This is a genomic window from Arthrobacter gengyunqii (assembly GCF_023022985.1).
Classification (GTDB): Bacteria; Actinomycetota; Actinomycetes; order Actinomycetales; family Micrococcaceae; genus Arthrobacter_B; species Arthrobacter_B gengyunqii.
In genome coordinates, this window is the sequence record NZ_CP095461.1 from 2168418 (window position 1) to 2225700 (window position 57283).

Genomic DNA, 57283 nt, shown 5'->3' on the forward strand with positions numbered 1-57283 from the left:
CTGGCCTCACGCGGCGTGAGCCTCCTGGTGAGCAGCCATGTGATGGACGAGGCCAATCGGTGCGGCCGGATCCTGCTGCTGCATGAGGGGCGTCTGCTGGCCGATCTGACGCCGGCGGAGCTGCTGGAACGCACCGGCGCCCCCGATGCCGACAGCGCTTTCCTTACCTTGCTGGGCGCGGCATGAATCCGCCCCTGGCGCTGGCCACGGCGGCACGGGTACTGACGCAGATCCGGCATGATCCCCGGACCGTGGTCCTGCTGCTGCTGGTGCCGAGCCTGCTGATCGGCCTGTTGGCCTGGATTTTCCAGGACACCGGCGTGTTTGGCGACCTGGGACCGGCACTGCTGGGGCTGTTCCCCTTCATGGTCATGTTTCTGGTTACCAGCATCACGACCCTGCGGGAACGCCGTTCCGGCACGTTGGAGCGCCTGATGACGCTGCCGCTGGGGAAGTTCGATTTCATTGCCGGCTACACGCTCGCTTTCGGGCTGCTGGGCATGGTCCAATCCCTGATTGCCTCGGCCTTCGCCGTCTGGGTCTGCGGGCTCGACGTCGAAGGAAGCCTCTGGCTGCTGGTCACGGTGGCTGTGGCCGATGCGGTGCTCGGTGCCACCCTGGGCCTGTTCGTCAGCGCGTTCGCCGGCACCGAGTTTCAGGTCATCCAATTCATGCCCGCCCTGGTGTTTCCCCAGATCCTGCTGGGCGGCATCTTCATCCCCCGGGACCGGATGCCGGCGGTCCTGGAAGCGGTGTCCGACTGGCTTCCGCTGTCCCACGCCGTGGAGGCGCTGAACCTTGTCGCCGACGGCAGCGGTTCCACGGCCGAGATCCTCCGTGAGATCGGCATCCTGGCTGCCTTCGCGGTTGTCTTTGTTGTCCTGGGCGCCGTCACGCTGCGCCGCCGCACAGCCTGAGGCGTCAGCACGGGGAAGGCACGGGGAAGACACAGCGCCGATTTTTTTACGCGCCTTCCCCCGTCCTAAACTACTGATATTCCGGCAGCAGCTGGTGGCCGGTGTGGGCAAAAAGGCACCGTGAGGGAGTTGATGGGCATGGTGGGGCGGGGCGATCCGCTGGGGGAAACGGAAGCGGGAATGGCGGTGGATCTGTACCGCGAAGATGACCACTACATCCTGCACGCCGACCTTCCGGGGCTGGACCCCGGCTCGCTGACCCTCGATGTGGAAGGACAGCTCCTCACCCTTCGGGGTCACCGTACCCTCGGGGATTTTCCCGGAGCGAAGTGGCTGGTCCGGGACCGCCGCCGCGGCCTGATTGAACGGCACATCCTGCTGGGCGATGACATCAGGGCCTCAGCCATCAGCGCGCATTACACCTGCGGCGTCCTTAATGTCCTGCTGCCGGTCGATCCAGACCGCCGGCGGCGGAAGATCCCCGTCCGGTACGACTCCGGTTAGAGGACGTCGGTGCCGTCCACCCGCACGTACACCGGATCCCCGGTGCGCTTGGCTGACACTGCGGCCTTGGTGGCCCGCAGGGCCGCGGTCACGGAGGGCGCCGCGGCGTAGGAGAAGAACAGCAGCGTGCGGTACCGTCCGCCGGAGCCGCCCAGCTGGCCATCTCGGTGGACCGGGGCCGGTCCCGGCGGGTCCTCCAGCGGCGCCGGCCCCACCAGCCGGGTTTCCGCCGGCAGGTCCAGGCGGGGAACAAAAGCCGTGAGAGCCTCACGGGATCCGGTGAGCTCGGCGTACCGCACGGCGGGAGGCAGGCCCAGCTCCCGGCGCAGCTCCAGCTCGCGTTCAGCGGCTCCGGCCGGATCCCAGCGCAGCAGGTGGCCCACGGTGGTGGTGTCATCGGCGGTGACCACCACCAGGCCCTTGTCTCCCGCAGGACGGACCAGGGCTGCGGCGCTGAACCAGCGGCGCAGCGTCTCCTCCCCCGCCCGCAGCGATTCCCGCGACATCATGGCGTTGCCGTCCAGCAGGATGGCCGCGGCATAGCCGGCGGCCGCCACCGGCTCGGCTCCCGGCGTCGCCACCACCAGTGCGGGAGCGTCGGGCACCTCGGCCCGCACATGGTCTCCGGCCGAAGAAATGACAGTGACGGAGGGAAAGGCCCGGCCCAGTTCTTCGGCGGTGCGACCCGCGCCCGCGGCAGATCCGCGCAGCTGGGTTCCTCCGCAGTTGCCGCAGCTCCAGACCGGTTCGGGCCGCCCGCACCAGCGGCACGACGGAATGCCGTTGCGGCTGGCCAGCCCCAACGGGCCGGAGCAGGCACGGCAGCGTGCCGGCTCCCGGCATTCCTGGCAGGAGAGCGCGGGAGAGAATCCGCTGCGGGCCACCTGCACCAGCACCGGACCGCGGGCCAGGCCCTCCTGCGCGGCCTTCCAGGCCGCGTGGGGAATCCGGGCGCGGGCCGCCAGCGGATCGCGTTCCATGTTGAAGGAGTCCACGGTGCTGACCACGCGCGGGGCCAGGGCTCGAACGGTGCTGCGTTCGGCGGTGATGCTCGCGGCCCAGCCGCTGGCCACGAGCCGCTGTGCTTCGGTGCTGCGCGAATGGGAGGCCAGCAGGAGCGCTGAGTTCTCCTCGGCGGAACGCAGCAGCAGGACATCCCTCACATGCTGGTAGGGGGCCCGCTGTTCGGCGTGGAGATCATCGGCATCATCCCAGAGCACCGCCAGCCCCAGATTGCGCACCGGTGCATAGGCAGCGGAGCGGGTGCCGATGACGACCTGCGCGTCCCCGTGCAGGATTTTCAGGAACGAGCGGTACCGGGGCGTGGCCCCGTCATCCGCAGTCAGCCGCACAAAGGCATCAGTCCCGATGCGGGCGGCCAGCGCTTCGCCAACGCGTGTCAGGTCCTTGGCATCGGGAACAACGACGACGGCGCCGCGTCCGGACAGGACGGTGGAGTGAACGGCGGCGGCGATTTCCTCCGGCCAGGCTCCGGGCCCAAACCCGCCCAGCGAGGAGAGCACAGCGCGCGGACTGTGCCCGGCGGCCAGATGTGTCAGGAACCGCGGGCCGTGCGGATACCGCACCCAGGGGTTGGGACCCAACCCTTCAGGGCCCTCGAGGGTTTCCTCCTCCGGCACGTCCGCTTCCCGGGCCTGCACAGTGAATTCCTTGTCCACCCGTGCCGCCCTCGGCGGGATGGCCACCCGGAGCACGTCATGGACGGTGCCGGAGTAACGGGCCGCCACCGCCTCGGCCAGACGCAGGATCTGCGGCGCCAGGACCGGCTGCGGCGAAACGACTTTGCCCAGCGGAACCAGCCGGGCCGAAGTATCTGCCTCCGCCGTGCGCTCCGTGATGAAGCCGGCCAGTTCCTGGCCGCCGAACCGCACCTTGACCCGGGCACCGGGAACGGCGTCAGCGTCGAGGTCCGCAGGCACCAGATAGTCGAACGGACGGTCCAGATGCGGCAGCGGCGAATCCAGCAGCACCCGCGCTACCGGCAGGGCAGGAGCCGCCGGCTGCGTCCCCAGGCTTCGGGCCGGCGACACGAAGCCGTGCAGCAGGGACAGCTGCCCGTTGTCACTGTCCGGTTCGCGGGACATCGGTCCGCTTAGGCGTTGAAGTAGCTGCGGAGGTCCCCGACCTTGTCCTTGCGCTCCCAGGTGAATTCGTCGTCTTCACGGCCGAAGTGGCCGTTGGCGGCGGTCTTCTGGTAGATCGGGCGCTTCAGGTCCAGGGCGTTGATGATGCCCAGCGGCCGCAGGTCGAAGACTTCCTGGATGGCGTCGGCAATGCGGGCCGGATCCACGGTCTCGGTTCCGAAGGTTTCCACGTAGATTCCCACGGGATGGGCCATGCCGATGGCGTAGGCAACCTGGATCTCCGCACGGCGGGCCAGACCGGCGGCAACAACGTTCTTAGCCACCCAGCGCATGGCGTAGGCCGCTGAGCGGTCCACCTTGGACGGGTCCTTGCCGCTGAAGGCGCCGCCGCCGTGGCGGGCGAATCCGCCGTAGGTGTCCACGATGATTTTCCGGCCGGTCAGGCCGGCGTCGCCCACCGGACCGCCGATGACAAACGTGCCGCCGGGGTTGACGATGTGCTTGACCCGGGAGGTGTCCAGATCAGTGCCGGCCAGCACCGGCTTGATGACGTGGGTGGACAGGTCAGCGCGCAGCTGTTCGAGTTCGACGTCGACGGCGTGCTGGGAGGAGATGACCACCGAGTCCACGGAAACCGGGCGGTCACCGTCGTATCCGATGGTGACCTGGGTCTTGCCGTCCGGGCGGAGGTAGCCCAGGGTTCCGTCCTTGCGGACGGCCGTGAGGCGTTCGGAGAGCCGGTGTGCCAGCCAGATGGGCGTGGGCATGAAGACGGCTGTCTCATCCGAGGCGTACCCGAACATGATGCCCTGGTCGCCGGCACCCTGCGCGTCGAGGGGATCAGCCGTGTTGCCGGAGCGGTTCTCCACTGAGTTGAACACCCGCGAGGCGATTTCGGGTGACTGCTGGCCGATGGAAACGGAGACGCCGCAGCGTGCGCCGTCGAAGCCGTTGGCGGAGGAGTCGTAGCCGATGCCGAGGATGGTGTCGCGGACGAGCTGCGGGATCTCGACGTAGCCCTCGGTGGTGACTTCGCCGGCCACATGGACCAGTCCGGTGGTGACCAATGTCTCCACTGCCACACGGGACTCGGGGTCCACCTTGAGCATGCCGTCGAGGATGGCGTCACTGATCTGGTCACAGATTTTGTCCGGATGACCTTCAGTGACGGATTCCGAGGTGAAAAGTCGCAGCCCGTCGCGGGCAGCCGAAAGTGCTGAAGTATCTGGGAAAGTCACGTCTTTTACTCTACTGGGTCCGGGCCGGGTCCCCGAATGGGCAACTTCCGGCTGTGGGTGGCGGGGCGCAGGCAAAGCCCGCCGGGCAGCGGTCAGCGGACGGGAAGGACGGTCTCAAGTTCCTGCGCCACGCGGGCGATAATCCGCCGGGCAACATCCGTCTTGCTGCCGGTGAAGGTGGGCGGGACGGTATCGGCGGAATCCTGCGGTGAAAGCAAGGTCACTTCCGTGCTGTCCTGGCCGAACACCAGGGACGTGCCCACCCGGTTGAGAATGAGAAGGTCGCAGCCCTTGCGTGCCAGTTTCTGCCGCCCGTAATCCAGCACGTCGGCATTGCCGTCACCGGTTTCCGCAGCGAAACCAACGATCAGCGACGGCTGGGCTGCATCACCGGCATCACCGACGGCACCACTGCCCGTTGCCGCATCGCGCCGCTGCACGGCTTCGGCCAGGATGTCCGGGTTGCGGACCAAGGTGATGACCGGGTCTGTGCCGTCGTCGCGCTTTTTGATTTTGGTGTCGGAGTGGGTGTCCGGACGGAAGTCCGCCACCGCTGCCGCCATGATCAGCACATCGGATCCGGGGGCTGCGGCGTGCACGGCCTCACGGAGTTCCAGCGCTGTCTCCACGCGGGTGAGTTCGACGCCCTCGGGGGCGGGAATGTCCATGTGGGCGGCAATGAAGCGGACGTGCGCTCCGGCATCGAGGGCCGCGCGCGCGAGGGCGGCGCCCTGCTTGCCGGAAGAGCGGTTACCCAGGAACCGAACGGGGTCCAGGGGCTCGCGGGTGCCTCCGGCGGTGACCGTGACGGTTTTGCCGTGCAGGGGGCCCGGCCGGTCAGCCTCGGCGTCGGTCCGGAGGATGGAGGACGCCGGCGGTGTAGCCGCAGCCATGGCCGCGGCAAAGATGTCTTCGGGGTCGGGAAGCCGGCCGGCGCCGGAATCCGTGCCGGTCAGGCGGCCCACACCGGGCTCCATCACCAGCACTCCCCTGCTGCGCAGGGTGTCGACGTTGGCACGGGTGGCCGGATGGGACCACATTTCCGTGTGCATGGCGGGAGCAAAGAGAACCGGCCCCCGGGCCATGAGCAAAGTGTTGGTCAGCAGGTCGTTGGCCTGTCCTGTTGCGGCACGGGCCAGCAGGTCCGCAGTGGCGGGAGCCACCACGATGAGGTCCGCCTCGTGGCCGAGCCGGACGTGATTGACCTTCTCCACCTCGTCGAACACCGAACCGGAGACAGTGTTGCCGGACAGTGCTTCCCAAGTGGCAACTCCCACGAACTTCGTGGAGGCTTCCGTGGGAATCACCGAGACGTTATGTCCGGCCTCAGTGAAAAGACGCAGCAGCGACGCGGACTTGTAGGCGGCGATTCCGCCTCCCACACCCAAAACTATGCGCACCGCTGCTGCTCCTGACCCTGACCGCGCGGGTCAGCTTTTACGATGTTTTCCGGCGAATTATTCGGCGGATTCCACGGGGCGGCTGACGAGCATGCCCTCGTTGATTTCGCGCAGGGCGATGGACAGCGGCTTCTCGTTCAGCTTGGTTTCCACGAGCGGGCCAACGTACTCGAACAGGCCTTCGTGCAGCTGCGAGTAGTAGGCATTGATCTGGCGTGCGCGCTTGGCGCCGTAAATGACCAGGGCGTACTTCGAGTCGGCTACGTTCAGCAGGTCGTCGATCGGCGGGTTGATGATGCCTTCAGACACAGTAGACACAGATTCTCCAAAATTCTTGATACGGGATATAGCGGTACGTCAGCGCGGGCGCGGACTGATTCCCATGAGTGATACAAGCTCAGCTGCTGCCCGCTGGACGTCATCATTTACCACGGTGTGATCGAACTCGGGCTCGGCAGCAAGCTCCAGTTTAGCGGTTTCCAGCCGTTGCTGCTGCTCTTCGGGTGTTTCGGTGCCGCGCCCCACCAGTCGGCGGACCATTTCATCCCACGACGGCGGCGCAAGGAACACGAAATTTGCCTCCGGCATGGACTTCTTGACCTGCCGTGCACCCTGCAAATCAATTTCCAGGAGCACGGACCGGCCCTCGGCCATGGCCGACTCTACCGTGCTGCGCAGCGTGCCGTAACGGTTGCGGCCGTGAACCACGGCCCACTCCAGCATTTCGCCCTTTTCCACCAGGGAATCGAACTCTTCGGCGGAGACGAAGAAATAGTGGACGCCGTTTTCCTCTCCCGGGCGCGGAGCACGCGTGGTGGCTGAAACGGACAGCCAGACTTCCGGGTAGTTGTCCCGGATGAACGTGGAGACCGTGCCTTTGCCAACTGCGGTTGGACCTGCAAGAACTGTCAGCCGCGGTTGCGACACTGAGGACCTTCTTTACTCTCGTGATGGTTCGGCCCCGACGGTGCGGCCGCAGCGAAAGCGGCCTAGTCGGATGCCAAAAGTTCTATCAGCGCCTTGCGCTGGTGGACGCCCAGACCGCGAACCCTCCGGGTCGGGGCGATGCCCACGGTAGCCATTATTCCAGCTGCGCGGCGCTCTCCGACGCCAGGCAGGGCACGGAGCAGGTCCATGACCTTCAAACGTCCCACTGCTTCCTCGGAAGAGCGGGACAAAATGACCTCTTCGACGGACATTTCACCGGTCTTGATCTTGGCTTTGATGTCGGCTCGAACGGACCTGGCGGCTGTCGCCTTCTCCCTGGCCTTGGTTCGTTCATCGTCTGTCAGTGGTTTGAGGTTCAAAAGACCCTCCCGGGCAAGGACTGGCCCGGCACGGCTACACGTTACGCAGCTGCGGTGCTGGGGCGGTGCTGGTGTATGGGGGTACGGAACGAACCTATCCGTAACCGAACCGTAATTGCAATGCGCCGCACTACCCGATCCTTAGCCGGCCAGCCCCGCCAGTGTCTGCCCGGCGGCGTCCCGCAAAGCATCCCTGGACGGACCCGCTTTCAGGATGTCCCGGCTGGAGGTTGCCAGCACGGTGGGATAAGCAGCACCGAAGGTGGTCCGCAGGTCAGCCCCGGTGGCACCCTGCGCTCCCAGGCCCGGGGCCAGGATCGGTGTGTGGGCGGCAGCCAAATGGATCCCCAGCTCGGTCAGCGCCGTTCCCACCGTCGCGCCGATGACCAGCCCGGTGGAGCCCAGCGGCAGGCTGCCGCTGCCGGCAGCAGCCGCCCGCCCCAGCTCGCGGCTGTTTTCAGCCGCCGCCGCGTCCACGATCCGTGCCGCCACGGAATGGTCCCCGCCCACATGCTGCACCGAGGCACCTTCGGGGTTGGAGGTCAGTCCCAGGACAAACACGCCGCGTCCGGAGGCCTGCGCCAGGTCAAGCGCGGGGCGCAGCGACTCGAACCCTAGGTACGGGCTGACGGTGAGCGCATCCGCCGCCAGGGCCGACCCGTCCCGCAGCCAGGCGTCCGCGTACGCAGCCATGGTGGAGCCGATGTCCCCGCGCTTGGCATCGGCAATGCTGAGCACTCCCGCCTCGGAGCAGGCGGCCAGCACCCGTTCCAGTGCGGCCAGGCCGGCGGATCCGTGCCGTTCAAAGAGTGCCACCTGCGGCTTCACAGCCGCGGCCTGCTCCCCCACCGCCTCCAGGACGGTGAGGGAGAAGCGCTCCAGCGCGGCGGCGTCGTCGTTCAGTCCCCAGGCCGCCAGCAGGGCCGGATGGGGGTCAATGCCGACGCAGAGCTGGCCGCGGGTGTCCATGGCCAGCTGCAGGCGCGCCCCGAAAGACCGGCGCACCGTATCGGGCATCGCCACAGGCGGCTGCTCAGACACCCGACGAAGCTTTGAGCTTGGCGGCGTGTTCCTGCAGCGAGGTGACATCCCATTCGTAGGAGCGCATCGCCTCAATGGCCTGCACGGCGGCACCGAATTCAGACACCGTGGTGACCACCGGGCAGCCGATGGAGGTGGCGGCGGCGCGGATCTCGTAGCCGTCGCCGCGGGCCTGGCCGCCGGAGGGCGTGTTGACCACCAGGTTGATCTCGCCGGCGGTGATCAGATCCGCTACCGTTCCCTCACCGTTGGGTCCGGCGCCTTCGCTGACCTTACGCACAGTGGTGGCAGTGATGCCATTGCGGCGCAGGACCTCGGCGGTGCCGCCGGTGGACAGGATCTCGAACCCGAGGTCCACCATCAGCTTCACCGGCATGATGATGGACCGCTTGTCCCGGTTCGCCACGGAGACAAAGATCTTGCCCTCCGTGGGCAGTGCCGAGTTGGCGGCCGCCTGGGACTTGGCGAAGGCCGTGTCGAAATACTTGTCGATGCCCATGACCTCACCCGTGGAGCGCATCTCCGGGCCGAGCAGGGAATCCACCACGGTGCCCTCGGGGGTCCGGAAGCGGCTGAAGGGCAGGACTGCTTCCTTTACGGCCACCGGAGCGTCCAGCGGCAGCACTGATCCGTCGCCGACGGCGAACAGCTTGCCGGCCGCCCGCAGGTCGGCGATGGTGTGGCCGGTGCCGATCAGGGCAGCGGCCTTGGCCAGCTGCACGCCGGTGGCCTTGGAGACAAACGGCACGGTCCGGGAGGCCCGCGGGTTCGCTTCGATGACGTAGAGGACGTCCGATGCGAGAGCGAACTGGATGTTGATCAGGCCCCGCACGCCCACGCCGGCGGCAATGATCCGGGTGGCTTCACGGACGCGGTCGACGACGTCGGTGCCCAGGGTGATGGGCGGCAGGACACAGGCGGAGTCGCCGGAATGGATGCCGGCCTCTTCGATGTGTTCCATGATGCCGCCCACGTAGAGGTCGGTGCCGTCGAAGAGGGCGTCGACGTCGATCTCGATGGCGTCTTCCAGGAACCGGTCCACCAGCACGGGGTGGTCCGGGGTGATTTCCGTGGCATTGGCGATGTAGCGCGAGAGGTTCGCCTCGTCATAGACGATCTCCATGCCGCGTCCGCCCAGGACGTAGGACGGGCGGACCAGCACGGGGTAGCCAATCTCGTCGGCGATCTTCTGCGCGTCGTCGAAGGACACGGCGGTGCCGTTCTTCGGGGCGATGAGGCCGCCCTCGTCCAGCACATGCTGGAAGGCGCCGCGGTGTTCGGCCAGGTCAATCGCTTCCGGAGAGGTGCCCAGGATCGGCACGCCCGCATCGGCCAGGGACTGCGCCAGCTTCAGCGGCGTCTGCCCGCCGAGCTGGACAAACACGCCCAGCACTCCCCCGGTGCGCTGCTCGGCGGCAATGACCTCCAGGACGTCCTCGAGCGTCAGCGGCTCGAAGTACAGGCGGTCGGAGATGTCATAGTCCGTGGACACCGTCTCCGGGTTGCAGTTGATCATGACCGTTTCATGGCCGGCTTCGCGCAGGGCCATGGTGGCGTGCACGCAGGAGTAGTCAAACTCGATGCCCTGCCCAATCCGGTTGGGCCCGGAACCCAGGATGATGATGGACGGCTTTTCGTGCTGCGCCACCTCATCCTCTTCGTCATAGGAGGAGTAGTGGTACGGGGTGTAGGCGGCGAACTCGGCCGCGCAGGTGTCCACAGTCTTGTAGACCGGACGGATGTTCAGCGCGTGCCGGACACCGCGGATGACCGCCTCGGGAGTGTTGGTCAGGGCGCCGATCTGCTCGTCGGAGAACCCGTGCCGCTTGGCCAGGCGCAGGATCTCCTCGTTGACGGTGCCGGCGCCGGAAATTTCCGCTGCCACCTCGTTGATCAGCTGAAGCTGGTCCAGGTACCAGGGATCGATGCCCGTGGCTTCGTAAAGGTCCTCCACCGCGGCACCGCCGAGCAGCGCCTGCTGGACCTGCTTGAGCCGGTCCGTGGTGGGCCGCTTGGCGGCTTCGATGAGCCCGGGCACGGCGTCGGCGGACACCGGGGCGAAGGACAGCGAGGCGCCCTTCTGCTCCAGGGAGCGCAGCGCCTTCTGCAGGGCCTCGGTGAAGTTGCGGCCAATGGCCATGGCCTCGCCCACTGACTTCATGGTGGTGGTCAGGGTGGGATCCGCGGCCGGGAACTTCTCGAACGCGAAACGCGGAACCTTCACCACCACGTAGTCCAGGGTGGGTTCGAACGACGCCGGGGTCTTCTTCGTGATGTCGTTCGGGATCTCGTCCAGGGTGTAGCCGAGGGAGAGCTTGGTGGCGATCTTGGCGATGGCGAAGCCGGTGGCCTTGGAAGCCAAAGCGGAGGAACGGGAGACGCGCGGGTTCATTTCAATGACGACGACGCGGCCGGTGTCCGGTTCGATGGCGAACTGGATGTTGCAGCCGCCGGTGTCCACGCCCACCTCGCGGATCACCGCGATCGCGATGTCACGCAGCTTCTGGTACTCACGGTCGGTCAGCGTCATGGCCGGGGCCACCGTAATGGAGTCGCCGGTGTGCACGCCCACCGGATCAAAGTTCTCGATCGAGCAGACAACCACCACGTTGTCGTTCTTGTCCCGCATCATCTCCAGCTCATATTCCTTCCAGCCGAGGATGCTCTCTTCGAGCAACACCTCGGAGGTCGGGCTGTACTGGATGCCGGCACCGGCGATGCGGCGCAGGTCTTCCGCGTTGTAGGCCAGGCCGGACCCCAGGCCGCCCATGGTGAAGGAAGGCCGGACCACCATGGGATAGCCGAGCTTGTCCGCTGCGGCGAAGGCTTCATCCAGGCTGTGGACGATGATCGAGTCGGCCGACTCGGCGCCGCAGCGTTCCACGACGCCCTTGAACTTCTCCCGGTCTTCACCGAGTTCGATGGCGGCGATGTTGGCACCGATCAGCTCCACGTTGTACTTCTCCAGGACACCGTTCTTGTCCAGGGCAATGGCGGTGTTCAGCGCGGTCTGCCCGCCCAGAGTGGGCAGGATGGCGTCGGGGCGTTCCTTGGCGATGATCTTTTCCACCACCTCCGGGGTGATGGGTTCCACGTAGGTGGCGTCGGCAAACTCCGGGTCGGTCATGATGGTGGCCGGATTGGAGTTCACCAGGATGACCCGCAGGCCCTCCTCCTTCAGCACGCGCAGGGCCTGGGTGCCGGAGTAGTCGAATTCCGCGGCCTGGCCGATGACGATCGGCCCGGAGCCGATGACCAGGACGGACTTGAGGTCGGTTCTGCGGGGCATTAGATGCTTTCCTTGCTCTTGCTGGTGCCGGCCTTGTCGGCGGCCATGAGGTCCACGAAACGGTCAAACAGGTACGCCGAGTCATGCGGACCGGCGGCGGCTTCGGGGTGGTACTGGACCGAGAAGGCCGGGATGTCCAGGCAGGCGAGGCCTTCGACGACGTCGTCGTTCAGGGAGACGTGGCTGACTTCAACCTTGCCGAACCGGGCTTCAGGGGCCGTGACGGGACCGTCCAGCGGTGCATCGACGGCGAACCCGTGGTTCTGGCTGGTGATTTCCACCTTGCCGGTGCGGCGGTCCAGGACCGGCTGGTTGATCCCGCGGTGGCCGTAGCGCAGCTTGTAGGTGCCGAAGCCCAGGGCTCGGCCCAGGATCTGGTTGCCGAAGCAGATGCCGAAGAACGGAAGGCCGGCGTCCAGCACGTTCCGCAGCAGCTCCACCTGCACGTCGGCGGTGGCCGGGTCGCCCGGCCCGTTGGACATGAACACGCCGTCGGGATTCAGGGCGGTGACATCCGCCAGCGTGGCGGAGGCGGGGAGCACATGCACGCGCACGCCGCGCTCGGCGAAGCGGACCGGGGTCATGGACTTGATGCCCAGGTCCAGGGCGGCCACGGTGAAGCGGGGCTCCCCCTGCCAGCCGTGGTCCTCGGGCTCGATGACGTAGGAGGCTTCCACGCTGACTTCTTCGGCGAGGCGGGCGCCGGCCATGGATTCCTGCGCCAGGACGTCGGCGAGCAGTTCGGAGTCCGGGCGGTCGGCGTCGGCGCCGGAGAAGATGCCGGCCTTCATGGCGCCGCGCTCGCGCAGGTGGCGGGTCACGGCGCGGGTGTCCACGCCGGAGATGCCGACGACGCCCTGCACGCTCAGTTCCTCGTCCAGTGTCCGTTCGGAGCGCCAGTTGGACGGGCGGCGGGCGGCGTCGCGCACAATGTAGCCGGCCACCCAGATGCGCCGGGATTCGGCGTCGTCGGTGTTCACTCCGGTGTTGCCGATGTGCGGCGCGGTCTGCACCACGAGCTGGCGGGCGTAGGACGGATCGGTGATGGTTTCCTGGTAACCGGTCATGCCGGTGGCGAAGACGGCCTCGCCCAGGGCGGTTCCCGAGGCGCCGTAGCTGCGGCCGCGGAAGGTGCGGCCGTCTTCAAGCATCAGGACAGCTGCGGTGGAGGCGGAGGTGTTGGAGACGGTCACAGTTGTTCCTCGCTTGTTTCTGACGGCTCGGCCGGCAGGATTTCGGTAATGGCTGATACCAGCGGTGTCTTCTCTTCGGGGGTGCGGTTGCGGAAGCCGGTGTCCACAGAGGCGGATCCCAGCTTCCAGGTGATGATGACCAGGCCTTCCTTTTCCACGAATTTCCCGGCCATGCCCCGTTCCAGGCGGACCCCTTCGAGGTCCCCGCGGGGAATCCACACGTCGGGAGCGCCGCTGCGCACCAGCAGCACGCCTTCATCGAAGACGGCGGCGGTGGCGTTGGACTTCACGCCCAGGCCGTAGACGGCGATCCGGTCCAGCCAGTCCCCTGCCGTGGTGGTGCAGACATACTGGCCCAGGGCCTGGTACCGCGGCACTTCAAGGCCGTCGGGCATCGGCACCGGCCGCTGCACGTTCTGCTGGCGCTGCTGGCGTCCGCGCCAGCTCCAGGCGAAAAGACCCAGAAGCACCAGGATCAGGGCAAGGGTGCCCAGGCCAAATATCACGCGATCCATGCGGACTCCTCTGCGGAAACGGGGTGAGGTGTGTTCAGGACGGCATCAAGGACCGTGGGGTGGCCGGCAAAGAAGGTTGCCTGCACAACGCCCGGCAGTTCCAGCCCGGCAAACGGTGAGTTGCGTCCCTTTGAAGCCATCTTAGAAGGGTCCACGGTGCGTCGCGCAGACGGGTCCACCAATATGACGTTGGCCGGTTCCCCCGCTGCCAGCGGACGTCCCTGGGTTTGCACGCCGCCGATGGCAGCCGGAGTGATGGAAGTCACGCGGGCAAAGCCCTCCCAGTCCATCAGTCCGGTCTCGATCATGGCGTGCTGGACCACGGAGAGCGCGGTTTCCAGTCCGGTCATGCCCATGGCGGCCTGCGCCCACTCGCATTCCTTGTGCTCGGAGGGGTGCGGGGCGTGGTCGGTGCCGACAATGTCGATGGTCCCGTCAGCCAGTCCCCGGCGCAGCGCCTCGACGTCGGCCGCAGTGCGCAGCGGCGGATTGACCTTGTACACCGGGTCATAGCTGCGGACCAGGTCGTCGGTGAGCAGCAGGTGGTGCGGGGTGGCTTCGGCGGTGACGTTGATGCCGCGTTCCTTGGCCCAGCGGATGATCTCCACGGAACCTGCGGTGGACACATGGCAGACGTGCAGCCGGGAACCGGTGTGCCGGGCCAGCAGGACGTCGCGGGCAATGATGGACTCCTCCGCTACGGCGGGCCAGCCGGCCAGCCCCAGGACGGCGCTGACGTCGCCCTCGTTCATCTGGGCGCCCTCGGTGAGGCGGGGCTCCTGCGCATGCTGGGCGATGACGCCGTCGAACGCCTTCACGTATTCCAGGGCGCGGCGCATTAGCACCGGATCCGAGACGCATTTGCCGTCGTCGGAAAAGACGCGGACGCGGGCGCGGGAATCAGCCATGGCGCCCAGTTCGGCCAGGCGCTCCCCCTCCAGGCCCACGGTCACGGCGCCCACCGGGCGGACGTCCACCCAACCGGACCGGCGGCCCAGGCTCCAGACCTGCTCCACCACCCCGGCGGTGTCCGCCACCGGATTGGAGTTGGCCATGGCGTGGACTGAGGTGAAACCGCCCAGTGCTGCGGCGCGGGTGCCGGTTTCCACGGTTTCGGCATCTTCACGGCCAGGCTCGCGCAGATGGGTGTGCAGATCCACCATGCCCGGCAGAGCAATCAGGCCCGCAGCGTCGATGACGACGGCGTCCTCCGGCGCTTCGAGGGCGGACCCGACGGCGGTGATCAGGCCGCCGGACATCAGGATGTCTGCGGTTTCGCGCCCCAGGAGCGAGGCGTTGCGGATCAGATAGGTTCCAGGGGCCGAAGGTTCGGCGGGGGTGGGGACAGATGTCACTGTGCGTTCTCCAGGGTGGCGGTGGCGGCAGGGGTGTTCCCGCCTGCCAGCAGAAGGTAGAGGGAAGCCATGCGGACGGACACGCCGTTGCTGACCTGCTCAAGGATGGTGGCCCGGGGCGAGTCGGCCGCACGGGAGGAAATTTCCAGGCCGCGGTTCATCGGGCCCGGATGCAGCAGGATGGTGTCCTCGAGGCCGAGGGTGTCCAGCCTGCGGAGGCGGACGTCGTCGAAACCCCAGCGCCGTGAATACTCCCGGACGGAGGGGAAGAACGCCGAGTTCATCCGTTCGCCCTGCACGCGCAGCATCATGACGGCGTCGGGCCGGGTTTCCAGGGCCGCGTCCAGGTCGTAGCTGACCTCGCACGGCCAGGATTCGACGCCGAACGGCAGCAGGGTGGGCGGGGCCACGAGTGTGACTGTTGCGCCCAGGGTCCGCAGCAGCCAAAGATCGGAGCGGGCCACCCGGGAATGGAGGACGTCACCCACGATCACCACATGCATGCCGGTGAGGTCGGTTCCGGTGGAGGCCGTGCCGTGCAGCCGCGCCCAGTGCCGGCGCATGGTGAACGCGTCCAGCAGGGCCTGAGTGGGATGTTCATGCGTGCCGTCGCCGGCATTCAGGACGGCTGCGTTGATCCATCCGGAGCTTGCCAGCCGGGCGGGTGCCCCCGAAGAGCCGTGGCGGATGACCACGGCGTCGGCACCGATGGCGGCGAGGGTTTGCGCCGTGTCCTTGAGGGATTCGCCCTTGGAGACCGAGGACCCCTTGGCGGAAAAGTTAATGACGTCGGCGGACAGACGCTTGGCAGCGGCTTCAAAGGAGATGCGGGTGCGGGTGGAATCTTCGAAGAAGAGGTTCACCACCGTGCGTCCGCGCAGCACGGGCAATTTCTTGACCTCGCGCTGGGAGACAGCCGCCATTTGTTCGGCGGTGTCCAGGATGGCCAGTGCATCTGTGCGACTGAGGTCCCGGGTGGAGAGCAGGTGCTTCACAGGGTGCCCTCGATGACCACTTCGTCCACGGCCGGGGAATCGGTTTCCTGCAAATGCACCCGGACTTTTTCGGTGGAGGCAGTGGGCAGGTTCTTGCCGACATGGTCCGCCCGGATGGGCAGTTCACGGTGGCCCCGGTCCACCAGGACGGCGAGCCGGACAATGCGGGGCCTTCCGAGATCCGTGAGGGCGTCCAGCGCGGCGCGGATGGTGCGCCCGGAGTAGAGCACATCGTCCACCAGGACCACCACTTTGTCATCGATTCCGGAGAGCGGAACTTCGGTGGCGTGCGGGGTGCGGGTGGGTTGGCGGGCCAGATCGTCACGGAACATGGTGACGTCGAGCTGGCCCACGATGGCGGCGGGATCCACTGACGGATCCGCGGCGGCGATTCTCGCGGCGAGCCGGCGGGCGAGCGGGTAGCCCCGGCGCGGTATCCCCATCAAGACGAGATCTGCGGCGCCTTTGTTAGCTTCCAGGATTTCATGTGCAATCCGGGTAAGCGCGCGGTCAATGTCAGCTGAAGCCAGAACGGTGCGTGCGGGCGCGGATGCGCCCGGCGGGCTGGACAAGTCCATATTCTGCCTCCTCCTTCCCCGCCTCACAGGACGGAATTTAAAGGGTGAGTGAATGCGTGTTCAAGTTATCACAGCAGCCGGCCCGCCCACCGACTGTGACGGGGACTGTTACGGCCGCCCAAGCGGACCCGGAACGCCTGCCAAAAAGGACCCGCCCGGCCCTCCGACAATGTCATTCCCGCCACAGCAGCACCTGTTCCTCATATGGTGGGCATATGACAGGCGCAACTTTATGACCAGCCGCGGCCCAGAGGACTTTCCGGACCGTGTCCCGGCGGCGCGGCCTCCGGGAGCCCCGCAGCCGGCCCGGGAGAAACCTCCGGGCGCCGGACCCGTGCCGGTGCAGCCGCTCTGGTCGGCACAGCCGAAGGAAGGCACGGGAACCGCCCTCACCGTCCTGCTGATTGCCGGTGCGTCGGTGGCGCTGCTGCTGGTGGCGTGGTTCCTGTGGTCGCAGCTGGGCACCGTAGCCTTTGCGCTCTGCGGGATCCTGGCCCTGGTTCCGCTGGGGATCTGCCTGCTCGGGTTGCGCTGGGTGGACCGGTGGGAACCGGAACCGCGCTCAGCGCTGCTGTTTGCCTTTCTCTGGGGTGCCGGCATCTCCGTGGGTATTACGCTGCTTGCCGGCCCCTACGTGGCACGCGCCCTCTACCTGCTCCTGCCCGGATTCGCGCCGGAGTTCATTGGCCCGGTCCTCGAAGCGCCCATCGTGGAGGAAATCGCCAAGGGCCTGGGCGTGCTGATCCTCGTGTTTGCGCGGCGCAGCCATTTTGACGGGCCGGTGGACGGCGTGGTGTACGCCGGAACGGTGGCCGCCGGGTTCGCCTTCACGGAGAACATCCTGTACTTCGGTTCGGCGTTGATTTCCAGCGGCGGACTCGGCGTTGAGCTCGGGTTCGTCTTTGTGCTCCGGGGCCTGTTCTCCCCTTTTGCGCATGTGCTCTTCACGTCCGCGATTGGCCTGGCCCTGGGGTTGGCCGTCCGGCGCGGCGGCAAAGCGCGCATCATGGGAGCCTTCTTCCTGGGCTTGCTGGCGGCCATCGTGGGCCACATGTTCTGGAACGGCGGAACGGCACTGGTCTCGGGCAGCTTTTTCGTCTTCTATTTCCTGCTTCAGGTGCCGTTGTTCGCGCTGGCGGTCACCGGCGTCGTCCTGCTGCGCCGTGCCGAGCAGCGGCTCACCCGGCAGCGGCTGGGAGAGTATGCCGCTGCCGGCTGGTTCACGCCCCAGGAGGTGCTGATGCTCTCCACCCGCGCCGGCCGGCACCAGGCACTGGCGTGGGCGGGAAGGTTCGGTGCGCGCAGCACCATGAAGACCTTCATTGCCGACGCCACCCGGCTCGCGCTCACCCGGCAGCAGATTGCGGCCGGTCGCGATTTGCGGGCCAACCAGGCCATTGAACGCGCCCTCCTGCAGGACGTCACCCGAACGCGCTCAATGATGCTGGCTCGCTCCGCAGCGTAAGGCGGGCAGCAAAAAGCCCGCTCCGACTCACCCAAGAGGAGAGCCGGAGCGGGCTTTATTGCTGCCGCAACGCAAAAACGGGAGCAGTTTCCTGCCGCCCGGTTTAGGCCAGCAGCGAAGGCTTGAGCTGGTGAAGCCGGCTCAGCAGTCCGTTGACGAAGGACGGTGACTCGTCGGTGGACAGGGTCTTGGCAAGCTCAACGGCTTCGCTGATTGCCACCTTGTCCGGAACGTCGTCGTTATACAGCAGTTCCCAGGTGCCGATGCGCAGGATGATGCGGTCCACTGACGGCATCCGTTCCAGCGGCCAGCCCTGAGAATAGGTGCTCAGGAACTCATCGATGGTCTCCTGCATGGAAACCACACCCTCCACCAAATCCATGGTGTAGGGGTTGATCGTCTGATCGGTCTGTTCCCTGCGGGCCTTGATCATGTCAAAGGCTGATGCTGAACGCTGTTCAGCTTCAAACAGAACTTCCAGTGCCCGGGTGCGGGCTTTAGTGCGTGCGCTCACTCGTTAACGCGTCCCAAATAATCGCCGTTGCGGGTGTCTACCTTTACCTTGGTGCCCTGTTCCAGGAACAGCGGCACCTGAATCTCGTAGCCGGTTTCCACGGTGGCGGGCTTGGTGCCGCCGGTGGAACGGTCGCCCTGCAGGCCCGGCTCGGTGTACGTGATTTCCAGGACCACGGACGGGGGCAGCTCAATGTACAGCGGCGAACCCTCGTGGATGGCGATGGTCACCATCATGGATTCGAGCATGAAGTTGGCGTTGTCACCCACGATGGTGCCCGGCACGGTCAGCTGATCGTAGTCGGAGGTGTCCATGAAGACGTAGTCTTCGCCGTCCTGGTACAGGTACTGGTAATCCCGGCGGTCAACGGTAGCCGTTTCGATCTTGATGCCGGCGTTGAAGGTCTTGTCCACTACCTTGCCTGAACGCACGTTGCGCATCTTCGTACGGACAAACGCACCACCCTTGCCCGGCTTCACGTGCTGGAACTCGATGATGCTCCAAAGGTTGCCTTCAAGCTTCAGCACGGTGCCGTTCTTGATGTCGTTGGTCGTCGCCACAGTTTCTCTTTCGTTGATTCGCCAGGTTTCGTTTTAAGTCCGTCGACCATTCTACCCGCTCCGGGGACCTACAGGCTGAGGCGTATCCCGCCCTGCGGCTCGGAGGCGATCTCCTGGTACGCCGCAAACAGCAGCGAGGTGTCCGGGACCTCCAGCATGGAGGGCTTGGCCAGCCCGTCCAGGACCACGAAGCGCAGCAGGTCGCCGCGGGACTTCTTGTCCCGCCGCATGCCGTCCAGCAAAGCTGACCAGCGGTCCTTCCGGTACGTGACGGGCAGTCCCAGCGACTCCAGAATGCTCTTGTGCCGGTCGGCGGTGGCGTCGTCGAGCCGGCCGACAGTGCGGCCCAGCTCGGCGGCGAAGACCAGCCCCACGGAGACGGCGGCGCCGTGCCGCCACTGGTAGCGTTCGGCCAGCTCAATGGAGTGGCCCAGGGTGTGGCCGTAGTTCAGGAACTCACGGCGTCCGGCTTCGCGCAGGTCTGCGGAGACAATCTCAGCCTTGACCGCGACGGAGCGCTCCACGAGTTCACGCACCACGTCGGAGGCGCCGTCGCCAACGGCCTCCGGGTTCCCCTCCACGAGGTCCAGGATGGCGGGGTCGGCGATGAAGCCGCATTTGATGACCTCGGCCATGCCGCTGAGCAGCTCATTCTTGGGCAGGGTTGCCAGTGCATCAAGATCCGCGAGCACGCCGGCGGGCGGGTGGAAGGAGCCCACCAGGTTCTTGCCCTCGGCGGTGTTGATGGCGGTTTTGCCGCCCACTGCCGCGTCCACCATGCCCAGCAGCGAGGTGGGAATGTGCACCACCTTGATGCCGCGCAGCCAGGTGGCGGCCACGAAACCGGCGAGGTCGGTGACGGCGCCACCGCCCACCGCAACAATGGCGTCGGAGCGGGTGAAGTCGTTCTGGCCCAGCACCTGCCAGCAGAACGAAGCAACCTGGATGTGCTTGCCCTCTTCGGCGTCGGGGATCTCGGCGGTCACGGCGGTCAGTCCGGCGGCGGCCAGCTCGTCGCGCACCGTGTCTCCGGTGGCGCGCAGCGCGCGCGGGTGGATGACCAGTACCCGGCGCACCCGCTCCCCCAGCATGGCCGGGAGGCGGTCGAGCAGCCCGTTGCCGATAACGACGTCGTAATTGCTTGCGGGGCTTTCGCCGGTCACCGGGATAACGGTGGGATCGGAGGCCATGTGGTTAAGCTCCTTCATTGAGGATGGTTGTCAGCCGGTCGATGACCACCGGGACGGGAAGTCCCCGGGTGTCGATGGTGATGTCGGCCAGGGATTCGTAGACCGGACGCCGGGCTTTCGCCAGTTCCTCCCAGCGTCGCACGGGGTCTCCGGCGAGCATTGGGCGGTGTCCGGAACGGATGATGCGGGGCAGGACTGTTTCCAGATCGGTGTCCAGGAACACAACGGTGGCACGGCGCAGCAGCTGCTGGGTGCCGGTGTCCAGCACCGCACCTCCGCCGAGCGAGATGACGGCGGGAGTTTTCTCCGCCAGTGCGGCGGCGACGCACCGGGCTTCAAGTTCGCGGAATCCGCATTCGCCGCGGGCGGCAAAGATCTCCGGAATCGGACCGTGTGCGTCAGCCACCAGCTGGTCCGTATCCAGGAACTTCAGCCGGTTTCGGGCAGCCAGCTCGCGCCCCACCACCGACTTTCCCGCCGCCATAAACCCGACCAGGACAATGTGGGCTGCCGGTTTCAGCCGGCCCGGGTGTTTGAGGCCGGCAGAGGTGGAAGGGGCGGAGGGCTCAGGACTGCCGGACACTGGTGCCAGCCGATTCCAGCGCGCTCGGAATGTTCTCAAGGTAGGTCCGGAGGTTGCGTGCCGTTTCGGCAACCGAGTCGCCGCCGAACTTCTCCGTCACCGCTTCTGCGAGCACGAGCGCCACCATGGCCTCGGCCACCACGCCCGCTGCCGGAACGGCGCATACGTCGGAGCGCTGGTGGTGGGCGCGTGCGGGTTCGCCGGTGCTGACGTCAACGGTCTGCAGGGCGTGCGGCACGGTGGCAATCGGCTTCATGGCAGCCCGGACGCGCAGGACCTCTCCGATGCTCATGCCGCCCTCAATGCCGCCGGCACGGTTCCCGGAACGGATGACCCGGCCGTCGGCGTCCTGCAGGATTTCGTCATGGGCCGCCGAACCCCGGCGCGCGGCCGTGAGGAAGCCGTCACCGACTTCAACACCCTTGATGGCCTGGATGCCCATCAGGGCTCCGGCGATCCGTGCATCCAGGCGGCGGTCCCAGTGGACGTAGCTGCCCAGTCCCGGCGGCAGGCCGTAGGCCACCACTTCCACCACGCCGCCCAGGGTTTCGCCGTCCTTGTGGGCGGCGTCCACCTCGGCAACCATGGCGGCGGAGGTTTCCGTGTCGAAGCAGCGCAGCGGGTCGGCGTCCAGTGCCGCAACGTCGGCGGGACGCGGCAGGGCAGAACCCTCGGGACTTGCAACACCGGCAATGCTCACGGTGTGGGAGACCAGTTCAATGCCCAGGGATTTCAGGAAAGAGGACGCGACGGCGCCCAGGGCCACGCGGGCGGCCGTTTCCCGGGCGCTGGCGCGCTCCAGTACCGGGCGGGCTTCATCGAAGCCGTACTTCTGCATGCCGGTGAAGTCGGCGTGGCCCGGACGCGGGCGGGTCAGCGGGGCGTTGCGGGCAGATTCGGCCAGCAGTGCGGGGTCCACCGGGTCCGGAGACATGACCTGCTGCCATTTGGGCCATTCGGTGTTGCCCACTTCGATGGCCACAGGTCCGCCCTGGGTGAGACCGTGGCGGACTCCGCCGAGGATGCGGACCGCATCCTGTTCAAACTTCATCCGGGCGCCGCGGCCGTAGCCCAGCCGGCGGCGTGCCAGTGCCTCCTGGATCAGGGAGGTATCCACTTCGACGCCCGCGGGGACGCCCTCAACTATTCCTACCAGCGCGGGCCCATGGGACTCACCGGCGGTCAACCATCGCAACATGCCTTCAATACTGCCATGTCCGGTGCGTGCGTTCAGCGCCGCGGTGCTCCCACTGCGTCACACATCACGTTTATGACGGCGGCTTCGTCGCGGAACTTGTTCCCGGCAAAAAGCCGAACCTGTTCCACCGCCTGGTACAGCAGCATTTCCAGTCCGGGCACAATCCGGCCACCGGCCTCCGACCACTCCTGCGCAATGCGGCTGGGCCAGGGGTCGTAGGCAACGTCCAGCAGCACGGCGCCCGTGCGGTCCACGGCAGCTGCGGCAAGCGATTCCGCCAGCGGATCCGCGGCCCGCGGCGGAAGGGTGGAGATGACGACGTCGGCGGTTGCGCAGGCGGCTGCCGCTTCTTCCCACGGGTGCAGGGCTACGGATGTTCCGGTGCGGCTGCCTGCAGCCTGCACGGCGACGGTTCCATCAGCTGCTGCCCGGAAACCCCGGGCGTAGACGTCCACCGCGGCGGCGTCGAGCATGCCCGCGGCGGCCACGGCGGCGCAGGCGGTCCCGCCGGCGCCCAGGACAGCGATTCGGGGGTCCGTCCGGGACCCCGCATGCCGCAGGGCACGGACGATCCCCGCGACGTCGGTGTTGTGCCCGGTCAGCACCACACCGGCATCCGTGTACTCGAAGGTGACGGTGTTCAGCACCCGCAGGGCCGCCGCCATCTCTGTCAGACGATCCATGGCAGGCAGCAGGGCTGCCTTCAGGGGCATCGTCACGGACAACCCGGCCCACTGCCGGTCCGTCGGATCCGGGTGCCGGAGCGCCGCCGCAAAGGCGGCGGCGTTCTCCTCGGGAACATCCAGGGCGTCATAGGCGCAGTGAAAGCCGAGGTATTCGTAGGCAGCCCGGTGCAGGAGCGGAGATTTCGAGTGGCCGATGGGATGCCCGAGGACGGCTGCCCGCCGGGCGGTTTCAGTCAACTACGCGCACCTGCCCGGTTCCTGCGTGGCGCACCACTCCTGGTACTGGGCCACGAACTTGCTGTGCTCAGCCAGGGTGGAGGAGAACTCGGTCTGCCCCGTGTCCAGGTTGACGGTCACCCAGTAGTAGTACGGCACGTCGGCGGGCTTGGCGGCGGCCTCAACGGCCTCCGTGCTCGGGGAACCGATCGGTCCCACGGGCAGTCCCGGATTGGCGTATGTGTTGTACGGGTTGGACTTGTCAGCCTTTTCTTCGGGCGTCAGGTCGTAGCTCTTGCGGTTCAGCCCGTAAGTCACCGTCGCGTCGGACTGGATCAGTCCGGAGGTTTCGACGTTGTCCTCCCGCAGGCGGTTCTGGATTGCTCCGGCCACCGTGGCGTAGTCGGCCTCCCCCGCCTCTGCCTGGATGATGCTGGCCTTGGTCAGGATCCGGTACTGTTCGGCGGGATCCGTAATGCCGGCGTCCTCCAGAACGGCGAACGTGCCGTCCACCATTTCGGTGACGATTGACGTTGCATCCTGGTCCAGGGGGAAGCGGTATTCGCCCGGGTGCAGGTACCCCTCAAGGCTCACGGCCTGGGCGGGCAGGCCAAAGGCCTGCGGGTTTTTCGCCAGGGCCTCAAATTCGGCGAGAGGAATGCCGGTGGACGTGCTGAGGATCTCGAAGACTTCACTTTGTCGCAGGTCGCGGGCGACGGCGGCGTAATGCACCGCTCCGCCCTGGTCGCCCAGCAGGGCGTCAAGTGCTGCGGAGGAAGACATCTGCTGCTTCATCTCGTAGGAGCCGGGCTGGATTTCCCGGCCTTCCGACTCCGTCTGGAATGCGTTGAGGAACTCCTTGGAGGTGGCAACGATGTCAGCCGCCTCCAACTTTCCTCCGATGACCATCGGTCCGTCACCCTCGGCAACGGTGAAACTCACGCTGCCGGTTCCGGACCCTTCATAGTCCTTGATCTCATTCATGCCCAGCAGGTCCCGCAGGAAAATGGTCAGTCCGAAGACCACACCGGCAAAGAACACCAGGACAACCAGCATCACAATGGTGCGGCGGCGGCGGCGCCGCTGCTTTTCACGTGACGGACGCCGGCTCCGGCGCGTGTCTGACTCTTCCTCGAAGAAGTTGGCCACAGGGGCCTCCGATTCCGGCACATAGCCCGTTTCGAGGTGTGCTGTAGGTTCATACTCCGGTTCCGTGCCCATGACGGGATAGTCCGGGTACCTGTGGCTCACAGCGCAGACCCGTTTCCGCGCAAGTTGTCCTGGGAAATAGTTGGCTCCTGTGTCGGGGCCGGCAGCGCGCCGGGTTGGCGCTCCTGCCGGCGAGTTGTGACCGGCTCCCCCACGTCGCGTTCAAGGGAACGCTGCATGTCAATAGCATGCTGCAGAATCGCCACAGCTGCTGCTTGATCAACCACTCTACGATGTTCTTTGCTGTTCAAGCCAGCTTCGTGCAAAGACCGGTGAGCAGACACGGTGGTGAGTCTCTCATCCACCAGTGACACGGGGATGCCTGTTCCGCTGCGTTCCAGCGCCGCCAGCAGGGCGTCCGCGTAGTCCCGTGCCATCTGAGTGGACGCCGTTTCCGTGCCCCGCATGCTGCGCGGGAGTCCGACAAATACCTGCACGGCATTGCGGTCGGCTGCCTCGCGGACGAGGACCCGGATGTCGCTGTTCTTTTTCGCGTCACGTTTCAGGGTCTTGACGGGCATTGCCAGCGTGCCGTCAGGGTCGCAGACGGCCAGGCCCACGCGGGCCTGACCGACATCCACCCCCAGCTTGACCCCGCGGGGGTACTCCTGCGGCACCGTTTCAGCCCCGGTTGGCTACAGCTGCCTTGACGGCGGTAAGCGCAGCACCCAGCTTGGCTGCGTCCGAGCCGCCGCCCTGGGCGACGTCGTCCTTGCCGCCTCCGCCGCCGCCGAGAATGCCGGCTGCGGTTTTGACCAGAGCGCCCGCCTTCACACCGGCGGCACGGGCCTCCTCGTTGGTGGCAACAATCACCACGGGACGGGAGTTGGAAACGCCCGCGACGGCAACAACGGCAGCACCGCTGCCGAGCCGGGAGCGCAGGTCCAGCGCCAGGGTGCGAAGGTCGTCGGCACCTGCCCCGGTGCCGGCGTCGTGAATCAGGACACGGACGCCGTCGACGTCAACCGCAGTGGAGACCAGCGCGGCCGCCGAGGCAGCCAGCTGCTCGCGGCGCAGCCGTTCCAGTTCCTTCTCGGTGGACTTCAGCTTGGCCAGGGTGGCGGCCAGCCGGTCCGGCAGCTGCACGGAGGGAACCTTGAGCATTTCGGAGAGCTCGTTCACCAGTGCCCGTTCGGCGGCGAGGTGGCGGAAGGCGTCCATGCCGACGAACGCTTCCACCCGGCGGTTGCCGGATCCCACGGACTGCTCGCCCAGGAGGGTGAGGCTGCCGATGCGCGACGTCGAGGCCACGTGGGTGCCGCCGCAGAGTTCACGGGACCAGTCGCCGTTCATTTCCACCACGCGCACGGTGTCGCCGTAGGCTTCACCAAACAGCGCGGTGGCGCCCAGGGCCTTGGCCTCGGCGAGGGACATGATCTTGGTCTCGACCTGGTAGTTGCTCCGGATGGCGAGGTTGGACACTTCCTCGATCTCGGACTTCGCGGCGTCGGAGAGTCCTTCGCCCCAGGAGAAGTCGAAACGGAGGTAGCCGGCCTTGTTGTAGGAACCGCGCTGCAGTGCCTCCGGGCCGAGGATCTGGTGCAGGGCGGCGTGCACAATGTGCGTACCGGAGTGCGCCTGCTCGGCCTCATGGCGGCGCTGGGCGTCGACGGCGGCAAGTACGTTGGCGCCTTCGGCAATTTCGCCCTCGCGGACAATCGCCTTGTGGACGCTCAGGCCCTTGACCGGGCGCTGCACGTCCTGAACCTCCAGGACAAAGCCGTCGCCGGTGATGAGGCCGGTGTCAGCGGCCTGGCCGCCGGCTTCCGCATAGAACGGCGTTTCGTTGAGCACCAGGGAGATCTCGGTGCCCTGGCCGGCGTACGGAACCCGTGAGCCGCCGGAAATGATGCCGCGGACCAAGGATTCGCTGGTCAGCTCGTCATAGCCCGTGAACACGGTTTGGCCGGCGGCGAGGAGTTCGTTGAACACCGAGACGTCGTCGTGGCCGTGCTTCTTGCCTCGGGCGTCGGCCTGGGCGCGCTGGCGCTGCTCCTGCATGAGGGAGCGGAATCCGGCCTCGTCGACCTTCAGTCCGGCTTCCTCAGCCATTTCCAGCGTGAGGTCGATCGGGAAACCGTAGGTGTCGTGCAGGGTGAAGGCGTCTTCACCGGACAGCGGCTTGTTGGCGGCCTGCGAAATCTTGACTGCTTCCTCCAGGCGCTCGGTGCCGGAGGCGATGGTGCGCAGGAAGGCTTTTTCCTCGGCGTACGCGATGCGGCTGATGCGCGCAAAGTCGGTTTCCACCTCGGGGTAGGTGCCCTTCATGGCGTCCCGGGAGACAGGCAGCAGCTCCGGCAGGACAGCGGTTTCCACGCCCAGCAGGCGCATGCTGCGCACGGCACGGCGAATCAGGCGGCGCAGGACGTAGCCGCGGCCTTCGTTGGAGGGGCTCACGCCGTCGGAGATGAGCATCAGCGCGGAACGGATGTGGTCCGCGACGACGCGCAGCTTAACGTCATCGGCGTGGTGCGGATCCGAGGGATCTTCGGCGGAGGTGTACGTCTTGCCGGAAAGTTCGGCTGCCTTGTCCAGGACGGGACGGACCTGATCGGTCTCGTACATGTTTTCCACGCCCTGCAGGATCATCGCCAGGCGCTCGAGTCCGAGGCCGGTGTCGATGTTCTTCTGCGGCAGTTCACCGGCAACGTCGAAGTCGGTCTTGGAACGGACGGCGGAGAGCTGGTACTGCATGAAGACCAGGTTCCAGATTTCGATGTAGCGGGTCTCGTCAACGGCGGGGCCGCCTTCGAGGCCGTAGGCCGGTCCGCGGTCGTAGTAGATCTCGGAGCAGGGGCCGCCGGGGCCGGCCTGTCCGGTGTTCCAGTAGTTGTCGGCCTTGCCGGTGCCGATGATGCGCTCGTTCGGGATGCCGATCTTGTCGCGCCAGATCGCGCGTGCTTCGTCGTCGCGCTCGTCGCCGTCTTCATAGACGGTGACCCAGAGGCGCTCGGGGTCCAGGCCGAAGCCGCCCTTCTCGACGTCGGAAGTCAGCAGCTCCCAGGCGAAGGTGATGGCCTCTTCCTTGAAGTAGTCGCCGAAAGAGAAGTTGCCGGCCATCTGGAAAAACGTGCCGTGGCGTGCGGTCTTGCCCACTTCTTCGATGTCCGCGGTGCGGATGCACTTCTGCACGCTGGTGGCCCGGCTGTATGGGGGCGTTTCGCGGGCCGTCAGGTACGGGATGAAGGGCACCATTCCGGCCACGGTGAACAGCAGCGACGGATCATTGGTGACGAGCGACGCGGAGGGAACCACCGTGTGGCCCTTTTTGCTGAAAAAATCCAGCCAGCGGCGTGCGATCTCGTGGGACTTCATGGTGCTTTTACCCTTTCGGTAATTCAATCTTGCGCAGCAACGAGCTGCAGGCACAGGGTGACGGGTGGTGCGGGCCAGTGGTGGGTCAGCGGCGCACGGCGGTCATGGTGCCGGCCACCGTGTCAGCGGTTTCCAGGCCCAGTGCGGTGCGCAGGTCGCCTTCGCGTTCCGTCATGCCTTCCCGGAACGCGTCGGTGAAATTCTGCAGGGCCTCGGCGGCGGTGCCGACGGCCTTGTTGAGTCCGGCCGGACCCAGGGTGTTCTTGGCGTCCGAGAGGCGGCGGACGGCGATGACCCCGATGGTGACACCGATGGACATCCAAAAGACTCTTTTGATCATTCTGTTCGCTCCTGTGCTGGTGGCGGGTTTAGCGGCTGCGGCGGCCGCGGCTCTTGCCGCGGGTGGTAAGTGCGGAACGGACGCCGTAGCTGAAGGCCGAAACCTTGATCAGCGGCGAACCGACTGTTGCAGCCACCAGGGAGGACAGCGCGGAAATGTTTGCCGTCGCATCCGAGACATTGGAGGAAATGCCGTCCACCTTCTGCAGCTGCAGGTTGGTGGTGGACACCGTGGTGGTGACTTCCTCAATCAGCGGGGTGGTTTCGTCGCTGATGGTACGGATTGCGCCGCGCAGCTCATCAAACACCTTGCCCAGCTTCCAGATCGGGACGGCCAGCAGCACCACCAGCACCGCAAACACACCGGCCGCAATCAGACCGGCAATATCTCCACCCGACATGGTTCTCCTCTTGGATTGAAAACTAAAACTTCCGCTATGTACCTTACCCACTTCAAGGCCACAGCACTTACTTGTCCCGGGCGGCGCCCTACGTGTCCCCGAGGGGAAACAGCCGCCAAAGGGGCCGGTTAACCGAACAGCCCGCGGCACGGGGCCGCGGGCTGTCCAGAAAAATCGAGAAGACTCGAAATTAGCGTGCGTAGTATTCCACGACGAGCTGCTCTTCGCAGGTCACGGGAACTTCCGAGCGCTTCGGGCGACGCACGAGGCGTGCCTGCAGCTTGTCCAGGGAAACATCCAGGTAACCCGGAACGGCGGGCAGGACGTCGCGGTGGGCGCCGGCAGCGGCAACCTGGAACGGCGTCATGGTCTCGCTGCGCTGGTGCACATGGATGAGCTGGCCTTCGGAAACGCGGAACGACGGGCGGTCCACGCGGGCGCCGTCAACCATGATGTGACGGTGCACAACAAGCTGGCGGGCCTGGGCGATCGTGCGGGCAAAGCCGGCGCGCAGCACGAGGGCGTCAAGACGCATCTCGAGCAGCTCGATCAGGTTTTCACCGGTCAGACCGGCGGTGCGGCGGGCTTCCTCGAAGACACGGGTCATCTGTGCTTCGCGGATGCCGTACTGTGCGCGCAGACGCTGCTTTTCGCGCAGGCGTACAGCGTAGTCGCTGTCCTGCTTGCGACGTGCGCGGCCGTGCTCACCCGGGGGGTAAGGACGACGTTCGAAGTACTTGGCTGCCTTGGGGGTCAAAGCAATGCCGAGGGCGCGCGAAGCGCGGGCCTGACGGCGTGCACGTGTGTTGTTAGCCACGTTCACCTTTCACTGTTTTGGCGGTTTGGCCACCGCAGCCCTGGCTTTCACCGGGATACCGAGATGACTGATACGTAAGTACTGGCCTCCATTAGGGAGAGCTCCGGCCAACCGCTGCCTTCTGCTACAGACACGGCGTCGGGCACAACTTTTCGCCGGTAAAAGCGGAAAGGGGGGTCCGGCGTCGCACTTGCCAGTCAACCATCAATGCTAGCACGCACGGCGCGGGCAGATCTCCGGCCGCTGCCTCCCGGGCTACTTTCCGCGGACGATGCCGCGCAGCCGCTCCAACCGCGCCGCAATGTCGCGTTCGATGCCGTTAGCCGTGGGCTCGTAGTAGTTGCGGCCCACCAGATCATCCGGCGGATACTGCTGCCGGGCCACGCCGTGCGGCTCGTCGTGGGAGTAGATGTAGCCCTTGCCGTGGCCGAGCTGCTTCGCCCCCGGATAGTGCGCATCCCGCAGGTGCGCGGGAATCCCCTGCCCGCGGCCGGCGCGCACATCCGCGATGGCGGCGTTGATCCCGTTGTACGCCGCATTGGATTTCGGTGCGGTGGCAATGTGGACCACGGCTTCGGCCAGGATGATCCGGCCTTCGGGCATGCCGATCATCTGCACCGCCTGGGCCGCGGCGACGGCGGTCTGCAGGGCGGTGGGATCAGCCATGCCCACATCCTCGGCGGCGGAAATCATCAGCCGCCGGGAGATGAAGCGCGGGTCCTCCCCCGCCTCCAGCATCTTGGCCAGGTAATGCAGTGCGGCGTCCACGTCGGAACCCCGCAGGGATTTGATGAAGGCGCTGGTGACGTCATAGTGCTGGTCTCCGGCACGGTCATAGCGCAGCGCTGCCACATCCAGCGCCTTTTCCGCGTCGCTCAGGGTGACCTCGGGGATGGCCTCGCCCTCGGTGCGTTCGGAGTAGGCGACGCCGGCGGCGGCCTCCAGCGCGGTGAGGCCGCGGCGGGCGTCCCCGGCGGCCAGGCGCACCAGATGCTCGAGCGCCTCGTCACTGAGCCGAACCCGTCCGGCCAGTCCGCGTTCATTTTCGACAGCGCGTTGCAGCAGTGCGGCAATATCCTCTTCGGTGAGCGGTTTCAGCGTCAGCAGCAGGGAGCGGGACAGCAGCGGCGAGACTACGGAGAAGGACGGGTTTTCGGTGGTGGCGGCCACCAGCACCACCCAGCGGTTCTCCACGCCCGGCAGCAGGGCGTCCTGCTGTGCCTTGTTGAACCGGTGGATCTCGTCCAGGAACAATACGGTGGTGATGCGGTGCAGGTCGCGGTTGGTGAGGGCCTCTTCCATGACGCGGCGGACGTCTTTCACGCCGGCGGTTATGGCGGAGAGCTCCACGAATTTCCGGCCGGAGCCGCGGGCCACCACGTGCGCGAGGGTGGTTTTTCCCGTGCCGGGTGGACCCCACAGCATGACTGACGACGGCCCGGCCGGCCCGCGGTCATCGGCGGACTCCGCCAGGGTGCGCAGCGGGGATCCCGGCCCGAGCAGGTGCTGCTGGCCCACCACTTCGTCGAGGGTGCGGGGGCGCATCCGCACGGCCAGCGGGCTGCGCGGGCGCTTCCGGGCGTCGTCGGCGTCGGCGCCGAAACCGGCTCCGTCGTCGTCCGCGTTGGAGGTGTCGCTGTCGCTGCTGAACAAATCACTCACCAATCAAGGCTACTCGTGCCGTAGCGTGGGATTGGCCCGGCGGACGCCGGGTGCTGTTCGCATTTGGTGAGCAGACTCTCCAGGAGAACCAAATGCCCGCCACACGCTCCACCTTTGTTTCTGCGCAGCGGCTGCCCGGCTGGCTGGACCGTCTGGCCGCCGGCGCCGGGCAGCTAAGCATCACGCCCGAGCACGGCGGCCTGCATGTGTCCGCGGCCAACGGCACCGAAGCGGACCTGCTGGCGCCGTGGCCGGACGACGGACGCCCCGGGCGGGGAGCCGACGACGTCGAGCGCCTGGTCTCGCTGGCCGGCCAGTCCCGCACGCTCGGGATTGTGTTGCTGCGCCGCGGCGGTTACGCCGTGGGTGTTGCCCGGGAGGGCCGGTTGCTCGCGTCAAAGGCCGGCAACCGCTACGTGCAGTCCCGGACGGCTGCCGGCGGCGGATCGCAGCAGCGTTTTGCCCGGCGGCGGGCCAACCAGGCCGACGCACTGGTGGAGACGGCCGCCGAGCAGGCGGCGCGGATCTTCACCGAACATCCGCCGGAGTATCTGGTGTTCGGCGGAGACCGCGCGCTGACCGAGGTGCTGGCGCGGCAGAAGATCTTCGCGCGGTGGAGCAACCTGGCCCGGCTGCGTCCGCTCGATGTTCAGGACCCCAAACTGGCGGTGCTAACTCAGGCTGCCAAGGATGCCTGCTCCGTTTTCATCCGAATTACTGTGCCCTGACCCGTTCAGATACCGAGCCCTGTGCTGTCCCGCGACCGACCTCAATCGGCCAGTCCGAACAGCCGGCGGAGAATCACCGGTGCCGGACCTTCAGCGGCGTGCCGGAACCCTGTTCCGGCCCACAGGCTGACTCCTTCCGGATTGCCTGCCGCCGCGGCGGCGGCCCGGAGCTGGCCGGTGATGTGATTGACGTACGGATAGGCGTCCGGGGCATCCGGATGGGCACGCATGAAGTCATTGGTCAGCCCTCTGGCTGGACGGCCGGAGAAGGCCCGTGTCAGCGAAGTGTCAGGATCCCTGCGGCCCTGTACAGCGTCCATCAACCCGCCGCGGTGCACTGTGCTGGTCCCGGCTTCGTCGCTGAGCAGCAGCAGTGTTCCCACTTGGACGGCACCCGCCCCGGCGGCCAGAGCTGCGGACGCGTCCTCCGGGGTGGAAATCCCTCCCGCTGCAACCAACGGGAGCGGGCAGGCTTCTCGAACCTGGCCCAGCAGGTCCGTCAGCGCCACCTCGCCGGGGACCTTCCCGCTGTCCAGCGTTCCCCGGTGTCCGCCTGCCTCCGGGCCCTGCACGCACAGGATGTGCGCTCCCGCCTCCGCGGCCGCGCGGGCCTCGCCGGCGTCGGTGACCGTCACCACGCTGCAGATTCCCTGCGCCGCAAGCTCCGCGAAGACCGCCGGTTCCGGCAGTCCGAAGGTGAAGGACACTACCGGGACCCGCTCCCGCAGGACCAGCTCCAGCTTGGCCTGCCAGCCGTCGTCGTCGGTGGGATCCGGCATCCCGGGTTCGGGGACGGTGGTTCCAGCCGGCCCCTGCCCTGCTGCTGCGACCAGGTCCTCACGGAAGGTCAGGGCGGCTTCGATTCTTCGGGCTTGGGCTGCGGCCTTCGCCGCGGCCTGATCCTGCGCGGCGACCGGGTAGGTGTTGGCAGCATCCGGTACGAAGAGGTTCAGGCCAAAGGGCCTGCCGCTCAGCCGGCGCAGCTGGGTGATCTGGTCCGCCACGGATTCGGCGCTTTTGTAGCCGGCGGCCAGGAAGCCGAGCCCGCCGGCCTCCCCCACGGCGGCAGCCAGCTCCGGGGTGGAAGGCCCTCCGGCCATGGGCGCACCGATAACCGGAAGGGCGAGGGACTTTAGGGTGAACATGGTGCCGGATTACAGCGTGACGGTGCCGTCAATGCAGGTGACCGTGGATCCGCCCACCCAAATTTTGCGGTCCCGGGTGAAGACCCGGACCCGGCCGGAGCGCTGGACGGCAGTGCCCTGGGTGACGACGTAGCGTTCCGGTGCCAGTGAGGCTCCGATCAGCCACTGGGCGAGTCCGGCATTGAGGCTGCCGGTGACCGGATCCTCTGCAATACCGAGACCCGGTACGAAGGCGCGCACTTCAAAGTCCGTTTCCGCGTCCGCCGGCTGCGCACCGATGACGCCCACGCGCAGGTTGCCCATGATCGTCGGGTCCGGGTTCAGCGCCAGGACGGTTGCGGCGTCCGGGAGCAGCAGTCCCAGCCAGCCCGGTCCGTTGTCGATCCAGTTGGAGGCGAGGATTTGCTCCGTTTCCAGGCCCAGTGCCCGCCGGGCCTGGTCCAGGACGTCGTCCTCCAGCTCACCGGAGCGCAGCAGGGGCGGAGCGGCAAACGCCGCGATCCCGGCATTGGCGTGCAGCGTCACAAGCCCTATGCCGCATTCCTGCACGACGACGTCGGGGTACCGGCGCTTGGCTCCGGTCTCCAGCCAGGCGTGGCACGTGCCCAGCGTGGGGTGTCCGGCGAAGGGAATCTCCCCGCCGGGGGTGAAGATCCGGACCCGGTAGTCGGCCCCGTCCACGGTGGGCGGCAGGACGAAGGTGGTCTCGGAAAGGTTGGTCCACCGGGCAAAGGATGCCATCTCGGCATCCGTCAGCCCTTCCGCTTCGAGCACCACTGCCAGTGGGTTGCCCAAATACGGTTCGCTGCCGAAAACGTCCACCTGTTTAAACCACCGCTGTCTCATTCTTCACACTGTATCCCTTCATTCCCATGACTTTTATGAAGCGGAGTTTACGAACTGTGGCGGGGGTTTGTGTCCCGGTGCTGCCCGGCCTACGTTGGAGCAGGAATCAAGAGTTCCAGCCACGGGCCCTGGCCGGCTGGACGGCAACCCTCTCGCCGTAGCGGGGTGCTCCAGGTGACGATTCGGCCGCCCGAACCCATTCCGGCGCGGCAAGTACTGCGCTTCGCCGTTGCTTCTTTCCGGCCTGGCGCTTGAGGCAAAGGACCTATGCGCATGACACTTTTGACCGACCTTCAGCCCGCTGCGCTGCGGCGGGCCTTTTCCCGATTCCCCTCCGGCGTTGCGGCTTTGTGCGCGGTCATCGACGGAAAGCCGCAGGGCCTTGTCGCGTCTTCGTTTACGGTCGGGGTTTCCATGGATCCGCCGCTGGTGATGTTCGCCGTGCAGAACACGTCCCGCACCTGGCCCGTCCTGCGCGGTGCCGGACGGATCGGGGTGTCGGTTCTCGGATCCGATCATGAGGGCGTCTGCAAGCAGATTGCTTCCAATACAGGCGACCGCTTTGCCGGGCTGAGCCTGCACACTGACACCTCCGGTTCACTCTTCCTGGACCGGGCAGCCCTGTGGCTCGAGTGCTCTGTGGAAAAGGAGATTCCGGCCGGCGACCATGCGGTGGTGCTGCTGCGCGTCCACGGCCATGCTTCCCACGAGGACGCCCACGAACCGCTGGTCTTCCACGGCTCAGCCTTCCGGCATTTGGGGGTTCCCGCCTTCGCCTGACAGCCGCGGGCCGCCGTTTCCCTCCGGTTTGGGAAGTCCCTCCGGTTTGGGAAATCCCTGCCACTGCGGACCGGTCACTTTTTCCCAAAACGGAGGGAACGGGACAAAACGGAGGGAAACAAAGCCCTACATCCGGAAAGCACGGAGCCCGGCCGCCATAAAAGACGACCGGGCTCCGTGCACCGCTTGGGCCTGTCAGACTGTGCACCTGTCAGACTGTGCAACCCGCCAGGCTCTGCAACCAGTCAGGCTGTACAATCCGCCAGGCTCACCGGGGCAAGCCGGGCTGCATGTCCGCCGGGACTTAGCTTTCCTGCGGCTTGTCCTGCTTCTTCTCAGGCTTGAAGTCCACGCCGGCTTCCTTGCGCTGCTGGGCAGTGATCGGAGCCGGTGCCGCGGTCAGCGGGTCGTAGCCGCCGCCGGACTTCGGGAACGCTATGACGTCGCGGATGGACTCGGTGCCGGCCAGCAGGGCCACCACACGGTCCCAACCGAAGGCGATGCCGCCGTGGGGCGGTGCGCCGTACTTGAAACCTTCGAGCAGGAAGCCGAACTTCTCCTGCGCGTCCTCCTGCGAAAGGCCCATGACCTTGAAGACGCGTTCCTGCACGTCGCGCTGGTGGATACGGATGGAACCGCCGCCGATTTCATTGCCGTTGCAGACAATGTCATAGGCGTAGGCCAGGGCCGACTCCGGATCGGTGTCGAACGTGTCCATGAACTCAGGCTTGGGAGACGTGAACGCGTGGTGCACGGCCGTCCAGGCGCCGCCGCCCACTGCCACGTCACCGGCTGCCACAGCGGCCGACGCCGGCTCGAACATGGGAGCGTCCACAATCCACACGAAGGCCCAGTCGTTGGGATCGATCAGACCGGTGCGGTGGCCGATCTCCACGCGGGCGGCGCCGAGCAGTGCACGGGAGGCGGTTGTCTCGCCGGCAGCGAAGAAGACGCAGTCGCCGGGCTTGGCGCCAACCTTCTCCGCGAGGTTCTCACGCTCGAAGTCGGTGAGGTTCTTGGCAACGGGACCGGTCAGGGTGCCGTCCTCCTGGACCAGCACGTAAGCCAGGCCCTTGGCGCCGCGCTGCTTGGCCCATTCCTGCCACGCATCCAGGGTGCGGCGGGGCTGCGAGGCACCGCCGGGCATGACGACGGCGCCCACGTACGGGGCCTGGAACACGCGGAACGTGGTGTCCTTGAAGAAGTCGGTCAGCTCGGTCAGCTCCAGGCCGAACCGCAGGTCCGGCTTGTCCGAACCAAAGCGGGCCATGGCGTCCCGGTAGGTCATGCGCTGGATCGGGGTGGGGATCTCGACGTCGATCAGCTTCCACAGGGCCTTCACCACGGACTCGCCCAGGGCAATGATGTCGTCTTCCTCGACGAAGCTCGCCTCAATGTCCAGCTGAGTGAACTCCGGCTGGCGGTCCGCGCGGAAGTCTTCATCGCGGTAGCAGCGGGCGATCTGGTAGTACTTCTCGAAGCCGCCCACCTGCAGCAGCTGCTTGAACAGCTGCGGTGACTGGGGCAGTGCGTACCAGGATCCCGGGGCCAGACGCGCCGGAACCACGAAGTCGCGGGCACCCTCGGGGGTGGAACGGGTCAGCGTGGGGGTTTCGATTTCCACGAAACCTTCGTCATGCAGCAGGTTCCGGGCAATGCGGTTGGCCTCGGAACGCAGGCGCATGTTCCGGGCCGGAGCCGGACGGCGCAGGTCCAGGTAGCGGTGCTTCAGGCGGGCCTCTTCGCCAACCTCCACGTGCTCGTCAATCTGGAACGGAAGCGGGTCTGAGGTGTTCAGGACCACGACGTCGTCAGTGATGACTTCCACTTCACCGGTGGCCAGCGAGGGGTTCTCGTTGCCTTCCGGGCGCTTCTGCACGGTACCGGTGATCTGAAGGACATATTCGTTGCGCAGCCCGTGGAAGACGTCCTCTTCGCGGACCACCACCTGGGCCACTCCGGAGGCGTCACGGAGGTCGAGGAAAGCAACCCCGCCGTGGTCCCGCCGTCGGGCCACCCAGCCAGCGAGGGTGACGGTCTGTCCAATATGCTCGGCCCTTAGGGAACCAAGGGCATGAGTGCGCAGCACAGCAGTCCTTTCAAGATTGCTTGCGGAAAACACTGTTCCCGCTCATTGTGAATACAAGGTCTCTTCATGAGTTTACCGGTGTTCACATCCTTTCCCAGCCAAGGGCACGGCTGCGCAGCCCGGTGCGGGCGCGGCACCGCCCGGGCCCGACCGAATGGAGGGACGCGTGTCCGGAAGCTCCTCAGAGAAACTCCCGCTGGGCGGTTTTGACGCCACCACTGTGGGAATCGGCTGCATGGTTGGCGGCGGCATTTTTGTGGTCCTGCCGCTGGTTGCGGACGCTGCCGGCTTTGCACTCGCCGCGTCCCTGGCCCTTGCCGCACTGGTGGCCTATTGCACAGCGGCGTCCACTTTCCTGCTCAGCGCCGGGCTGCGCATCAGCGGGCACCGCAACGCCGGAGGTACAGCGCGTACCGCGGCCCGGGTCCTCATGGGGCCCTACATGGGTTTCTTCACGGGCTGGACGATGGTCTGCGCCCTGGTGACGTCTGCTGCCGTGCTCGCCCTGACCTTCGGGTTGTATGTGGTGCCCGGGCAAGCCCGGCCCGCAGCCGCTGGAGCAGCCGTGGCGGGAACCGCCCTGTACCTGTTCGGGCTGCAGCGCAGCACCTGGGTGATCCGTTTCGTGCTGGCCTTCGTGCTTGGCATGCTGGGTTTCGGCATCGTGGTCGCCTTCAACGAGGCCGGCGGGCCACCCCCGCAGCCCGGCGTGCTGGAGGAGACAGGATCAACCGCGGGGCTGCTGCAGGGTGCGGGCTTCGCCTTTTTTGCGTTCGCGGGGTACGCCCGCCTGGCTGCCGGCGGCTTCCGGGTCCGCGCTCCGGAGCGCAACATTCCCCGTGCCGTTCCGGCGTCCATCATCGTGGCGCTGGTCCTCTACCTGCTGGTTGCACTGTCCCTGGTCACTTGGTTTCAGGGACCTGCCGGACTGGCGGCGTCGATCGCCCCGCTGCGCGAGCCGGTGGCAACGGTGGGATTGGGCATCGGCACCGGCGCGGTGGCCATTGCCGCCGGCGCTGCGAGCCTGTCCGGAGTCTGGATCCTGATGGAGGGAAGCGCCCGCACTGCCGCGGCGATGGCCGGCGACGGCGACCTTCCCCGCGTTTTTGCGCATACCGGCGGAAAGCGGCAGGTGGCATGGCCTGCGGCTGCCGCGGCGGGCGCCGTCGTCGTCGTCCTGGTGCTGACCGTCAGCCTGGGCACTTTGCTGGCCCTGGCCTGCTTTGCCCTGCTGCTCCACGCTGCCATCACCAATCTGTGCGGCTACTCGCTGGAACACCGCCGCTGGTACACCCCGCGGGCAGTGAACCTGGCGGGACTGGCCGGCGCCCTGGTCACGGCGCTGAGCCTGCCGCCGACAGCCATCGTGCTGATGCTGATCGTGCTCGTGTTCGGGCTGGTGGTGCGGCTGACCTTCCGCCGGCCCGGGGCTGCTCCCCCGCCGGACGGAGTTTCGATTCCGCCGTCCTGACCGGTGCTAGCCCTGCGCCGCCCGCCAGGCCCGGATCAGCTCCAGCAGCTCCGCGCGGCGGGCCGGCTGCGCGAAGGATGCTTCCACGGAGTTGACGGCCAGCTGGGCAAGCTGGTCCGCGGACAGGTCAAAGGTGTCGCGCAGCAGCGCGAAGTTGTCATCCACGTAGCCGCCAAAGTAGGCCGGATCGTCGGAGTTCACCGACACGTTCAGCCCCGCGGCCAGCATCTGCGGCAGCGGATGATCAAGGAGGGTATCCACCGAACGCAGCCGGACGTTGGACAGCGGACAGATCGTCAGCGGAACCCGGTCCCGCACCAGGCGGTCCACCAACTCGGAATCATCCAGGCAGCGGACGCCGTGGTCGATCCGGTCCACCAGCAGCAGATCCAGTGCCTGTTCAATGTAGTGCGACGGACCCTCTTCGCCGGCGTGGGCCACGCATTTGAGGCCTGCTTCGCGGGCTCGGCGGTAGAGAGCCACAAAGCCTTCCGGCGGGTTGTCCGCCTCGGCGGAGTCCAGTCCGATTCCCACGATCGGCGCACGGGATTCGAGCAGCTGCTCCAGGACCTCTTCGGCTTCGGCAGCCGGACGGTCCCGCAGGAACGCGGCAATCAGTTCAGCGGAGATTCCGAAATCCTCCAGGCTGGTGGCCAGGACCGACGCCACCCCGTTGATGCAGTCCGCCAGCGGAACTCCGCGGAGCAGGTGCGCCTGCGGATCAACCATCATCTCCACATGCCGCACCCCCGCAGCGGCGGCCCGGCGCAGGTAGGCCCGGGTCATGTCCGCGAAGTCCGCTTCGGTCCGCAGCACCTCCATGTTGGCGTAGTAAAGGTCCAGGAAGGACTGCAGGTCGGTGAACTCATACCGGCTGCGCAGCTCCTCAAGATTGGCGTAGGGAAGTGCTGTTCCGTTCCGCGCCGCCAGTTCGAAGATCAGCTCGGGTTCGAGGGTGCCTTCGATGTGAAGGTGCAGTTCGGCGCAGGGCAGCAGAAGTTCGTCCGGTGCAGTGGGCATGGTTTAAGCGTAGGGGATCCCGGAGAATCGTGAACGGCAGCCTCATCTCCGGATCGGCGCACCGGGCTGCACCGTCCGGGTCTCCCCCGGTTGTTCGAACATTCCGTAGACCGGACCGGCCACCAGCCAGATTCCGGCCACCAGGCCGGCCCGTTTCACCCAATCCCAGAGCTCGCCCGTTTCGCCGGGAGCGGCGAGGAACGCGATCATGGCCAGCAGCACGGCAACCGCAATGCTCATGGCAATCAGGACCCGTCCGTATTCGATCCAAAGGCCTCGGCGGTAGGGTGCCGTGCCCTTGGCGGGTTTTACCGGAGCCGGCCCGCCGGCGAAACGGTGGGCAAACCGGACGTCGGCCCAGCGGATCAGGGTGTGGCCGAACGCCACGCTGAAGCCCAGGTAGAACGCAGCCAGCCCGTGGACGCTCCCGGCAGTGCCGCCCCGGGCCAGATCCGCGCCTGCCGCGGCAAGGAGCACCACGTCCAGCAGCGGTACACAGGCCAGCAATGCCAGTCCAAGACGCTTCCGGTGCAGCAGATAACGGGTGCAGAGTCCCGCTGCGAGAAGAACCCAGAAGCCAATTTCGCAGCCGATGATGAGATATACCAAAAGATCCATGGCCCCAGCTAAGCCCGCTGGTCCCGCCGCCGTCGTCGGCAATTGGTGCCATCTGGATTCCCCGCTGTCATCCCTTCGGAGGATTGTCCGCGTCAAGGAGGCGTCGCGGGCCGCCCCGGTGGTTATTCTGGAGGCATGCCCGCACCCAACAGCCGCTATTCCCTGGACGGCGTCTGGGAGTCCGGTATTGCCTCTGCCGTTGGATATCTTCTTGGCGGCTCCGTCCTCGTGCTCATTGGCGTCAACGGGGCGGACCTGGTGCCGCCGCTGCCCGGCGCTCCGGGCTGGGCATGGGTCCCCGTCCTCCTGCTCGGGTGCATTGGCTTGGTATTCCGGCGGCGCAGCGTTCCGGTGATGCTGGCGGTAACCGGCACCGCTGTTGTGGCCAGCATGCTGCTGGGCGGCGGCATCATCACCTACCTGCTGCTGTTTGAACTCTTCTACGCCGGCATTCTCTTTGGCTCGCCGCAGGTTAGCCGGGCCGCGCAAACCGCCGCGGTGGCCGGCGTCGTGATCCTGCCGGTGGTGTCGGGATTGAGCTACGGGGGCTGGCCGGCGGCCTTCTTCGGACTGCTTCAGGCCGTTCTCATCTGTCTCATTCCGCTTTGGTGGGCCGGTTCCGTCCGGCGGCAAAGCGATCGTGCGGAACAGGAACGGCAGCGGGCGGAGACGGAGCGCCTGCGTGCCGAACGCACCGAGGAGCTGGCCGAACTGAACCTTCGGGTTGCCGTGGCCGCCGAGCGCAGCGCCATGGCCCGCGAACTCCATGACGCCATTGCCGGCCACCTTTCCGCCGTGGCGCTGCAGTCGGCCGCCGCCCTGGCCGCGGGCAACCCTGACCTGGACCGCCGTGTACTGGCGCAGGTACGGACGGAAAGCGTGCAGGCCCTGCGCGAGATGCGGTCAATGATCGACCTTCTGGAGGCCGACGACGGACCGGATGCCGTGCCGTTGGACACGGCGTCCGGCGGACTGGACCAGCTGGCGGCACTGGCCGGCTCCGCCCGGTTGGCCGGCAATCCGGTGGACCTGGACATGGAACCCGGCCTCGAGGTTCCCGTGCTGGTGGGCAGTACCTGTTACCGCATTGTCCAGGAGGCACTCTCCAATGCCGTCCGGCACGCGCCCGGCCGCCCCGTCACGATCCGGGTACGGGAGGCTGAGAACCTGCTGGACATCAGTATCCGCAATGCCCTGCCCCGGGAGAGTGTTCCGCAGGACGGTGTGCCCGCTGCCGCTGCTGGCGTCGACCCCTGCCGCAGCGGAAACGGATCAGGGCTGCGGAACATGTCATTGCGTGCCGGAGCGCTGCAGGGCAGCTTCAGTGCAGGAATTGCCGACGCAGGCGAAGACGGCGCCGAGTGGCTGGTTCAGGCGCTCCTCCCGGTGGGCAGCCCCGCTGACAGACCCCTCACCCAGGAGATCCATTGAACACACACGAGCCGGTTACCGTCCTGCTGGCGGACGACCACTCCGCCATCCGCGCCGGCCTGCGCATGATCCTGGAGTCGGTGGGCGGCTTTTCAGTGGTGGGTGAGGCCGCCGACGGTGCGGCAGCGGTGAGGATGGCACGGGCGCTGCGTCCCGACGTCGTCCTCATGGACCTGCGCATGCCGGGAATGGACGGCATAGCGGCAACCGCGGAGATCACCGGCCAGGGGCTTTCCGCCGTGCTGGTGCTGACCACGTTCGATATTGACGACTATGTGTACGCTGCCCTGCGGGCCGGAGCCGCCGGGTTCCTGCTGAAGTCGGTGGAGCCGGCCGAACTGGTGCGGGCGGTTTCCAGCGTGGCCCGCGGCGACAGTGTCCTCTCCCCCGAGGTCACCGGAATGCTGATTGCGGCGTTTGTGCAGGGACAGGTTGTGCAGGGGCAGGACACAGGCGCTGCTGCCGTGTCGGCGGCACCGCCCACCGGCAATCCGCCGTCCGCCGGCCGCCTCGCCGAGCCGCTGACCGCCCGCGAGGAAGCCGTCCTTGCGTGCTTGGGCGAGGGGCTGTCCAACCAGCAGATCACGCGCCGGCTGGGCATCGCGGAAACCACTGTGAAAACCCATGTCTCCCGCGTGCTGGCCAAGCTGGGTGTCTCCTCCCGGGTGCAGGCCGCCCTCGCCTACCGCGAGAGTGCCGCCTACCGGCAGACTGCGGGTTCCCGGGAAACTGCAGGTTCCCGGGAACGCCTCGAAAGCTAAGCGGGATTCACCTGCACAAAGAGGTCCTCGGCCGGCGGCGTCCAGGTCTGCGGATCGGCCGGCACCTGCTCGCCGGAGCGGATGTCCTTGACCTCGTGGCTGCCGTCCTCGGACGTAAACCAGACAAACGGAATGCCGCGGCGGTCCGCGTACTTGATCTGCTTGCCGAACTTCTCCGCCTTCGCTGCCACTTCCACCGGAATGCCGCGGGCCCGCAGGTCCCCGGCGATGTCCTGAGCGGCGGACCAGGACTCATCGTCGGTGAGAGCCACCAGGACGGCGGTGGGAACGCTGCGGTTCGCTGCGGCAAACTCCTGGCTCAGGATGCGCATGACGAGGCGGGTTACGCCGATGGACAGCCCGACGCCGGGGAACTTGCGGTTGCCCTTGGAGGCCAGGGAATCGTAGCGGCCGCCCGAGCAGATCGAGCCCAGGGACTCGTGTCCCACGAGGACGGTTTCGTAAACGGTGCCCGTGTAATAGTCCAGGCCGCGGGCAATGCTCAGGTCCGCCACCACGCGTCCTGGAGCACGCTTGACCGCTTCGGCGATGACCTGAGACAACTCGTCCAGGCCTTCCTCGAGCAGCTCGTTGGTCACGCCCAGCGCGCGGACCTGCTCCACGAAGGACATGTCTTCGGTGCGGATGGAGGCCAGCTTCAGGGCGGCGTCGGCCTGTTCGGCAGTGGCGCCGAGTTCTTCCTGCAGCAGCTCAGCCACGCGTGCGGCACCGATCTTTTCCAGCTTGTCGATGCTGCGCAGCACACCGGCGGTGTCCTCCAGCCCGATCCCCCGGTAGAAGCCCTCGGCGAGCTTGCGGTTATTGACCCGAATCTTGAAGTCCGGGATGGGCAGGGCGCCCAGCGCCTCGGCGATGACCAGCGCCAGCTCGACGTCGTACCGGAACGGCAGGTCGCCGTCGCCCACCACGTCAATGTCAGCCTGGGTGAATTCGCGGGCGCGGCCCTCCTGCGGGCGCTCCCCGCGCCAGACCTTCTGAATCTGGTAGCGGCGGAACGGGAACGCCAGGTGCCCGGCGTTTTCCACCACGTAACGGGCGAAGGGGACGGTCAGGTCAAAGTGGAGCGCCAGCTGGTTGGGATCCTGCTTGCCGCCGGCTTCCCCCTCTTCGGCCTGCAGCCGGCTCAGCGCGTAAACTTCCTTGTCGATCTCGCCCTTGCGCAGCAGCTGTCCCACGGTCTCCACCGCGCGCGTTTCAATGTTGGTGAACCCGTGCAGTTCAAAGGTGCGCCGCAGGACGTCCAGGACATGGAGTTCGACCAGGCGCTCCTGCGGCAGCCATTCAGGGAAACCGGACAGTGAGGCCTTGCGTGCCATGCGGGGCGAGCTCCTTCTGGGGATATGGGCGGACCGCTGCAGGGAAAACGCCTGACGGCATGCCTAAACTAAGTGCGGCACTCATTTTAGGTCGTCCGCGCGCGCCAAGGCGAACCGGAGGGACCAGCACAGCCCCGACCGGCGCCTCCCTCAGCCGCCAATGCCGGTCCAAGACGTCAGGAGACACTGTGGCCGCCATCCGCCAGGACCGCGAAACCCGCCGGCGCATTGCCCGGATGCAGGCCAAACGCATCCTGCTGCTCAGTCAGGCAAAACGCCGCAGGCGGGACAATCTTTTCGCCGGCACGGCCGGAGTCCTGTCGCTGGCGCTTGCCGTTGCCCTGCAGGTGGCCTGGTTTTCTTCCAACCCGACGCCGGAGCAGACGCGGCTCATTGAGCAGCAGGCGGCTGCGGCAGCCTCGCCCACAGGCCCGGCTCCCGATCAGGCCACTGCTGCGGCCATCCCGGACAAGTCCACCGCAGAGGGGAAGGTGTTCTCCGGAACGCTGGCCACCAGCGCCGGCGACCTGGGCGTGGAGCTGGACGGAAACGCCGCCCCGCAGGCCGTGGCGGTCTTCGCGTCCCTCGCCGAGTCGGGTTTCTTCACGGGCAAAACCTGCCACCGGCTCACCACGGCCGAAACCATGGGGGTCCTTCAGTGCGGTTCCCTTAACGGCGACGGGGCCGGGGACCCGGCGTATCAGTGGGGTCCGGTGGAGAACACTCCCGCGGACGGGGTCTATCCTGCGGGGTCCATCGCGGTGGCCCGGGCCGCCGCCACGGACAGTCACGGGACTCAATTCTTCATCGTCTACAAAGACTCTGTTATTCCGCAGGATACGGGCGGCTACACGATCATGGGTAAGCTAACGTCAGGGCTGGATGTTTTGGAATCGGTCGCCGCGCAGGGAGCTGTGAAGGATGGCGCCGAAGTCCAGGACGGCATGCCGAAAACCCCGGTGACGATAGACTCGTTTACCCTGAAGTAAAGGCAGCGCGGGCTTCGCGCACTGCCAAACCTCGAGTGAAAGACTTTTAGCGGTGACAGACAGTCAGAAATCCGACGAAACAGTTTCCAAGCCCGTCCCGGAGGCACCCGAATCCCCACGGCCCGCGACGCCCAGCCCGGCAGCCTTGGCAGCCCGGCGTCCGGCGCCTGCAGCACCCGATGCAGCAGGCCAGGCTCCTTCGGCTGCACCCATGCCGGTCATCGCTGCACCCGCGGCGCGCTCCACTTCCCTTGAGGAGGCTGCCCGCTTCGCCCGCGTTGAGGAGGACGGCCATGTCTTCCTGATCGTCAACGGAGAAGAATTCCCCGTTGGGCAGTATCCGGATGCCAGCCGCGACGAAGCTCTTGCCTACTTTGTGCGCAAGTACGACGACGTCGCCAGCCAGCTTGCGCTGCTGGAGGCACGCGTGCAGGCCAAGGCGCCCACCACGGACATGCTGAAGACCCTGAAGCACATCGGCGAGCAGGTGGCTGAGCGCAAGATGGTCGGTGATGTGCTGGCCCTGGATGCCCAGATCGAAGCCCTGCGCAGCAGCATCAAGGAAGCCGAAGCCGCTGAACGGGCCGAAGCCGAGGCCGTTCGCGCACGCGAGCTTGCCGCCCGCGAAGCCATTGTTGCTGAAGCCGAAGAGATTGCCGCCAAGGATCCCGCCACCATCCAGTGGAAGACCAGCAGCAACCGGATGAATGAGCTTTTCGAAGCCTGGAAAACGGCCCAGAAGAACGGTCCCCGGCTCGGCCGGAGCAACGAAGACAGCCTCTGGAAGCGTTTCCGTTCCGCCCGCACCGTCTTTGACCGCCACCGCCGTGCCTACTTCTCGCAGCTGGACAGCGAAAACACCGCGGCCAAGCGTGCCAAGGAAGCCCTGATTGCCCGTGCCGAGGAGCTCGCCACGTCCACTGACTGGGGCAACACGGCTGCGGAGTACCGGCAGCTGATGGACGAGTGGAAAGCGTCCAAGCGTGCCAGCCGGAAGGACGACGACGCCCTGTGGGCCCGTTTCCGCGCCGCGCAGGACACCTTCTTTGCCGCCCGCCAGGCAGCCAACGAGGTTATTGATGAAGAGTTTGCCGCCAACCTGACGGTCAAGGAGGAACTGCTCAAGGAAGCCCAGGGCATCCTTCCCGTCCGCGATCTGACGGCAGCCCGCAAGGCGCTGAACTCCATCCGCGACCGCTGGGAAGAGGCCGGCAAGGTTCCCCGCGCCGACATGGGCCGAATGGAAGCCGGCATCCGCCGCATCGAGGAAGCCGTCAAGGCTGCCGAGGACGAGCACTGGCAGAAGAGCAATCCGGAAACCAAGGCACGCACCAACAGTGCCCTGAGCCAGCTCGAAGCCACCATCGCCTCCCTCGAGGAGGACCTGGCTACAGCCGAAAAGAACGGCAACGCGAAGAAGATCGCAGATGCCCGCGAAGCCTTGGAAGCCCGCCAGCAGTGGCTGGCCATGCTGCAGAAGTCGGCACAGGACTTCTCCTAGCTTTTCTCCACAGAAGGCCCGGCCTCTTCCGTTGTCCACAACGGGGAAGCCGGGCCTTCTGTTTTTTTCCCGGGTCGGCGAACGTTGGTCCATGCCCGCCACACTGTTTCCCTGTCCCGGTGTGTTGCCGGCCTTCACCTCGACCGGTGGTGCCCTGTTCTTTGCGGGCGGAGATTTTTCCAGTGTCGAGCTGCAGGCCATGGAGCGGGACGGGCTGCTGCGCCGGGTCTACCCGGACACCTACGTGCGCTGGGACATTGAGCCGGATCCGGTGTGCCGCGCCCTGGCCGCGGCGCATGCCCTGCCTGCACGGCTGCGGCAAAAAATCATGTTGGGACGGTTCACCGCAGCCTGGGTGTACGGCTGTGCGCCGGCGCCACGGAAGCTGCAGCTGCTGATTGACCACCGCAGCCGCACCACCGCGCTGCCGCCGTTCAGCGCCGCCGTCCTGCACGAGGTGCAGCTGGACAGTGACGACGGCATGGACATAGCAGGCATCGCGGTCACCACTCCCCTTCGCACAGCCGCGGATCTGGCCAGGCACGGCCCGGAGGAGGAAGCCGTCCGGGCGCTGACGGCCATGGCGGCACATCCGGTCCTGCGCTGTCCGCTTGCCGCGGTCCGCAAGGCGGTTTCCGAAGGGCCGCGGCAGCCGGGCAAATCAGCTGCCCTGCGCAGGGTGGACCTGGCGATCAGCCAGGCGGACGGTCAGACGCGGCGCCGCGAACCCGTGGTCCGGTAGACGTCGAACACTCCGTCGATCTTCCGCACGGCGCTGAGGATGTGGTCCAGGTATTTCGGATCGCCCATTTCGAACACGAACTTGGACATCGCCACCCGGTCACTGGAGGTGTTCACGCTGGCCGAGAGGATGTTCACGTGGTTCTCCGACAGCACCCGGGTGACGTCGGACAGCAGGCTCTTTCGGTCCAGCGCCTCCACCTGGATCTCCACCAGGAACACCGAAGACTGGGTCGGCGCCCATTCCACCGGCACAATGCGGTCCGGCTGGTCCCGGAGTTCCGATACGTTGCGGCAGTCGCTGCGGTGCACCGAGACGCCGGAACCGCGGGTGACAAAGCCGATAATCGGATCCGGCGGCACCGGGGTGCAGCAGCGGGCCAGCTTGACCCACACGTCTCCAACACCGCGCACGGTCACGCCCGAGTCGGTGAACTTGGGCCGGCGGGCCGCCGTCGAAACCGGTGTTTCCGCCAGGTCCTCTTCGGCGCCCTGGTGCCCGCCCATCAGCGCGACCAGGTGTTCGATCACGTTCTGGGCGGAGGTGTGCCCGTCACCCACCGCGGCATACAGTGCGGAGATGTCCTGATGGTGGAGTTCCTGGGCCACGGTGACCAGCGCGTCGTGGGTCATCAGGCGCTGCAGCGGCAGGTTCTGCTTGCGCATCCCCCGGGTCAGCAGGTCCTTGCCCTTGTCGATGGCCTCTTCGCGGCGTTCCTTGGTGAACCACTGCCGGATCTTGTTCCGGGCACGCGGGCTCTTGACGAAGCCCTGCCAGTCCTGGCTCGGACCGGCCCCCTCGGCCTTGGACGTGAAGATCTCCACCCAGTCGCCGTGTTCCAGCTCGCTGTTCAGCGGCACCAGCTTGCCGTTGACGCGGGCACCGATGGTCCGGTGGCCCACTTCGGTGTGCACCGCATAGGCAAAGTCCACCGGAGTGGAACCGGCGGGCAGGGCCATGACTTCGCCCTTGGGCGTAAAGACGAAGACCTCGCGGGCATTGATCTCGAAGCGCAGCGAATCCAGGAACTCGTCCGGATCCGAGGTTTCCTGCTGCCAGTCGACCAATGAACGCAGCCAGCCCATGTCATTGTTATCGGCGCCGCCGGGGGTCTTGGACCCGTCCTTGTACTTCCAGTGCGCGGCCACGCCGTACTCGGCGCGGCGGTGCATGTCATGGGTGCGGATCTGGATTTCCACGGGCTTGCCGCCGGGACCAATCACCGTGGTGTGCAGCGACTGGTACATGTTGAACTTGGGCATCGCGATGTAATCCTTGAACCGCCCGGGCAGGGGATTCCACCGTGCATGCAGGGCGCCAAGGGTGGCGTAGCAGTCACGCACGGAGTCCACGAGGACCCGCACGCCCATCAGGTCATGGATGTCGTCGAAGTCTTTGCCCCGCACGATCATCTTCTGGTAAATCGAGTAGTAGTGCTTGGGCCGGCCGGTGATGGTGGCCTTGATCTTCACCGCATGCAGGTCATCGGCGATCTGCGTACGCACGGTGGACAGATACTTTTCCCGCTCGGGAGTGCGGTCGCCGACCATGCGGACAATTTCGTCGTACACCTTTGGGTGCAGGGCGGCGAAGGACAGGTCCTCCAGCTCCCACTTGATGGTGTTCATGCCCAGCCGGTGAGCCAGCGGGGCGAAGATCTCCAGGGTCTCGCGGGCCTTCCGGGCGGAGGATTCCTGCGAAACGAAACGCCAGGTGCGGGCGTTGTGCAGCCGGTCAGCCAGCTTGATGACCAGGACACGGATGTCCTTGGCCATGGCAACCACCATTTTGCGCACTGTTTCGGACTGCGCAGCGTCACCGAAGGTCACCTTGTCCAGCTTGGTGACGCCGTCAACCAGCATGGCCACTTCGGGGCCGAACTCGCGGCGCAGCTCATCGAGGGTGTAGCTGGTGTCTTCGACCGTGTCATGCAGGAGGGCTGCGGCGAGCGTGGTTCCCGTCATTCCGAGCTCGGCCAGGATGGTGGCCACCGCCACCGGATGCGTGATGTACGGATCGCCGCTCTTGCGCTTCTGGCCCTCATGGCTGCGTTCTGCCACCAGGTAGGCGCGCTGGATCAGGTCCAGGTCCTCTTTGGGATTGTTGACCCGCACGGTGCGCAGCAGCGGCTCCAGCATGGGCGAATAGCCGGAGCTGCCACGGCCCGCCAGCCGGGCAAGCCGTGCCCTGGTGGACGTCCTGCGGCCAGGCGCCGGGCGCGGTGGAACGGGGCTGCCGCCGGCGGCAGCCTTTCCGCCGGGGGCTGTCTTTCCGTCGGCGTCAGGCGCCGGTTTTGGCGTGTGGACCTTCTTGGTCGGCTGGCCCGGGCGCGGAGTCTGGGCCACCGGCGGCGCAGCAGGAACCGGAGCTCCGGGATCTGCCTTGACGGGCGATCCCGGGGCCCTGTCTACGCCTGCCGTTTCGGCCGGTTTCGCGATCTCGCCCACTGCTGCCCTCTCTGAGACGTTTATCGACCCTTACCACCTTAGGCGCTGCCGTTCCCCCACGTCACGGCAGCGCCTAAGCGGAGCAGTCTTCGGATCAAGTCTATGCCTGTGCATGCAGCGGCATGTACTGCCGCCGCGGCAGAGCTAGCTTCCGGCCGATACCTCAGCGGTGCCGGCAGGCGCTGCCGCAGCAGCTTCCTTGGCTTCCTGCGCACGGCGTTCCTTGACGCGCTTGGCCTGCCGGACAATCTCCGGTTCGTTCCGGCGCAGCCAGGCGTACATCGGGGCGGCAATAAACACCGTGGCCACGGTGCCCAGGATGATGCCGATGAACAGCGCCAGAGACAGATCCTTGAGCGTTCCGGCTCCCAGCAGGAACGCACCGATGAACAGTACGGACGCCACCGGAAGGACTGCCACCACCGAAGTGTTGATGGACCGGACCAGGGTTTGGTTCACAGCCAGGTTCACCTGTTCCATGAAGGTGCGCTTGGTGCTCTTGTCCAGGTTTTTGGTGTTTTCCCGGACCTTATCGAAAACCACCACCGTGTCATACAGGGAGTAACTGAGCACCGTCAGGAACCCGATGATGGCCGACGGCGTGACTTCGAAGCCGCTGAGCGAGTACAGGCCGGCCGTGGTCACCATGACCACCAGCAGTGCAGTAATAGCAGCCACTGACATCTTCCAGGTGCGGAAGTAGAGGGCCATCAGCACTGCGGCCAGGGCCACGAAGACGATGAGCCCGATCAATGCCTGCCGGCTCACATCCTGGCCCCAGGTGGGACCGATGAACGTGGACGTCACCTGGTCTGCTTCGACGTCATAGGCCTGTGCCAGATTGTCCTTGATTTCAAGGGTCTGGTCATCGCTGAGCTGCTCGGTCTGCACCCGCACGGTACCGGGTGCGATGTTGGTGATGCGCGCCTCGCTGGCCACCTCGCCAACGGCTTCTTCACCGGCGGAGATGTCGGTGTTGGCGGCGCCGGACACGGTGAACTCGGAGCCGCCGCGGAAATCAATGCCGAGGTTGAATCCGCCCTTGGCAACAGGGATGAGGATGGAGAGGATGACGGCCGCTGCCGCAATCATGAACCAGAGCTTGGCCTTGGGCACAAACGGGTAGGAGCGCTTGCCGGTGTAAAGCTCATTGCCGAAAGTGGCAAAGCGAGGGAGCTTGCTCATTCCTAGCCCTCCTTCTCTGTGCTGGGGCCGGATCCGGCCATTGATTCCTGTTTTTCGGCTGCGCGTCGCTCGGCAATGGTCATCCGGCGTTCCGCTTCCTTGGAGGCGGCCTTGTTCTTGGTGCGGACCGGGGCTGTTCCGGGTTCACGGATGCGGCCGGCTCCGCGGTACAGCGGCACGGCACCCAGGCGGGTGGTGTCCAAACCGGACCACTTGTGGCCTTCGCCGAAGAACTTGGTGCGGGCCAGCAGCACCATGGTGGGATGCGTGAACATGAACACCACAATGAGGTCGGCGATGGCGGTCAGGCCCAGGGTGAACGCGAATCCGCGGACGTTGCCCACGGCTACGAAGTAGAGCACGACGGCGGCGAGCACGTTGACTGCCTTGGATGCCAGCACGGTGCGCTTGGCACGCTTCCAGCCGTTGTCGACGGCGGAGACCAGTCCGCGCCCGTCGCGCAGTTCATCACGTATTCGTTCGAAGTACACGATGAAGGAGTCGGCCGTCTGGCCAATGGCCACGATCAAACCGGCCACGCCGGCAAGGGAGAGCCGGTAGTTCTGCGACCAGCCGAGCAGGCAGATGGCGAGGTAGGTCAGGAGACCGGCAACCACCAGGGAGATGATGGTGACGAAGCCCAGGGCCCGGTACTGGAACAGCGAGTACACCGCCACCAGGGCCAGGCCGATGACGCCCGCGATGAGCCCCATCTTGAGCTGGTCAGCTCCAAGGGTGGCCGAGACCTGCTGCTCGCTCTGGATGTCGAAACTGATCGGCAGCGCGCCGTACTTCAGCTGCTCGGACAGTGCCTTCGCTGACTCCTGCGTGAAGTTGCCGGTGATGCGGGGCTTTCCGTCGGTGATGACCCCCTGCACCGTGGGAGCGGAGATGACCTGGCCGTCCAGCACAATGGCGAACTGGTTGTGCGGGTCACCCTGCTGGAAGGCAAAGAGGCGCTCGGTCACGCCCTTGAAAACTTGGGTGCCTTCACCGTTGAACTCGATGTTCACGCCCCACTCGTTGATCGAGGCGCCCTGGCTGCTGGTCGACAGGCCGAAGGTGGCATCGGCGATGTTGGAGCCGGGGACTTCCACCGGGCCGAGGATGTACTTGGCTCCGGTGCTTGGTTCGCAGGTGATCAGCGGCTGGTCGGCCGGGGCCGCTTCCGTGGATGCTTCCAGCGTGGCCGGATCCGTGCAGTCCGTGCTTTCGAATTCGCGGTACAGCTCAGGGGTAATCCAGTTGTCGTCCGACGCGTTGGCCGGCTCACCGGCAGGCTGCGGCAGCTGTTCCTCCGGAAGCGGCGTTTCAACGGGACCGCCGGCGGCGATGGTGAGCACCGGACGGAACTCCATCTGCGCCGATGCCTGGATCAGCTGACGGGTTTCAGCCGACGGCACACCGGGCAGCGACACCACGACGTTGCGCCCGGACTGCGTGGTGATCTCCGCCTCGGACACACCGCTGCCGTCCACGCGCTGGCGGATGATTTCCACGGCCTGGTCCAGCTGTTCCTGGGTGATGTCGGCACCGCCCTGAACCTTGGGGGCCAGGATCATTTCGGTGCCGCCCTCCAGGTCGAGGGCAAGCTTGGGGGTCCAGCTGGCGTTGCTCCACATGGAACCGCCGCCGAGAAGAAGGGCCAGAGCAGCAAAAATGACGCCCAACCAGAGGAGCGTCTTTTTAGCGGCCGAGCCGGGGCCGGTACGAGGCATAGAGGATAGTCCTTTTAGCGTGAGACACACCGGAGGCAAGGTTGACTCCGGAGGGGCCCGCGGAGAGTCTTCATCCGCAGGCCCGTGGAGAGTCTAGTTCTCTTTTTTGTTTTCGCGGTTCAGGCGTTCGAGTGTTTCCTCGGGCGTCTCATCGGGATGCGCAGCCGAGTCGTCGCGGCGAACCGGATCAGCCGTGCGGGAGGCGTCGTCGTCGGCGTGGTCCGCAGCGGTGAGCGACGAAGCGTCATCGGGAACCACGGAAGCCTCTTCCTCAACGGCGGGCTCCGTGGTGACAACCTTGGTCAGTGCCTGCAGGTGAACGGTGGCGGTATTGCCGGGAGAAAGCTCCAGGACCGCTTTGTTCTCCTCGGAATTGATCGACAGGATGGTTCCAAACAGACCGAACTGGGTCATAACCTCGGTGCCGGGAACCATCTGGGTCCGCTGCTCCTGAACCGTCTTCTGCGTCTTCTTCTGCTTGCGGAACATCATGAAGATGAACAAGGCCAGCAGGATGGGCAGCAGCAGGTTGCCGAAGCTGAAACCTCCGGCGTTCTGATCGGCGGTGGTTTGGGCCATGACGTTTAAGAACACAGAGTGGTTCCGTTTCTGTTGTGGAGATGGTGTGCAGGTATCCCGGGGCAGGAGGCCCCGGTCAACGAATGACCAGTCTAGAGGTAAAACGTCCGCAGCGGCGGATAAGTTTCGCTCTGCTCTGCATTTTCCCGCTTCGCGCCGGTATCCTCAACCGGCTGCGGTGAGGAATCCGCCGGTGCGAACTGTCAGAGTTCCCCGGTGACCGGATCGGCCGAGGTATTGGTTCCAGGTCCCGAGAACATGTTTTCGGGCAGGCTCGCCGCCACGTTCTCCGGCATTTCCAGCCCGAGGTGCTCCCAGGCGGTCCGGGTGGCAACACGTCCGCGCGGGGTCCGTCCCAGAAGCCCTTCGCGCACCAGGTAGGGCTCGGCGACTGTTTCCACCGTTTCCGGCTCTTCGCCAACGGCAATGGCCAAAGTGGACAGGCCCACCGGTCCCCCGTTGAACTTGGTGATCAGCGCGCGGAGCACTGACCGGTCCAACCGGTCCAGTCCGCGGGCGTCCACCTCATACATGTCCAGGGCGGCCCCTGCGGTCCGCGCGTCGATCTGGTCCACGCCGTGCACCAGCGCCCAGTCCCTCACCCGGCGCAGCAGCCGGTTGGCGATGCGGGGAGTGCCGCGGGAACGCCCTGCCACTTCGGCGAAGCCGGCGGAGTTGACCTTCATGTCCATCAGCATGGCGGAGCGGCGCAGTACCAGTTCCAGTTCGTCAGTGGAATAGAACTCCAGATGTCCGGTGAAGCCGAAGCGGTCCCGCAGCGGACCCGGCAGCAGTCCGGCACGCGTGGTCGCACCCACGAGGGTGAACGGCGGCAGGTCCAGCGGAATGGCGGTGGCTCCGGCCCCCTTGCCCACAATGATGTCCACCCGGAAGTCTTCCATGGCCATGTAGAGCATTTCTTCGGCGGGCCGGGACATGCGGTGGATCTCATCGAGGAACAACACCTCTCCCTCGGTCAAGGAAGAGAGGATGGCGGCCAGGTCTCCGGCATGCTGGATGGCCGGACCGGAGGAAATGCGCAGCGGTGCGTTCATTTCGGCGGCGATGATCATGGACAGGGTGGTCTTGCCCAGTCCGGGCGGCCCGGAGAGGAGCACGTGGTCCGCGCTGCGTCCCCGCAGGCGAGACGCTTCCAGCACCAGGGAAAGCTGTTCGCGCACCCGCTTCTGTCCCACGAAGTCATCGAGGTTCTTGGGCCTCAGCGCGGCCTCGATCGCTTTGTCATCCGGGTCGCCGGTGGGGGCAACCAGTCCGTCGCCGGGCAGGATGGACACGTCAGCTCACCTGCCGGCGGGGAGCGCGGGCGCGGGCGCCGTCGGTACCCAGCCGGCGGAGCGTGAGTTTCAGGATTTCGCCCACATTGCCGCCGGCGGCAATGTCCGGAGCTTCGGCGACGGCGGCGTCGATGGCTGCGTTGGCGTCCTTCTCCGACCAGCCCAGCCCGGTCATGGCGGCCAGGACCTGGTCCTGCCAGCGTGCCGCCGCCGGGTTGTCCGCGGCACCCAGGGGCACCAGCTTGTCCGCCAGTTCCAGCACAATCCGCCGGGCGCCCTTGGGGCCGATGCCGGAGACCTTGCTGAATGCTTTGTCATCTCCGGTGGAGGCAGCCACGCGGATGGCTTCGGGGGTGTGGACGGCCAGCACGGCGAGGGCAATGCGCGGGCCGACGCCGCTGACACTCAGCAGCGTTTCGAAGACTTCCCGCTGGTCCGCGTCGGTGAACCCGTAGAGGGTCATGGAGTCCTCACGGACAATCATGGCGGTCTGCACCAGGGCTTCACGCCCCACATGGAGGGAGCTCAGCGTTTGCGGCGTGGCCTGGACCAGCATGCCCATGCCGTTGACGTCGATCACCGCCGAATGCAGGCCGACGTGCGTTACTGTCCCGCGCAGGGAAGCGATCATGAAAAAACTCCAGGGGCTGTGTAGAACATATCTACGAATAGCCTACTGTGTGCCGGCGCCGATCCCCGGTTCCGGCGCGCTGCGCTCAGCGCCGGGCCCGGGCTTCGGCCTCGGCCCAGAGACGCTGCGCGGGTGTCGGCCCATTGGTTGGCGGCTTCATTACGGCGCGCGCCCCGGAGGCCGATCCCGCCGTCGTCTGCCCCGGGCCGGCCACTGACCGCCGCCAGGCGTGAGTGATGGCCAGCGCCAGGGCGTCGGCGGCGTCGGCGGGCTTGGGCGGAGCGTCCAGCCGCAGGATCTTGGTGACCATCTTGCCCACCGCGTCCTTGTTGGCCGAGCCGGAACCGGTGACCGCCGCCTTGACCTCGGTGGGCGTGTGCAGGGCCACGGGAATTCCGCGCCGCGCCGCAGCCGCAATAACGACGCCGGAGGCCTGGGCGGTACCCATGACCGTGCTGACATTGAGCTGGCTGAAGACGCGTTCCACGGCCAGAACATCCGGTTTATGGGTGTCCAGCCACAGGTCGATGGCGTTGGAGATCACCAGCAGCCTGGCATCCAGGGCAGTTCCTGCCTCCGTTCCGACCACTCCGACGGCCACCAGGGTGGCGCGGCGGTTGCGTTCAACGTCAACAACTCCCAGCCCGCAGCGGGTCAGGCCCGGGTCAACGCCCAGGACGCGCAGGCTCACCTACTGCTCAGTCGTCTTCGAGCTGGGCAAAGACCTCGGCGGGGATGTCCGCGTTGGAGTACACGTTCTGCACGTCGTCCAGATCTTCCACAGCGTCCACGAGCTTGAGGAACTTCCGCGCATTGTCGGCATCCAGCTCCACATGCATGGAGGGCAGGAACTCTGCCTCGTCCGTGTCGTACTCGATGCCGGCTTCTTCGAGCGCGGCAACAACGGCACGCAGGTCCGCGGCTTCGGAAATGATCTCGAAGTTCTCGCCGGATTCCTTGACCTCGTCAGCGCCGGCGTCCAGCACGGCCATCAGCAGGTCGTCTTCGGTGAGGTCCTTCTTGGGCAGCGTGACAACGCCCTTGCGGGTGAACATGTAGGCCACGGAACCGGGGTCACCCATGTTGCCGCCGTTGCGGGTTACGGCCAGGCGCACTTCCGAGGCCGCACGGTTCTTGTTGTCCGTGAGGCACTCGATCAGCAGGGCGGTGCCCTGCGGGCCGTAGCCCTCGTACATGATGGTCTGGTAATCGACGGCTTCACCGAGCAGGCCGGCGCCGCGCTTGACGGCGCGGTTGATGTTGTCGATGGGCACAGAGGTCTTCTTGGCCTTGGACACCGCGAGTTCCAGGCCGGGGTTTCCGGCCATGTCGGCGCCGCCCGCGCGGGCCGCAACTTCGATGTTCTTGATCAGCTTGGCAAACGACTTTGCACGCTTGGCGTCAATGACGGCCTTCTTGTGCTTGGTGGTTGCCCATTTAGAGTGGCCCGACATCTACGCTTCTCCTCTGATGATCTGGATAAAAAGTTCATGGATCCGGCTCTCCCCCGTTACCTCCGGATGGAACGAGGTGGCCAGCAGGTTTCCAGAACGCACTGCCACAATTCTAGCGACGAATTCCGCAGCAGACGCATGACCACCCTCCCGCGGCGGAACCTGAGCCAGGACCTCGACTGAATTACCGGTCTTTTCCACCCAGGGCGCACGGATAAAAACAGCGTGCACCGGAGGCGCGGAAAGAGCACCGTTTGCGGACGGCAGGTTTTCCAGGCCCTTGAAATCCAGCAGGGTTTCAAAGGACTCCCGCTGGCGGCCAAACGCGTTGCGGCGCACATCCATGTCCAGCCCGCCCAGGGTCTGCTGAGGTTCACCGCTTCCGTTGCGCGCCGGATCCGAGATGCGGTCTGCGAGCAGGATCATTCCGGCGCAGGATCCGTAGACCGGAAACCCGTTCCGGATCCGTTCCTGCAGCGGCGCATAGACGCCGAAGGTGCGCATCAGCTTGTCGATGGTGGTGGACTCGCCGCCCGGAAGCACCAGCCCATGGAGCCCGTCCAGTTCCCCGGGACGACGAACCGGAACCGCAGTGGCTCCCGCTGCCGCCAGTGCAGCCGCATGCTCGCGGACCCCGCCCTGCAGCGCCAGCACACCCACCCGAAGGGAACCATCGCTTGTCATCGGGCCAGTCTACGGTTCAAACGCCCCGGCGGAGGGCAACCCGAAGAAGGTCCGCGGACCTCCTTGCGATATATTCATAAACCATGAGTTCTTTCTCCGTCCTGACAGGCAAGCTGGTCCGCAGTGCCTCCAAACTGCGCGGCGGCGGCTCCGCACTGCCCGGCCTGGTGGTGGAGAAAATCGACCCCGATTTCATCCGCCGCACCCTGGCTGACCTGCCGCTCGGTGTTGCCGTGGTGTCCGGCACCAACGGCAAGACCACCACCACCAAAATGGTGGTGGAGCTGCTCGAAAGCCAGGGCCTGAAGGTCTTCACCAACCGCACGGGCAGCAACTTCACCCGCGGTGTTGCCGCGGCCCTGCTCGGCGAAGTGGATTGGCGCGGACGCCTCGATGCCGACGTCGCCGTCCTGGAACTGGACGAAGCGCATGCCGTGCACTTCGTGAAGCTGATTCAGCCGCGTTATTCGCTGCTGTTGAACGTCCTGCGGGACCAGCTGGACCGCTTCGGCGAGATCGACAAGACCACCCGCCTGCTGGAGGCCATTGCCAAGGCCACCACCGGCACCGTGGTCCTGAACCGCGAAGACCCGCGCGTGGCCGGCATCGCAGCCTCTCTGGACAAGCAGGAGGTCCGCTACTTCGGCCTCCACGAGTCCCTGCGCAGCACCTTCCCGAACGACGACGAGATGCGCGGCACTTCGGCCGAAGCCGCAGCCGCTGTGCTGCCCGCCGACGTCGTGCTGGAGCGTGTGGCCGAAACCGACGCGGACTTCCGCGTGGACAACACCGTGGTCACCACCGGTTTGAAGCTGCGCGGGGTCTACAACATCTTCAACGCGGCCGCCGCGCTGGCGCTGGCCCGCGTGATCGCCGGTCCGCAGGCCAATTCCGAGGCCCTCTTCACGGCGCTGTCCAACGTGGAACCCGCGTTTGGCCGCGGCGAGTCGCTGGTGGTCAACGGCCAGCCGCTGGAACTGGTGCTGGTGAAGAACCCCAGCGGTTTCCGGCTGGGCCTGAAGTCCTTCGCGGCCCACGGATACTCCACCATGATCGCGATCAACGACAACTACGCCGACGGCCGGGACATGTCATGGCTGTGGGACGTGGATTTCGAAACCCTCGCCGAGAACGGCGTGGACATGGTCACCGGCGTGCGTGCCTATGACATGGCGCTGCGGCTGAAGTACGACGACGTGCCGGTGGCGGCCATTGACCCGGACATCACCGATGCGCTGAA

Annotated in this window: 54 protein-coding genes and 1 riboswitch (2 of these 55 only partly in view); of the genes, 13 read left to right on the top strand and 41 right to left on the bottom strand. The window is 66.3% G+C overall.

Annotated elements, in window-relative coordinates; genetic code table 11:
- The 3 genes from MUG94_RS09855 to MUG94_RS09865 all read left to right on the top strand — a co-directional run.
- Window positions 1–186 carry the end of an ABC transporter ATP-binding protein gene (locus MUG94_RS09855; RefSeq protein ID WP_227907634.1) on the top strand. 576 nt of this gene lie to the left of the window's left edge, so only the last 186 of its 762 coding nucleotides appear in the window; its start codon lies beyond the left edge, outside the window; the stop codon is at window positions 184–186.
- Window positions 183–917 carry an ABC transporter permease gene (locus MUG94_RS09860; RefSeq protein WP_227907633.1) on the top strand — a complete coding sequence of 245 codons (735 nt, stop codon included), beginning with the start codon at window positions 183–185 and terminating at the stop codon, window positions 915–917. Before MUG94_RS09855 ends, MUG94_RS09860 begins: the two co-directional genes overlap by 4 nt.
- 120 nt (window positions 918–1037) lie before the next feature.
- Window positions 1038–1421, top strand: coding sequence for an Hsp20/alpha crystallin family protein (locus MUG94_RS09865; protein WP_227889993.1), 384 nt, complete (start codon window positions 1038–1040; stop codon window positions 1419–1421).
- Here MUG94_RS09865 and MUG94_RS09870 read toward each other — a convergent pair.
- The 13 genes from MUG94_RS09870 to pyrR all read right to left on the bottom strand — a co-directional run bounded on the left by MUG94_RS09870 (window position 1418) and on the right by pyrR (window position 16437).
- Entirely contained in the window at window positions 1418–3526 is a 2109-nt protein-coding gene (locus MUG94_RS09870) for a primosomal protein N' (RefSeq protein ID WP_227907632.1), read from the bottom strand. The genes MUG94_RS09865 and MUG94_RS09870 overlap by 4 nt on opposite strands.
- An 8-nt stretch (window positions 3527–3534) precedes the next feature.
- The gene (metK, locus tag MUG94_RS09875) at window positions 3535–4764 is read right to left on the bottom strand and encodes a methionine adenosyltransferase (protein ID WP_227889995.1); all 1230 of its coding nucleotides are present in this window, start codon (window positions 4762–4764) and stop codon (window positions 3535–3537) included.
- Between the two features lie 92 nt (window positions 4765–4856).
- A complete protein-coding gene (gene coaBC, locus MUG94_RS09880; RefSeq protein ID WP_227907631.1) occupies window positions 4857–6164 on the bottom strand; it encodes a bifunctional phosphopantothenoylcysteine decarboxylase/phosphopantothenate--cysteine ligase CoaBC in 1308 nt (435 codons plus the stop codon).
- 57 nt (window positions 6165–6221) lie between these two features.
- Complete coding sequence (gene rpoZ / locus MUG94_RS09885; RefSeq protein ID WP_152217989.1) at window positions 6222–6482, bottom strand: DNA-directed RNA polymerase subunit omega; 261 nt, start codon at window positions 6480–6482, stop codon at window positions 6222–6224.
- 39 nt (window positions 6483–6521) lie between these two features.
- Entirely contained in the window at window positions 6522–7091 is a 570-nt protein-coding gene (gene gmk / locus MUG94_RS09890; protein ID WP_227889997.1) for a guanylate kinase, read from the bottom strand.
- A 62-nt stretch (window positions 7092–7153) separates the two neighbouring features.
- The gene (gene mihF / locus MUG94_RS09895; protein ID WP_227889998.1) at window positions 7154–7471 is read right to left on the bottom strand and encodes an integration host factor, actinobacterial type; all 318 of its coding nucleotides are present in this window, start codon (window positions 7469–7471) and stop codon (window positions 7154–7156) included.
- Window positions 7472–7612: 141 nt separating this feature from the next.
- Window positions 7613–8488 carry an orotidine-5'-phosphate decarboxylase gene (pyrF, locus tag MUG94_RS09900; protein ID WP_227907926.1) on the bottom strand — a complete coding sequence of 292 codons (876 nt, stop codon included), beginning with the start codon at window positions 8486–8488 and terminating at the stop codon, window positions 7613–7615.
- Window positions 8489–8504: 16 nt separating this feature from the next.
- Window positions 8505–11801, bottom strand: a complete 3297-nt coding sequence (carB, locus tag MUG94_RS09905) for a carbamoyl-phosphate synthase large subunit (protein WP_227907630.1) — start codon at window positions 11799–11801, stop codon at window positions 8505–8507.
- Window positions 11801–12952, bottom strand: a complete 1152-nt coding sequence (gene carA / locus MUG94_RS09910; protein WP_227907925.1) for a glutamine-hydrolyzing carbamoyl-phosphate synthase small subunit — start codon at window positions 12950–12952, stop codon at window positions 11801–11803. Before carA ends, carB begins: the two co-directional genes overlap by 1 nt.
- Before the next feature lie 38 nt (window positions 12953–12990).
- Window positions 12991–13509 (bottom strand): PH-like domain-containing protein, encoded by a 519-nt coding sequence (locus tag MUG94_RS09915; RefSeq protein ID WP_227890000.1) that lies wholly within the window; start codon window positions 13507–13509, stop codon window positions 12991–12993.
- Window positions 13497–14864, bottom strand: a complete 1368-nt coding sequence (locus tag MUG94_RS09920; protein WP_227907629.1) for a dihydroorotase — start codon at window positions 14862–14864, stop codon at window positions 13497–13499. The genes MUG94_RS09915 and MUG94_RS09920 overlap by 13 nt, the downstream gene beginning before the upstream one ends.
- Window positions 14861–15859, bottom strand: coding sequence for an aspartate carbamoyltransferase catalytic subunit (locus MUG94_RS09925; RefSeq protein WP_227907628.1), 999 nt, complete (start codon window positions 15857–15859; stop codon window positions 14861–14863). Before MUG94_RS09925 ends, MUG94_RS09920 begins: the two co-directional genes overlap by 4 nt.
- Window positions 15856–16437 carry a bifunctional pyr operon transcriptional regulator/uracil phosphoribosyltransferase PyrR gene (gene pyrR, locus MUG94_RS09930; protein ID WP_227890003.1) on the bottom strand — a complete coding sequence of 194 codons (582 nt, stop codon included), beginning with the start codon at window positions 16435–16437 and terminating at the stop codon, window positions 15856–15858. Before pyrR ends, MUG94_RS09925 begins: the two co-directional genes overlap by 4 nt.
- 232 nt (window positions 16438–16669) lie before the next feature.
- Between pyrR and MUG94_RS09935 the strand changes: the two genes are divergently transcribed.
- Window positions 16670–17902, top strand: a complete 1233-nt coding sequence (locus MUG94_RS09935) for a PrsW family intramembrane metalloprotease (protein WP_227907627.1) — start codon at window positions 16670–16672, stop codon at window positions 17900–17902.
- A gap of 103 nt (window positions 17903–18005) precedes the next feature.
- Here MUG94_RS09935 and nusB read toward each other — a convergent pair whose 3' ends face one another.
- The 13 genes from nusB to MUG94_RS10000 form a co-directional block, all read right to left on the bottom strand.
- Window positions 18006–18416 (bottom strand): transcription antitermination factor NusB, encoded by a 411-nt coding sequence (gene nusB / locus MUG94_RS09940; RefSeq protein ID WP_227890005.1) that lies wholly within the window; start codon window positions 18414–18416, stop codon window positions 18006–18008.
- Complete coding sequence (gene efp, locus MUG94_RS09945; protein ID WP_227890006.1) at window positions 18413–18976, bottom strand: elongation factor P; 564 nt, start codon at window positions 18974–18976, stop codon at window positions 18413–18415. The genes nusB and efp overlap by 4 nt, the downstream gene beginning before the upstream one ends.
- Before the next feature lie 68 nt (window positions 18977–19044).
- On the bottom strand, window positions 19045–20166 hold the full coding sequence (gene aroB, locus MUG94_RS09950) for a 3-dehydroquinate synthase (RefSeq protein ID WP_227907626.1): 1122 nt from the start codon (window positions 20164–20166) through the stop codon (window positions 19045–19047).
- Between the two features lie 4 nt (window positions 20167–20170).
- Entirely contained in the window at window positions 20171–20749 is a 579-nt protein-coding gene (locus MUG94_RS09955) for a shikimate kinase (RefSeq protein WP_227907625.1), read from the bottom strand.
- Window positions 20733–21947, bottom strand: a complete 1215-nt coding sequence (gene aroC, locus MUG94_RS09960; protein WP_227907624.1) for a chorismate synthase — start codon at window positions 21945–21947, stop codon at window positions 20733–20735. The genes MUG94_RS09955 and aroC overlap by 17 nt, the downstream gene beginning before the upstream one ends.
- Before the next feature lie 32 nt (window positions 21948–21979).
- The gene (locus MUG94_RS09965) at window positions 21980–22870 is read right to left on the bottom strand and encodes a shikimate dehydrogenase family protein (protein ID WP_227907623.1); all 891 of its coding nucleotides are present in this window, start codon (window positions 22868–22870) and stop codon (window positions 21980–21982) included.
- A complete protein-coding gene (gene mltG / locus MUG94_RS09970) occupies window positions 22871–24070 on the bottom strand; it encodes an endolytic transglycosylase MltG (protein WP_227890011.1) in 1200 nt (399 codons plus the stop codon).
- Window positions 24071–24096: 26 nt separating this feature from the next.
- Window positions 24097–24675 (bottom strand): Holliday junction resolvase RuvX, encoded by a 579-nt coding sequence (ruvX, locus tag MUG94_RS09975; RefSeq protein ID WP_227907622.1) that lies wholly within the window; start codon window positions 24673–24675, stop codon window positions 24097–24099.
- A 4-nt stretch (window positions 24676–24679) separates the two neighbouring features.
- Window positions 24680–27373 carry an alanine--tRNA ligase gene (alaS, locus tag MUG94_RS09980; protein WP_227890013.1) on the bottom strand — a complete coding sequence of 898 codons (2694 nt, stop codon included), beginning with the start codon at window positions 27371–27373 and terminating at the stop codon, window positions 24680–24682.
- An 85-nt stretch (window positions 27374–27458) separates the two neighbouring features.
- Window positions 27459–27713, bottom strand: coding sequence for a DUF6167 family protein (locus MUG94_RS09985; RefSeq protein ID WP_231704978.1), 255 nt, complete (start codon window positions 27711–27713; stop codon window positions 27459–27461).
- Between the two features lie 28 nt (window positions 27714–27741).
- On the bottom strand, window positions 27742–28113 hold the full coding sequence (locus MUG94_RS09990; protein ID WP_227890014.1) for a DUF948 domain-containing protein: 372 nt from the start codon (window positions 28111–28113) through the stop codon (window positions 27742–27744).
- 190 nt (window positions 28114–28303) lie between these two features.
- Entirely contained in the window at window positions 28304–28930 is a 627-nt protein-coding gene (rpsD, locus tag MUG94_RS09995) for a 30S ribosomal protein S4 (protein WP_104054795.1), read from the bottom strand.
- Between the two features lie 255 nt (window positions 28931–29185).
- Window positions 29186–30592 (bottom strand): replication-associated recombination protein A, encoded by a 1407-nt coding sequence (locus MUG94_RS10000; RefSeq protein ID WP_227907621.1) that lies wholly within the window; start codon window positions 30590–30592, stop codon window positions 29186–29188.
- A 92-nt stretch (window positions 30593–30684) separates the two neighbouring features.
- Here MUG94_RS10000 and MUG94_RS10005 point away from each other — a divergent pair, with 92 nt between their 5' ends.
- On the top strand, window positions 30685–31320 hold the full coding sequence (locus MUG94_RS10005) for an acVLRF1 family peptidyl-tRNA hydrolase (RefSeq protein WP_227890016.1): 636 nt from the start codon (window positions 30685–30687) through the stop codon (window positions 31318–31320).
- A 41-nt stretch (window positions 31321–31361) separates the two neighbouring features.
- Here the strand turns inward: MUG94_RS10005 and MUG94_RS10010 are convergent, their stop codons facing one another.
- Together MUG94_RS10010 and MUG94_RS10015 are read right to left on the bottom strand one after the other, a co-directional pair.
- Window positions 31362–32465, bottom strand: a complete 1104-nt coding sequence (locus MUG94_RS10010; RefSeq protein WP_227907620.1) for a nitronate monooxygenase — start codon at window positions 32463–32465, stop codon at window positions 31362–31364.
- A gap of 9 nt (window positions 32466–32474) precedes the next feature.
- Complete coding sequence (locus tag MUG94_RS10015) at window positions 32475–33311, bottom strand: PhzF family phenazine biosynthesis protein (RefSeq protein WP_227907619.1); 837 nt, start codon at window positions 33309–33311, stop codon at window positions 32475–32477.
- Between the two features lie 104 nt (window positions 33312–33415).
- Window positions 33416–33533, top strand: a riboswitch (SAM riboswitch).
- Between the two features lie 51 nt (window positions 33534–33584).
- On the opposite strand from MUG94_RS10015, the gene MUG94_RS10020 reads away from it, so the two are divergent.
- Window positions 33585–34091 carry a flavin reductase family protein gene (locus MUG94_RS10020; protein ID WP_227907618.1) on the top strand — a complete coding sequence of 169 codons (507 nt, stop codon included), beginning with the start codon at window positions 33585–33587 and terminating at the stop codon, window positions 34089–34091.
- Window positions 34092–34395: 304 nt separating this feature from the next.
- Here MUG94_RS10020 and aspS read toward each other — a convergent pair whose 3' ends face one another.
- The gene (gene aspS / locus MUG94_RS10025; protein WP_227907617.1) at window positions 34396–36180 is read right to left on the bottom strand and encodes an aspartate--tRNA ligase; all 1785 of its coding nucleotides are present in this window, start codon (window positions 36178–36180) and stop codon (window positions 34396–34398) included.
- Between the two features lie 166 nt (window positions 36181–36346).
- Between aspS and MUG94_RS10030 the strand changes: the two genes are divergently transcribed.
- A complete protein-coding gene (locus MUG94_RS10030; protein WP_227907616.1) occupies window positions 36347–37651 on the top strand; it encodes an APC family permease in 1305 nt (434 codons plus the stop codon).
- A gap of 6 nt (window positions 37652–37657) precedes the next feature.
- Here the strand turns inward: MUG94_RS10030 and MUG94_RS10035 are convergent, their stop codons facing one another.
- Both MUG94_RS10035 and MUG94_RS10040 read right to left on the bottom strand, forming a co-directional pair.
- The gene (locus MUG94_RS10035) at window positions 37658–38671 is read right to left on the bottom strand and encodes an adenosine deaminase (RefSeq protein ID WP_227907615.1); all 1014 of its coding nucleotides are present in this window, start codon (window positions 38669–38671) and stop codon (window positions 37658–37660) included.
- Window positions 38672–38713: 42 nt separating this feature from the next.
- Complete coding sequence (locus MUG94_RS10040; RefSeq protein ID WP_227907614.1) at window positions 38714–39289, bottom strand: hypothetical protein; 576 nt, start codon at window positions 39287–39289, stop codon at window positions 38714–38716.
- Window positions 39290–39424: 135 nt separating this feature from the next.
- On the opposite strand from MUG94_RS10040, the gene MUG94_RS10045 reads away from it, so the two are divergent.
- A complete protein-coding gene (locus MUG94_RS10045) occupies window positions 39425–40720 on the top strand; it encodes a histidine kinase (RefSeq protein ID WP_227907613.1) in 1296 nt (431 codons plus the stop codon).
- Window positions 40717–41481 (top strand): response regulator, encoded by a 765-nt coding sequence (locus MUG94_RS10050; protein ID WP_227907612.1) that lies wholly within the window; start codon window positions 40717–40719, stop codon window positions 41479–41481. The genes MUG94_RS10045 and MUG94_RS10050 overlap by 4 nt, the downstream gene beginning before the upstream one ends.
- Here MUG94_RS10050 and hisS read toward each other — a convergent pair.
- Window positions 41478–42818, bottom strand: coding sequence for a histidine--tRNA ligase (gene hisS, locus MUG94_RS10055; protein WP_227907611.1), 1341 nt, complete (start codon window positions 42816–42818; stop codon window positions 41478–41480). The genes MUG94_RS10050 and hisS overlap by 4 nt on opposite strands.
- A gap of 188 nt (window positions 42819–43006) precedes the next feature.
- Here hisS and MUG94_RS10060 point away from each other — a divergent pair, with 188 nt between their 5' ends.
- The 3 genes from MUG94_RS10060 to MUG94_RS10070 all read left to right on the top strand — a co-directional run bounded on the left by MUG94_RS10060 (window position 43007) and on the right by MUG94_RS10070 (window position 46050).
- Entirely contained in the window at window positions 43007–43807 is an 801-nt protein-coding gene (locus MUG94_RS10060; RefSeq protein WP_227907610.1) for a peptidylprolyl isomerase, read from the top strand.
- A gap of 52 nt (window positions 43808–43859) precedes the next feature.
- A complete protein-coding gene (locus tag MUG94_RS10065) occupies window positions 43860–45308 on the top strand; it encodes a DUF349 domain-containing protein (RefSeq protein ID WP_227890028.1) in 1449 nt (482 codons plus the stop codon).
- Window positions 45309–45399: 91 nt separating this feature from the next.
- Window positions 45400–46050 (top strand): hypothetical protein, encoded by a 651-nt coding sequence (locus tag MUG94_RS10070; protein ID WP_227907609.1) that lies wholly within the window; start codon window positions 45400–45402, stop codon window positions 46048–46050.
- On the opposite strand, the gene MUG94_RS10075 is transcribed toward MUG94_RS10070, so the two are convergent.
- The 9 genes from MUG94_RS10075 to pdxT form a co-directional block, all read right to left on the bottom strand.
- Complete coding sequence (locus MUG94_RS10075; protein ID WP_423724137.1) at window positions 46017–48497, bottom strand: RelA/SpoT family protein; 2481 nt, start codon at window positions 48495–48497, stop codon at window positions 46017–46019. The two genes, MUG94_RS10070 and MUG94_RS10075, sit on opposite strands and share 34 nt — an antisense overlap.
- 144 nt (window positions 48498–48641) lie before the next feature.
- Window positions 48642–49682 carry a protein translocase subunit SecF gene (secF, locus tag MUG94_RS10080; protein WP_227907608.1) on the bottom strand — a complete coding sequence of 347 codons (1041 nt, stop codon included), beginning with the start codon at window positions 49680–49682 and terminating at the stop codon, window positions 48642–48644.
- A 2-nt stretch (window positions 49683–49684) separates the two neighbouring features.
- Window positions 49685–51400 (bottom strand): protein translocase subunit SecD, encoded by a 1716-nt coding sequence (gene secD / locus MUG94_RS10085; RefSeq protein WP_227890031.1) that lies wholly within the window; start codon window positions 51398–51400, stop codon window positions 49685–49687.
- 93 nt (window positions 51401–51493) lie between these two features.
- Entirely contained in the window at window positions 51494–51979 is a 486-nt protein-coding gene (yajC, locus tag MUG94_RS10090; RefSeq protein WP_227907607.1) for a preprotein translocase subunit YajC, read from the bottom strand.
- A gap of 203 nt (window positions 51980–52182) precedes the next feature.
- On the bottom strand, window positions 52183–53265 hold the full coding sequence (gene ruvB / locus MUG94_RS10095; RefSeq protein ID WP_227907924.1) for a Holliday junction branch migration DNA helicase RuvB: 1083 nt from the start codon (window positions 53263–53265) through the stop codon (window positions 52183–52185).
- A gap of 10 nt (window positions 53266–53275) precedes the next feature.
- Window positions 53276–53905, bottom strand: a complete 630-nt coding sequence (gene ruvA / locus MUG94_RS10100) for a Holliday junction branch migration protein RuvA (protein WP_227907606.1) — start codon at window positions 53903–53905, stop codon at window positions 53276–53278.
- 85 nt (window positions 53906–53990) lie between these two features.
- A complete protein-coding gene (gene ruvC, locus MUG94_RS10105) occupies window positions 53991–54596 on the bottom strand; it encodes a crossover junction endodeoxyribonuclease RuvC (RefSeq protein ID WP_227907605.1) in 606 nt (201 codons plus the stop codon).
- Between the two features lie 7 nt (window positions 54597–54603).
- A complete protein-coding gene (locus MUG94_RS10110; RefSeq protein WP_227890035.1) occupies window positions 54604–55359 on the bottom strand; it encodes a YebC/PmpR family DNA-binding transcriptional regulator in 756 nt (251 codons plus the stop codon).
- Window positions 55360–56043 carry a pyridoxal 5'-phosphate synthase glutaminase subunit PdxT gene (pdxT, locus tag MUG94_RS10115; protein WP_227907604.1) on the bottom strand — a complete coding sequence of 228 codons (684 nt, stop codon included), beginning with the start codon at window positions 56041–56043 and terminating at the stop codon, window positions 55360–55362.
- An 83-nt stretch (window positions 56044–56126) separates the two neighbouring features.
- On the opposite strand from pdxT, the gene MUG94_RS10120 reads away from it, so the two are divergent.
- Window positions 56127–57283 carry the 5' portion of a DUF1727 domain-containing protein gene (locus tag MUG94_RS10120; protein WP_227890037.1) on the top strand. It continues 115 nt past the right edge of the window, so the window shows 1157 of its 1272 coding nt (coding positions 1–1157); its start codon is at window positions 56127–56129; the stop codon falls past the right edge of the window.

What these genes read in the sequence shown, in the direction of transcription:
- MUG94_RS09870 (WP_227907632.1), bottom strand. Translation starts at nt 3,526, where the DNA reads ATGTCCCGCGAACCGGACAGTGACAACGGGCAGCTGTCCCTGCTGCAC.
- MUG94_RS09985 (WP_231704978.1), bottom strand. Translation starts at nt 27,713, where the DNA reads ATGATCAAAAGAGTCTTTTGGATGTCCATCGGTGTCACCATCGGGGTC.
- MUG94_RS10045 (WP_227907613.1), top strand. Translation starts at nt 39,425, where the DNA reads ATGCCCGCACCCAACAGCCGCTATTCCCTGGACGGCGTCTGGGAGTCC.
- MUG94_RS09860 (WP_227907633.1), top strand. Translation starts at nt 183, where the DNA reads ATGAATCCGCCCCTGGCGCTGGCCACGGCGGCACGGGTACTGACGCAG.
- hisS (WP_227907611.1), bottom strand. Translation starts at nt 42,818, where the DNA reads ATGGCACGCAAGGCCTCACTGTCCGGTTTCCCTGAATGGCTGCCGCAG.
- MUG94_RS10020 (WP_227907618.1), top strand. Translation starts at nt 33,585, where the DNA reads ATGACACTTTTGACCGACCTTCAGCCCGCTGCGCTGCGGCGGGCCTTT.
- alaS (WP_227890013.1), bottom strand. Translation starts at nt 27,373, where the DNA reads ATGAAGTCCCACGAGATCGCACGCCGCTGGCTGGATTTTTTCAGCAAA.
- pyrR (WP_227890003.1), bottom strand. Translation starts at nt 16,437, where the DNA reads ATGGACTTGTCCAGCCCGCCGGGCGCATCCGCGCCCGCACGCACCGTT.
- pyrF (WP_227907926.1), bottom strand. Translation starts at nt 8,488, where the DNA reads ATGCCCGATACGGTGCGCCGGTCTTTCGGGGCGCGCCTGCAGCTGGCC.
- secD (WP_227890031.1), bottom strand. Translation starts at nt 51,400, where the DNA reads ATGCCTCGTACCGGCCCCGGCTCGGCCGCTAAAAAGACGCTCCTCTGG.
- MUG94_RS10010 (WP_227907620.1), bottom strand. Translation starts at nt 32,465, where the DNA reads ATGTTCACCCTAAAGTCCCTCGCCCTTCCGGTTATCGGTGCGCCCATG.
- secF (WP_227907608.1), bottom strand. Translation starts at nt 49,682, where the DNA reads ATGAGCAAGCTCCCTCGCTTTGCCACTTTCGGCAATGAGCTTTACACC.
- MUG94_RS09935 (WP_227907627.1), top strand. Translation starts at nt 16,670, where the DNA reads ATGACCAGCCGCGGCCCAGAGGACTTTCCGGACCGTGTCCCGGCGGCG.
- MUG94_RS10005 (WP_227890016.1), top strand. Translation starts at nt 30,685, where the DNA reads ATGCCCGCCACACGCTCCACCTTTGTTTCTGCGCAGCGGCTGCCCGGC.
- aroB (WP_227907626.1), bottom strand. Translation starts at nt 20,166, where the DNA reads ATGGCCTCCGATCCCACCGTTATCCCGGTGACCGGCGAAAGCCCCGCA.
- carB (WP_227907630.1), bottom strand. Translation starts at nt 11,801, where the DNA reads ATGCCCCGCAGAACCGACCTCAAGTCCGTCCTGGTCATCGGCTCCGGG.
- mltG (WP_227890011.1), bottom strand. Translation starts at nt 24,070, where the DNA reads ATGGGCACGGAACCGGAGTATGAACCTACAGCACACCTCGAAACGGGC.
- aroC (WP_227907624.1), bottom strand. Translation starts at nt 21,947, where the DNA reads ATGTTGCGATGGTTGACCGCCGGTGAGTCCCATGGGCCCGCGCTGGTA.
- MUG94_RS09915 (WP_227890000.1), bottom strand. Translation starts at nt 13,509, where the DNA reads ATGGATCGCGTGATATTTGGCCTGGGCACCCTTGCCCTGATCCTGGTG.
- carA (WP_227907925.1), bottom strand. Translation starts at nt 12,952, where the DNA reads ATGCTTGAAGACGGCCGCACCTTCCGCGGCCGCAGCTACGGCGCCTCG.
- MUG94_RS09990 (WP_227890014.1), bottom strand. Translation starts at nt 28,113, where the DNA reads ATGTCGGGTGGAGATATTGCCGGTCTGATTGCGGCCGGTGTGTTTGCG.
- MUG94_RS10110 (WP_227890035.1), bottom strand. Translation starts at nt 55,359, where the DNA reads ATGTCGGGCCACTCTAAATGGGCAACCACCAAGCACAAGAAGGCCGTC.
- MUG94_RS10040 (WP_227907614.1), bottom strand. Translation starts at nt 39,289, where the DNA reads ATGGATCTTTTGGTATATCTCATCATCGGCTGCGAAATTGGCTTCTGG.
- MUG94_RS10070 (WP_227907609.1), top strand. Translation starts at nt 45,400, where the DNA reads ATGCCCGCCACACTGTTTCCCTGTCCCGGTGTGTTGCCGGCCTTCACC.
- ruvA (WP_227907606.1), bottom strand. Translation starts at nt 53,905, where the DNA reads ATGATCGCTTCCCTGCGCGGGACAGTAACGCACGTCGGCCTGCATTCG.
- MUG94_RS10015 (WP_227907619.1), bottom strand. Translation starts at nt 33,311, where the DNA reads ATGAGACAGCGGTGGTTTAAACAGGTGGACGTTTTCGGCAGCGAACCG.
- yajC (WP_227907607.1), bottom strand. Translation starts at nt 51,979, where the DNA reads ATGGCCCAAACCACCGCCGATCAGAACGCCGGAGGTTTCAGCTTCGGC.
- pdxT (WP_227907604.1), bottom strand. Translation starts at nt 56,043, where the DNA reads ATGACAAGCGATGGTTCCCTTCGGGTGGGTGTGCTGGCGCTGCAGGGC.
- MUG94_RS10035 (WP_227907615.1), bottom strand. Translation starts at nt 38,671, where the DNA reads ATGCCCACTGCACCGGACGAACTTCTGCTGCCCTGCGCCGAACTGCAC.